General features: G+C 36.7%; 44 protein-coding genes (2 of these 44 running past the window's edge). 32 read left to right on the top strand and 12 right to left on the bottom strand.

Features of this window, described 5'->3' with window-relative positions:
- From CRO54_RS07855 to CRO54_RS07845, 3 genes are all read right to left on the bottom strand, one after another.
- A protein-coding gene (locus CRO54_RS07855; protein WP_097130696.1) for a SusC/RagA family TonB-linked outer membrane protein crosses the window boundary here: on the bottom strand, window positions 1–1,008 show its 5' end (the start). 2,616 nt of this gene lie to the left of the window's left edge; only the first 1,008 of its 3,624 coding nucleotides appear in the window; its start codon is at window positions 1,006–1,008; the stop codon falls past the left edge of the window.
- Between the two features lie 50 nt (window positions 1,009–1,058).
- Window positions 1,059–2,186 carry a FecR family protein gene (locus tag CRO54_RS07850; RefSeq protein ID WP_097130694.1) on the bottom strand — a complete coding sequence of 376 codons (1,128 nt, stop codon included), beginning with the start codon at window positions 2,184–2,186 and terminating at the stop codon, window positions 1,059–1,061.
- Window positions 2,187–2,281: 95 nt separating this feature from the next.
- Entirely contained in the window at window positions 2,282–2,875 is a 594-nt protein-coding gene (locus CRO54_RS07845; protein ID WP_097130692.1) for an RNA polymerase sigma factor, read from the bottom strand.
- Between the two features lie 273 nt (window positions 2,876–3,148).
- Between CRO54_RS07845 and CRO54_RS07840 the strand changes: the two genes are divergently transcribed.
- The 12 genes from CRO54_RS07840 to CRO54_RS07785 all read left to right on the top strand — a co-directional run bounded on the left by CRO54_RS07840 (window position 3,149) and on the right by CRO54_RS07785 (window position 15,944).
- A complete protein-coding gene (locus tag CRO54_RS07840; protein WP_097130690.1) occupies window positions 3,149–3,508 on the top strand; it encodes a hypothetical protein in 360 nt (119 codons plus the stop codon).
- 106 nt (window positions 3,509–3,614) lie between these two features.
- Window positions 3,615–4,916, top strand: a complete 1,302-nt coding sequence (locus CRO54_RS07835; protein WP_097130688.1) for a DUF3748 domain-containing protein — start codon at window positions 3,615–3,617, stop codon at window positions 4,914–4,916.
- Between the two features lie 300 nt (window positions 4,917–5,216).
- On the top strand, window positions 5,217–5,651 hold the full coding sequence (locus tag CRO54_RS07830; RefSeq protein ID WP_097130686.1) for a Rossmann-fold NAD(P)-binding domain-containing protein: 435 nt from the start codon (window positions 5,217–5,219) through the stop codon (window positions 5,649–5,651).
- 1 nt (window position 5,652) lies between these two features.
- Window positions 5,653–6,999, top strand: a complete 1,347-nt coding sequence (gene hemN, locus CRO54_RS07825) for an oxygen-independent coproporphyrinogen III oxidase (RefSeq protein ID WP_097130684.1) — start codon at window positions 5,653–5,655, stop codon at window positions 6,997–6,999.
- A 173-nt stretch (window positions 7,000–7,172) separates the two neighbouring features.
- Window positions 7,173–9,560 (top strand): heavy metal translocating P-type ATPase, encoded by a 2,388-nt coding sequence (locus CRO54_RS07820; protein ID WP_097130682.1) that lies wholly within the window; start codon window positions 7,173–7,175, stop codon window positions 9,558–9,560.
- Between the two features lie 140 nt (window positions 9,561–9,700).
- Window positions 9,701–9,916 carry a cbb3-type cytochrome oxidase assembly protein CcoS gene (gene ccoS / locus CRO54_RS07815; RefSeq protein WP_097130680.1) on the top strand — a complete coding sequence of 72 codons (216 nt, stop codon included), beginning with the start codon at window positions 9,701–9,703 and terminating at the stop codon, window positions 9,914–9,916.
- A 72-nt stretch (window positions 9,917–9,988) separates the two neighbouring features.
- Window positions 9,989–12,130 (top strand): cytochrome-c oxidase, cbb3-type subunit I, encoded by a 2,142-nt coding sequence (gene ccoN, locus CRO54_RS07810; protein ID WP_097130678.1) that lies wholly within the window; start codon window positions 9,989–9,991, stop codon window positions 12,128–12,130.
- Between the two features lie 5 nt (window positions 12,131–12,135).
- Window positions 12,136–12,321 carry a hypothetical protein gene (locus CRO54_RS07805; protein ID WP_097130676.1) on the top strand — a complete coding sequence of 62 codons (186 nt, stop codon included), beginning with the start codon at window positions 12,136–12,138 and terminating at the stop codon, window positions 12,319–12,321.
- The gene (locus CRO54_RS07800; protein WP_240775055.1) at window positions 12,308–13,234 is read left to right on the top strand and encodes a cbb3-type cytochrome c oxidase N-terminal domain-containing protein; all 927 of its coding nucleotides are present in this window, start codon (window positions 12,308–12,310) and stop codon (window positions 13,232–13,234) included. The genes CRO54_RS07805 and CRO54_RS07800 overlap by 14 nt, the downstream gene beginning before the upstream one ends.
- A gap of 125 nt (window positions 13,235–13,359) precedes the next feature.
- The gene (gene ccoG / locus CRO54_RS07795; protein WP_244904286.1) at window positions 13,360–14,745 is read left to right on the top strand and encodes a cytochrome c oxidase accessory protein CcoG; all 1,386 of its coding nucleotides are present in this window, start codon (window positions 13,360–13,362) and stop codon (window positions 14,743–14,745) included.
- A 75-nt stretch (window positions 14,746–14,820) separates the two neighbouring features.
- A complete protein-coding gene (locus tag CRO54_RS07790) occupies window positions 14,821–15,249 on the top strand; it encodes a FixH family protein (RefSeq protein ID WP_097130671.1) in 429 nt (142 codons plus the stop codon).
- 5 nt (window positions 15,250–15,254) lie between these two features.
- Window positions 15,255–15,944: a sulfite exporter TauE/SafE family protein gene (locus tag CRO54_RS07785; RefSeq protein ID WP_179747340.1), complete on the top strand. Its 690-nt coding sequence runs from the start codon at window positions 15,255–15,257 to the stop codon at window positions 15,942–15,944.
- Window positions 15,945–16,014: 70 nt separating this feature from the next.
- Here CRO54_RS07785 and CRO54_RS07780 read toward each other — a convergent pair whose 3' ends face one another.
- Both CRO54_RS07780 and CRO54_RS07775 read right to left on the bottom strand, forming a co-directional pair.
- Window positions 16,015–17,241, bottom strand: coding sequence for a hypothetical protein (locus tag CRO54_RS07780; protein ID WP_097130667.1), 1,227 nt, complete (start codon window positions 17,239–17,241; stop codon window positions 16,015–16,017).
- Window positions 17,225–19,582 carry a DUF2339 domain-containing protein gene (locus CRO54_RS07775; RefSeq protein ID WP_097130665.1) on the bottom strand — a complete coding sequence of 786 codons (2,358 nt, stop codon included), beginning with the start codon at window positions 19,580–19,582 and terminating at the stop codon, window positions 17,225–17,227. Before CRO54_RS07775 ends, CRO54_RS07780 begins: the two co-directional genes overlap by 17 nt.
- Window positions 19,583–19,840: 258 nt before the next feature.
- Here CRO54_RS07775 and CRO54_RS07770 point away from each other — a divergent pair, with 258 nt between their 5' ends.
- Window positions 19,841–20,230 (top strand): hypothetical protein, encoded by a 390-nt coding sequence (locus tag CRO54_RS07770; RefSeq protein WP_097130663.1) that lies wholly within the window; start codon window positions 19,841–19,843, stop codon window positions 20,228–20,230.
- 61 nt (window positions 20,231–20,291) lie between these two features.
- On the opposite strand, the gene CRO54_RS07765 is transcribed toward CRO54_RS07770, so the two are convergent.
- From CRO54_RS07765 to CRO54_RS07745, 5 genes are read right to left on the bottom strand one after another with little or no spacing between them, the layout of a single operon-like run.
- The gene (locus CRO54_RS07765) at window positions 20,292–20,711 is read right to left on the bottom strand and encodes a response regulator (protein ID WP_097130661.1); all 420 of its coding nucleotides are present in this window, start codon (window positions 20,709–20,711) and stop codon (window positions 20,292–20,294) included.
- Entirely contained in the window at window positions 20,701–21,780 is a 1,080-nt protein-coding gene (locus CRO54_RS07760; protein WP_097130658.1) for a hybrid sensor histidine kinase/response regulator, read from the bottom strand. The genes CRO54_RS07765 and CRO54_RS07760 overlap by 11 nt, the downstream gene beginning before the upstream one ends.
- Window positions 21,781–21,790: 10 nt before the next feature.
- Window positions 21,791–23,923, bottom strand: coding sequence for a sensor histidine kinase (locus CRO54_RS07755; RefSeq protein ID WP_097130656.1), 2,133 nt, complete (start codon window positions 23,921–23,923; stop codon window positions 21,791–21,793).
- The gene (locus CRO54_RS07750) at window positions 23,913–24,638 is read right to left on the bottom strand and encodes a hypothetical protein (RefSeq protein ID WP_138765781.1); all 726 of its coding nucleotides are present in this window, start codon (window positions 24,636–24,638) and stop codon (window positions 23,913–23,915) included. The genes CRO54_RS07755 and CRO54_RS07750 overlap by 11 nt, the downstream gene beginning before the upstream one ends.
- Window positions 24,625–26,949, bottom strand: a complete 2,325-nt coding sequence (locus tag CRO54_RS07745; protein ID WP_097130652.1) for an Rv1355c family protein — start codon at window positions 26,947–26,949, stop codon at window positions 24,625–24,627. Before CRO54_RS07745 ends, CRO54_RS07750 begins: the two co-directional genes overlap by 14 nt.
- Before the next feature lie 121 nt (window positions 26,950–27,070).
- Between CRO54_RS07745 and CRO54_RS07740 the strand changes: the two genes are divergently transcribed.
- From CRO54_RS07740 to CRO54_RS07730, 3 genes are all read left to right on the top strand, one after another.
- A complete protein-coding gene (locus CRO54_RS07740; RefSeq protein WP_097130649.1) occupies window positions 27,071–27,526 on the top strand; it encodes a response regulator in 456 nt (151 codons plus the stop codon).
- Between the two features lie 140 nt (window positions 27,527–27,666).
- Complete coding sequence (locus CRO54_RS07735; RefSeq protein WP_097130647.1) at window positions 27,667–31,191, top strand: PKD domain-containing protein; 3,525 nt, start codon at window positions 27,667–27,669, stop codon at window positions 31,189–31,191.
- Entirely contained in the window at window positions 31,188–32,156 is a 969-nt protein-coding gene (locus CRO54_RS07730; RefSeq protein ID WP_097130644.1) for a PorP/SprF family type IX secretion system membrane protein, read from the top strand. The genes CRO54_RS07735 and CRO54_RS07730 overlap by 4 nt, the downstream gene beginning before the upstream one ends.
- Here CRO54_RS07730 and rpoN read toward each other — a convergent pair.
- Window positions 32,153–33,628 (bottom strand): RNA polymerase factor sigma-54, encoded by a 1,476-nt coding sequence (gene rpoN, locus CRO54_RS07725; RefSeq protein ID WP_097130643.1) that lies wholly within the window; start codon window positions 33,626–33,628, stop codon window positions 32,153–32,155. The two genes, CRO54_RS07730 and rpoN, sit on opposite strands and share 4 nt — an antisense overlap.
- A 132-nt stretch (window positions 33,629–33,760) precedes the next feature.
- Between rpoN and mscL the strand changes: the two genes are divergently transcribed.
- On the top strand, window positions 33,761–34,147 hold the full coding sequence (mscL, locus tag CRO54_RS07720) for a large-conductance mechanosensitive channel protein MscL (RefSeq protein WP_097130640.1): 387 nt from the start codon (window positions 33,761–33,763) through the stop codon (window positions 34,145–34,147).
- A gap of 67 nt (window positions 34,148–34,214) precedes the next feature.
- A complete protein-coding gene (locus tag CRO54_RS07715; RefSeq protein ID WP_097130638.1) occupies window positions 34,215–34,643 on the top strand; it encodes a nuclear transport factor 2 family protein in 429 nt (142 codons plus the stop codon).
- Here the strand turns inward: CRO54_RS07715 and CRO54_RS07710 are convergent, their stop codons facing one another.
- On the bottom strand, window positions 34,644–35,654 hold the full coding sequence (locus CRO54_RS07710; RefSeq protein WP_097130636.1) for a LacI family DNA-binding transcriptional regulator: 1,011 nt from the start codon (window positions 35,652–35,654) through the stop codon (window positions 34,644–34,646).
- Between the two features lie 233 nt (window positions 35,655–35,887).
- On the opposite strand from CRO54_RS07710, the gene CRO54_RS07705 reads away from it, so the two are divergent.
- From CRO54_RS07705 to pelA, 14 genes are all read left to right on the top strand, one after another.
- The gene (locus tag CRO54_RS07705) at window positions 35,888–39,085 is read left to right on the top strand and encodes a SusC/RagA family TonB-linked outer membrane protein (RefSeq protein WP_097130633.1); all 3,198 of its coding nucleotides are present in this window, start codon (window positions 35,888–35,890) and stop codon (window positions 39,083–39,085) included.
- Between the two features lie 11 nt (window positions 39,086–39,096).
- Window positions 39,097–40,908 carry a RagB/SusD family nutrient uptake outer membrane protein gene (locus CRO54_RS07700; RefSeq protein ID WP_097132306.1) on the top strand — a complete coding sequence of 604 codons (1,812 nt, stop codon included), beginning with the start codon at window positions 39,097–39,099 and terminating at the stop codon, window positions 40,906–40,908.
- 109 nt (window positions 40,909–41,017) lie between these two features.
- Window positions 41,018–42,580 carry a DUF4957 domain-containing protein gene (locus CRO54_RS07695; protein WP_097130631.1) on the top strand — a complete coding sequence of 521 codons (1,563 nt, stop codon included), beginning with the start codon at window positions 41,018–41,020 and terminating at the stop codon, window positions 42,578–42,580.
- Window positions 42,581–42,638: 58 nt separating this feature from the next.
- Window positions 42,639–43,376 carry a rhamnogalacturonan acetylesterase gene (locus CRO54_RS07690; protein WP_097130629.1) on the top strand — a complete coding sequence of 246 codons (738 nt, stop codon included), beginning with the start codon at window positions 42,639–42,641 and terminating at the stop codon, window positions 43,374–43,376.
- A gap of 1 nt (window position 43,377) precedes the next feature.
- A complete protein-coding gene (locus CRO54_RS07685) occupies window positions 43,378–44,154 on the top strand; it encodes a rhamnogalacturonan acetylesterase (protein WP_097130627.1) in 777 nt (258 codons plus the stop codon).
- 1 nt (window position 44,155) lies between these two features.
- The gene (locus CRO54_RS07680; RefSeq protein ID WP_097130625.1) at window positions 44,156–45,145 is read left to right on the top strand and encodes a pectinesterase family protein; all 990 of its coding nucleotides are present in this window, start codon (window positions 44,156–44,158) and stop codon (window positions 45,143–45,145) included.
- Window positions 45,146–45,232: 87 nt separating this feature from the next.
- Window positions 45,233–46,180, top strand: a complete 948-nt coding sequence (locus tag CRO54_RS07675; protein WP_097132305.1) for a pectinesterase family protein — start codon at window positions 45,233–45,235, stop codon at window positions 46,178–46,180.
- Between the two features lie 97 nt (window positions 46,181–46,277).
- Window positions 46,278–47,753, top strand: coding sequence for a pectate lyase (locus tag CRO54_RS07670; protein ID WP_097130622.1), 1,476 nt, complete (start codon window positions 46,278–46,280; stop codon window positions 47,751–47,753).
- 194 nt (window positions 47,754–47,947) lie between these two features.
- Complete coding sequence (locus CRO54_RS07665) at window positions 47,948–49,198, top strand: glycoside hydrolase family 28 protein (protein ID WP_097130620.1); 1,251 nt, start codon at window positions 47,948–47,950, stop codon at window positions 49,196–49,198.
- A gap of 27 nt (window positions 49,199–49,225) precedes the next feature.
- Window positions 49,226–50,848, top strand: a complete 1,623-nt coding sequence (locus CRO54_RS07660; protein WP_097130618.1) for a glycoside hydrolase family 43 protein — start codon at window positions 49,226–49,228, stop codon at window positions 50,846–50,848.
- A gap of 95 nt (window positions 50,849–50,943) precedes the next feature.
- The gene (locus CRO54_RS07655; RefSeq protein WP_097130615.1) at window positions 50,944–53,367 is read left to right on the top strand and encodes a TonB-dependent receptor; all 2,424 of its coding nucleotides are present in this window, start codon (window positions 50,944–50,946) and stop codon (window positions 53,365–53,367) included.
- 251 nt (window positions 53,368–53,618) lie between these two features.
- Window positions 53,619–55,292: a glycoside hydrolase family 28 protein gene (locus CRO54_RS07650; protein WP_097130612.1), complete on the top strand. Its 1,674-nt coding sequence runs from the start codon at window positions 53,619–53,621 to the stop codon at window positions 55,290–55,292.
- A 3-nt stretch (window positions 55,293–55,295) separates the two neighbouring features.
- On the top strand, window positions 55,296–57,230 hold the full coding sequence (locus CRO54_RS07645) for a glycoside hydrolase family 88/105 protein (RefSeq protein WP_097130609.1): 1,935 nt from the start codon (window positions 55,296–55,298) through the stop codon (window positions 57,228–57,230).
- Between the two features lie 79 nt (window positions 57,231–57,309).
- Window positions 57,310–57,671, top strand: the start of a protein-coding gene (gene pelA / locus CRO54_RS07640; RefSeq protein WP_097130607.1) for a pectate lyase. Its footprint extends 670 nt past the window's final position; only the first 362 of its 1,032 coding nucleotides appear in the window; it begins with the start codon at window positions 57,310–57,312; its stop codon lies off the right edge, out of view.

The following is a 57,671-nucleotide window of genomic DNA, read 5'->3' as shown; positions in this document are numbered from 1 at the left end:
ACTTCCCTTTTTAGTAGTCAAAACAATAATACCATTAGCAGCCCTAGAACCATAGATAGATGCAGCGGCAGCATCTCGAAGCACATTTACACTTTCTATGTCGTAGGGATTGACATCCGATAAACTAATTTCGGTTGGTAGGCCATCTATTACCAACAAAGGCTCTACACCTACGCCATTTACAGCACTTGTAGAGAAAGTTCCTATGCCACGTAAAATTAGCTTATCTGAGCCAACACCATTTGCATTTTTTTCAGACATTAATCCAGCTATTCGACCTTCTAAAGCACTATATAAATCTGTATTTATATTTTCATTTAATGTTTTGTTATCGACAACTGAAATAGCAGCCGTAGAACGTTCTTTTGAAATAGTTTGGTAGCCCGTAACCACAACCTCTTGAAGAATTGAGTTTGATGGCGCTAACGAAACAACTACAGAAGTTCCAGTAGCTCCTTTGGAATATTTCACTTCTTTTTGCTCGTAACCAAGGTAAGAGAATGCCAAAGTGTTATTGCTATCACTTACGTAAATAGCAAAATATCCATTTTGGTCTGTATGCACCATATTTGTAGTACCTTTTTGCGTTATAGTTACGCCTGGCATTGGCAAACCTTCATTATCGTTAACTATTCCGCGTAGCACATAAGTGTTTTCCCCGGCAGCTTTAGATTTGATAACGATAGTTTTGCCATTTACTCGGTAAGTAAAATCTTGGTCTTTAAAAACTTGGGTCAGTATTTCATCAATATTTGACGATTTGATTTCTGCATTTATCGGCTTTGCCTTTTGGTTAAACGAAGCATCATAAACGAATTGATAGTTGGTTTTGGTGGCAATTTCGGAAATTACGGTATTTAATGCAGCCTGTTTGAAGCTAAATGTGTAAGTAGTTTGCGAGAAAGATAATTGAGTGGTTAATGTAGTGAAAATAGAGACTAGCAAAAGCAATCTCAAATACGATATAAACACAGGTTTTTGTCTGCCTGTTAGGTAAAGTTTACTCATTAAAGGTTAGTTAGTTGATTATAAAATAGTTTTGTTTGGAGCGCATGTATTTAGTTTTCTATGCTTAGCCTCCTTTCTTCTATTTTAAATTTTAAGCCAGTAGTAGTGTACAACATTTGTATTACATCTTTAAAGGCGGTATTTCTATTTAATCTTATGTACAATCGTTTGTTGGGGATACTGTTCTCGTCGAAGGTAAAATCGTACCAGCGAGAAAGCTCATGTAATACTTCTGTTAGCGGTTGGTCGTTAAATGCGAACAAGCCATTGGTCCACGCTATGGCTGCAGCGGTATCGGCTTTGTTAATGAGAATGCCATTTCGGTCAGATAATCCTTCCTGTCCGGGAGCAAGTATTTTGTGGTTATTTAGATAGTTGACTTGTACGCTACCTTCAAAAAGGGTAGTTTTTGTTTGTTTGCCAAAACTGTTGATGATGAACGATGTGCCTAAAACTTGTACATCTGTCTGGTTTACAGAAACGATGAATGGCATTTGCTTATTTTTGGCTACTTTAAAGTAGGCTTCTCCGTTCAGTTTTACGTGTCTTTTGGCTCCATAAAACCCAACAGGGAATTCTAAGGTTGATTTTGAATTTAGATAAACTTGAGTTCCATCACCAAGGGTAATTTTGTAAAAACCTCCTGCTGGAGTACTAATGGCATGTAGGGTTGAGAGCCCAGTAGTATCGTTTGATGTTTGTTTGTAAGTGATAGTACCATCAGCTGCGGTAGAAACAGAAATAGCTGCGGCAGGAGAGAAGCTCGACTTGCTTTTGCCGTCAAGCGGAGTTTCTTCATTGTTGATAATTAGTAGTGCTTTGCTTCCGCCGGGAACAATTTCGTGTTTGTTCGCAGGGCTATCGTAAAGAGCTAAGTAACCTAAACCAAAAATCACAGCAGCAGCTGCCGCGGTTTTGTACCAAGTGCTCAGTTTTAAAACTTTGGTTTTTGGTTGATCATTTATTTGTTCTTCAATTTTTGCAAAAATATTTCTCAAATGAGCTGGGTTACTAGGTTCAGCTTCGTCTTCTGATAGCAACTCATTGCTAATATGACTGCGCAAGTGCTGCTCACTAGCCTCATCCATGCTTTTAAATAATGAATTAAGGTCGTTTGCGGTAACTTGGTTATTGAGATACCTGCTAAATAATTGTTTGAACTCTGGCTTTTGCTCCATATTTATAAACTAATACGCACGAGATTTAAAAACACACTATTGCATGTCTAAAAAAATGCATTTTTTTTAGAATTTAGTTTAAAGGTTGCGTGGAGCTAGTTCTTTAGATATAATGCAATCACAAAAACGAGGAATTCTTTAGAGTGGAAGAAAATATGGTCTTTTACGGCTTTGGTGGCATGCACCAACTGGTTGCTGACCGTAGAAACACTGATATTTAATTGTTCCGCTACTTCTTTATAAGATTTCTCTTCTAATTTGCAGAGCCTGAAAATTTCTTTACGTTGTGGAGGCAGTTGTTCAATGGCTTCATTTAGTGCCGCAGTACGTTCCTTGTTGTAAATATAATCTTCTGTCTGATTGTAAAACGTTGCAAAGGTATTAATTAAGTGGTCTTGCATCTTCTTATCTTGTGCAAGTTTTCTGTAATAATCGTACACCGTGTTTTGTGCTATGGTGTATAACCAAGGCTTAAATGATTGCTCTAAATTGACGGTATCTTTTTTAATCCAAACTTTCAAGAATACATCTTGCAAGAGTTCATCAGCAATTTCGGGTACTTTTACCATCTTATTTAGCTTCTGATACAACGCAGAGCTATATTTTTCGTAAAAAAAAGCAAAAGCATCTCTATCGGCGTTAACAAGCCGTGTTAAATAAACTTCTTCCGATAGGTGGTAGGCTGACAATTTAAAAAATCAAATTTTTCACTAAGATGGTAATAAATTTTGTTGCTATCAAAGTCCAAGGTGATTTAAAACAGGTTTTTAGCAATAATTGCAAAAGAAAAACGGCAACTCATCCAAGCTGCCGTTTTTTCAACCAAATATAAATTGTATGAACATTGATGCAAATATAATAAAGTCTACTGATTTAGTAGTATTTATTTGAAAATAATTTTAAAAGCTATAGTAAATGTCATTAAAAATGTATTAGATTTATTATTCTAAATATAAACAGAAATGAAAAAGTTATTGTTTACGCTATTTATAGCGTGTTTTACAGTGGTGTTTGCTAATGCGCAAGATGCACCAAAAAAAGCTACTTCTTTTAGTTGGAATAAAACATCACTTACCGAAATTGGTTGTGATGCGGATCAGATTAAAAAGATTGCGATAATTAAAAAGGATGCGGCAGAAAAACGAACTAAAATTGAAGAAGATGCAACTTTAGATGAAAAAGCAAAAAAGGCGGCAGTTAAAACGTTGATTAAAGAAAGAAATGAGTCGTTTAACGCACTTTTAACAGAAGAACAACGTAAGAAAGTAGAAGAAATTAATATCAAGTTAAAAGAGGAAGCAAAAGCGGCTGCAGCAAATTAATAACAGTTGAAATAATATTTAAGAACGGATAATTTCTAAAATTATCCGTTTTTTTATGCAATTTTTCGGTGCTACGTCGGTCAAACCTTAATAAAATCTCCTTATTATGTTCAATAAAAAAGAAATTCAACTCACATATAGTGAAATAGGACATACTTTAAATACTAGTCAAGTATTCTCTAAGGATAACGAATGGATTGTTTTTGATGGCAGAAATAATGATGGGGATATTAAAATTACGGGTAGCATTGGGATTGTTAATGTAAATACAGGAGATGAGAAGACCATATACATCGTTCCAAACCAAACTCTATATGGCCCAGGAGTAGGTGCCGCCAGTTTTTCTCCTATAGAAAACAAAGTAATTTTTATACACGGCATTCGAAATGCGGATGCAAATAAACCTTATGATTTTACTCGTCGTACAGGTATTGCTGTAGCTATAGACAAATATCAGCAACCTATTTTTATGGACGCTAGAAATATAGAGCCACCTTTTGTTGCTGGCGCACTAAGAGGTGGTACCCATGCACATTCATGGAGTGGCGATGGACAAATGCTTAGCTTTACTTACAACGATGATCTGATAGCTCGATTAGCTAAAACTAATTCACAATTTAAAGATTTGCGTACCATCGGAATAATGTTTCCACGAAAGGTGCTAGTTGCTAATACAACTGACCCAGAAAACAACAATGGAGAAATGTTCTCTATTCTGGCTGCAACCGTTACCGAAAACCCAGAATTGGGAGGTGATGAAATAGATAAGGCTTTTGACGAGTGTTGGATTGGTAAAAATGGCTATATCAAATTAGATGGAAATCGTCAACAAAAGGCAATTGCCTATCAAGGAGATGTAAGAAGTGCAAATGGTGATACCATAACAGAGGTTTTTATAGCTGATATTCCTGATAATATCAGCTCGATTAATTTCGATATCGCTATTGCTGGAAAAGAAAATGAACGACCAGCAGTACCCAAAGAAATCAATCAACGTAGAGTTACTTATAGCAGGCTAGGTGTAAAAGGGCCAAGACATTGGCTACGCAGCAGTCCAGATGGTAGTCAAATTTACTTCCTATCTGAAGATGAAAACGGTTGGATTCAAGTGTATTCAGTTTCTCCGAATGGAGGGCTTGTTAAACAAATCACTCAGAATGCTTTTTCGATAACTAGTCCAATAAATATCAGTCCGGATGGCCAATATCTTTCTTACTTAGCCGAACAAAGTGTATTTATTACCGAAATTTCTACTGGAAATGCTCATTGTTTAACCTGTAGACATGAATCTCCAGAACATTTGACTGGTGCAGTGCTTTGGTCCAACAATGGAAAAATCCTTGCTTTCAATAAATATGTAAAATCTTCTAAAGGAATATTCTTGCAAATTTTCCTGTTGCAAAGCTGAAATCAAACCTCCTTTTTTTAATGCTGTAATTTTTGATAATTACTAAATAAATTATAGCCAAAGCGCATAATAGCTAAAAATTTCAGTCAGTTAGTTCGACTTCTTTAAGCTTAATATCAACTTGTTGAATTGTGACGAATATCATTTTTTTGGATAACTACGCTCAACTCTGAGGCATGCATTGCTAGCTAGTTTTGTGAATATAATTAGAACGGATAAACCTACGATGATTAAAATATGCCAATGAGTATTTTAATAAATAGGTGTCTAACTAACCAAAAGAACAATAAAAGCTAAGAAATGAAAGCTATCGCTTATAATATTAAACCAGAGGAAAAAGAGTGTTTGGTTTTGGCAAACCACAAAAAGCATGACATTACTATTATAGCCAATAGTTTGAGTCTAGAAACGATGCCGTTTGCACAGGGCAAGGAAGTTTTAATAGTATTTAATGAAGACCCATTAAATGCTGAACTAATTGTGGGTTTAAGAGCATTAGGTATTAAATACATCGCCACTTCATCTTTTGAAACTAGCCATATTGATTTAAATGCAGCAGGTATTGCGGGCTTCAAAATTGCTAATGTACCATTTACACAAGGTGAGGACATCGTTATGCCGCGTATGCAGCAAGTGGTGAAAAATCTGGACAATTGGGCTGCAGGAAAATGTGTAGGTAAAGCTTGTTGTTGCCCTAACGAATGTGCAAGAACAACTAAAGAGGAGGAGGAATAAAATGGAAGCTGCCCAACTTTTGCGTAAATACAACATCGCAGCACCCAGATATACCAGCTATCCAACTGTACCTTATTGGGATAACGAAAATTTCGATGCTATACAGTGGAAGGGAAGATTGGTGGAAGCTTATCGCCAACATAAAAACGAAGGAATTAGCCTTTACATTCACTTGCCTTTTTGCGAGAGTTTGTGTACTTATTGTGGTTGTAATACCCGCATCACCAAAAATCATGGCGTAGAATTACCATATATCGATGCCTTGTTAAAGGAATGGGAAATGTATGTTGCGCTGTTTGGAGAGCGACCAAAAATTAAGGAAATACACTTAGGAGGCGGCACACCAACTTTTTTTAGCGCAGCTAATTTGAAAGCTCTACTAGAAGTTATTGCTGGTGGTGCACAATTCGAAGAAGATGCAGCTTGCTCATTTGAAGGGCATCCAGATAATACGACTATTGAACACCTGCAAACTTTGCGTGATCTAGGTTTCAAACGATTGAGTTTAGGAATTCAGGATTTTGATCCCAAAGTACAGTTCATGATCAACCGCTACCAAACGCCAGCACAGGTAGAAAAAATAACCAAATTATCTCGGGAGCTAGGCTATCAATCCATCAACTTCGATTTGATTTACGGTTTGCCGGGTCAAAATATAAATGGTTTAACCGAAACAATAGAAGAAACGATTGCTATTAAACCAGATCGCATTGCTTTTTACAGCTACGCCCATGTGCCGTGGATCAAAGCTGGTCAGCGCCATTTTACAGAAAGTGATATTCCGCAAGGAGATGAAAAGTTTGCCTTATACCAAAAAGGTAGGGGAATGTTGGTGGCGGCAGGCTATGAAGAAATCGGTATGGACCATTTCGCCTTAAAAACGGATAACCTTTACGTTGCCAGTGAACAAGGTAAATTGCACCGTAATTTTATGGGATATACCGACCAACACACACATATCTTGTTGGGTTTGGGAGTGTCTTCTATCAGCGATTGTGGTACCGCCTTTGCACAAAATGTTAAGACAGTAGAAGAATACAAGCACCTTATTCAGGCTGAAGAATTAGCAGTTCAAAAGGGACATTTATTGAATGAGGAAGATTTGTATATCAGAAAGCATATCCTCAATTTAATGTGTCAAGACAATACTTGTTTTACTGATGATATTCCACAACAGGTGATTGACCGTTTGCAACCTATGATTGATGATAGATTGGTCGCCATTAGGAATAGAGAAGTGAAAATACAGCCTTTAGGTAGGTCTTTCTTACGTAACGTGTGTATGGCTTTTGATGAAAGGCTTTGGCAGAAACAACCACAAACCCAATTGTTTAGTGCAGCGATATAAAATATTAATCTGATTTACGTTTATTCCTCCCCCTGCCCCCTCAAAGAGGGGGATAAGCAAAATGCTTAAGCGCCATGTGTCCACAGCTGGCGGGGAATTAAAGGAGGTGGTTTATCTTCTTGATTAATGATATTAAGGTTAATCTGAATTAAGTAAATAACAAAATTCAAACTATGAGTAATTCAACCATCACCCACCAAAGTTCAGTATGCTACCATTGCGGCGATAAATTACCTGCTGTTAAATTAAGTTACGATGAAAAAGATTTCTGTTGTGTAGGTTGTCAAAACGTGTATCAGATTTTATCTGAAAATAACATGTGCAACTATTATGCGTATAACGATACTCCTGGGCAACGTATCAAAGATGATGGACATTTCGAATATTTAGATGAACCAACTATCATCACTCAGCTCATCAACTATAAAGACAAAGAGAATTCGATAGTTACTTTTTACGTTCCGGCCATCCATTGTAGTTCTTGTATTTGGTTGTTGGAACATCTGTACAAAATCAATCCAGCCATATTTAGTTCTTGTATCGATTTCTTGAAGAAAGAAGTGACCATCAGTTACAAGCACGAAAAAGTTTCTCTGCGTGAGGTAGTTGAAGTACTAAACCAGATTGGTTATGAACCCTTGATTAGCCTGCAGGATGTAGTGAAGGAAAAAGGAAATTCGGTTAATAAACAGCTGATTTGGAAGATTGCCATCGCAGGTTTTTGTATGGGCAATGTAATGCTTTTCAGTTTTCCAGAATATTTTGGTTTATCAGCCTTAGAAAAAGAATTTCAGTATCTGTTTGCTTGGTTAAACTTGGCTTTTTGTATACCAGTAACCTTTTACTGCGCTAGAGATTATTTCACTTCCGCTATAGCAAGTTTAAAGCAAAAGTTTGTTAATCTAGATACACCGCTTGCCCTCATTATAGCGGTACTATTTGTACGTACCGCTATTTCAACCATCTTTAATGATGGGCCAGGCTTTGGTGATACCTTAACAGGATTGATTTTTTTATTATTGATGGGTAAATGGGTGAAACAACGTACCTATCATCATATTTCATTCGACAGGGATTATCGCTCTTATTTTCCAATTGCGATTACCACCCTCAAAGATAACCGGGAAAAACCGGTAGCCATTAGCGAAATAGCCGTTGGGGATCGGCTATTGATACGCAATGGCGAACTAGTGCCAGCCGATGCCATCTTAATGAAGGGAGATGCTTGGTTGGACATGAGTTTTGTAACTGGCGAAGCCGAGCCTCAGCAAAAGGTTTTGGGTGAAATCGTGTATGCTGGCGGAAGGCAAATGGGAGAAGCTATTGAGCTGGAAGTAGTAAAGCCGGCTTCGCAAAGTTACTTAACAGGTTTATGGAATAAAGAATTCTACAAAACCGATTTTAAGAAAAAGAGTTTTAACGATAGCATTGCCAAGTATTTCAGTATTGGAGTGTTTGTAATTGCTTTTGCTGCTACAGGTTACTGGCTGTGGCAAAATGATAGTGCAAAAGCATGGTCGGCATTTACAGCGGTGGTTATTGTAGCTTGTCCTTGTGTGCTGGCTTTAAGTACGCCATTTACACTTTCGGCTATACTTTCGGTATTTGATAAAAAGGGATTCTACGTAAAAAATACCGATGCAGTTGAACAACTGGCGGATTTAGATACCGTAGTTTTTGATAAGACTGGAACATTGACCAGTACACATAATTCTGAAATCCGTTTTGAAGGCAATTTAACACCAGGAGAGAAGTTGCTGGTTGCCTCGTTGCTTTATAATTCTTCTCATCCCTTGAGCAGGCAAGTACTGAAAGTTTTAAATCCGAGTAAGATTTATGCCATTGCCAAATACAATGAAGTGGTAGGGAAGGGGATTATGGGCGTGGTAAATGGTCGTTTAGTTTACGCAGGGAGTAAAAGAGGGATACCTTTCGAAGTAGAAAGCAAAGAAAATGGTGGCGTACACATCATGATTGATGAAATGTATAAAGGCTGCTTTTCGGTAGATCAGCAATGGCGTGATGGCATTGCTCCTTTAATTAACCACCTCAACGAAGATTATGATTTGAAAGTGCTTTCTGGAGATACTAACAAAGATGAGCAAATGTTGAAGTCAGTTTTCAAACCCTCTACAACAATTCTCTTTAATCAAAGTCCACACCAAAAGTTGGAAGCGATTAAAGCCTTGCAGATTAGAAAGAAAAAAGTGATGATGTTGGGCGATGGTTTGAATGATGCTGGAGCTTTAAAACAAGCTAATTTCGGCGTAGCTATTACCGATAACATTAACAATTTTACGCCAGGTTGTGATGCCATCATGAGCGGTAATGCGCTAGGTCTACTGCCTCATTTCATTCAGTTAAGTAAGGACGGCTTAACCACGATAAAAATCAGCTTTGCGATAGCTACTTCTTACAACCTTATAGGAGTTTATTATGCCGTACAAGGTACTTTATATCCATTGGTAGCGGCTATTCTGATGCCTATTAGCACCATTACCATTATCAGTTTTACCAGTTTAGCTACTAGGTATTTTGCAAAGAAGAATGGGTTAAAATAGGGGACAGGTATCAGTGATCAGGTATCAGGTATCAGTTAGCACTGTCCAGTTCCCTCTCCTCAATGACCAATAAACCGATTACCAATGAACTAATCATCTCTGACCCCTGATTCCTAATCCCTGACTACTTAAATAAAAAAATGAACATACTATATTTTCTAATCGGTTGCAGCGTTTTGGTGGCGCTGGTTTTTCTGGGAGCCTTCTTTTGGGCACTGAAAAGTGGTCAGCATGATGATGTTTACACCCCAAGCGTACGCATTCTATTCGACGATGAGGTAATAAACCCAGAGACAGTTGAAGCTTCCAAAAATCCACAAACAGCAAAAAGTGATAATAATCATATTTCCGACTAATGCTAATCATCGACAGTGCTTCGGCACTGTAATAACTTTGTCATAAACATTACAAATCTATTTCTATTCATTATGCAGCTAGAAAAATTTACCTACGACAATAAGATTGTACGAGATTTCGGTATTGCAACCATCGTATGGGGTATTATCGGAATGCTAGTAGGATTACTTGTCGCCACGCAACTGTTTTCGCCAAGCATGAACTTGGGTAATCAGTACACTACTTTTGGTCGTATCAGACCGCTTCACACCAATGCGGTAATTTTCGCCTTTGTGGGTAATGCCATTTTTATGGGTGTTTACTACTCGTTACAACGTTTGTTAAAAGCAAGAATGTTCAGTAATGCCTTAAGTAAAATTCACTTTTGGGGTTGGCAGTTAATTATTGTTTCGGCGGTGATTACTTTGCCTTTGGGTATTACTTCATCGCATGAGTATGCAGAGCTAGAGTGGCCAATCGATATTGCCATTACCTTAATTTGGGTGGTTTTCGGTATCAATATGTTCGGTACCATTATCAAACGTAGAGAAAGGCACTTGTATGTAGCCATTTGGTTCTACATTGCTACTTTCGTAACTATTGCGGTATTGCATATTGTAAATTCATTTCAGCTGCCTATTTCATTTCTTAAAAGTTACTATGTTTTTGCCGGTGTACAAGATGCCCTGGTACAATGGTGGTACGGACACAATGCGGTGGCATTTTTCTTAACTACGCCGTATTTAGGGATGATGTACTACTTCCTACCTAAAATGGCTAACCGTCCGGTGTATTCTTATAAATTGAGTATCCTCCACTTTTGGTCGTTAATTTTCATCTACATCTGGGCTGGTCCACACCACTTATTGTACACTTCCTTACCAGGATGGGCGCAATCTTTAGGCGTAGCTTTCTCCATCATGCTTATTGCACCAAGTTGGGGCGGTATGATTAACGGTTTGCTCACCTTACGTGGTGCTTGGGATAAAGTTCGTGAAGATGTAACCTTGAAATTTATGGTGGTTGCGCTTACTGCTTACGGTATGGCAACTTTCGAAGGACCAATGTTATCCTTAAAACAAATTAATGGTGTAGCTCACTTTACCGACTGGATTGTAGCTCACGTACACGTTGGTGCTTTGGGTTGGAATGGTTTCTTAACTTTTGGTGTATTGTACTGGTTAATCCCACGTATCTATAAAACAGAGTTGTTCTCTAAAAAACTAGCTTCTTTCCACTTCTGGATTGGCACATTAGGTATCTTGTTTTACGCAATTCCGATGTATTGGGCTGGCTTTACGCAAGGCTTAATGTGGAAAGAGTTTACAGACGAAGGTTTGTTGAAATACGCTAACTTCTTAACTACTACGCTACAAATTATTCCAATGCACATATTGCGTTCTATTGGCGGTGCATTGTATCTTATCGGCGCTATCGCGATGACTTACAACTTGGCTAAAACTATGCTAAAAGGTAAGCTGGTAGCTGATGAAGCAGCCGAAGCAATGCCTTTAGAGAAAGAAATTACTCACGAAGACCCAGCTGATAAAAAATGGCACCGTGTGTTGGAACGTAAACCAATGAAATTCATGGTGCTTTCTATGATTGTGATTTTGATTGGTGGTATGGTAGAAATGATGCCAACTTTTACCATCGAGAGTAACGTACCAACTATCGCCAGTGTTAAACCTTACACTCCACTAGAATTAGAAGGTAGAGATTTGTATATCAAAGAAGGATGTGTGAACTGTCACTCGCAAACTATCCGTCCATTTAGGTCAGAAACTGAGCGCTATGGCGAATACAGTAAAGCAGGCGAGTTTGTTTACGACCATCCGTTTTTATGGGGAAGTAAACGTACAGGACCAGATTTGCACCGTATTGGTGGTAAATATTCTAACGCTTGGCACTACAACCACATGTTAGACCCAACTTCAATGTCGCCAGGAAGTATCATGCCATCTTACCCTTGGTTAATTACCCAAAAATTGGATACCAGCATGACTGAAGCCAAAATTAGGGCAATGCAGACTTTAGGTGTGCCATACAGAGAGAATTTTGATGCTGTGGCTAAAGCGAAGTTGAGCGATCAAGCAGAAGCAATCGCTAAAGATCTGAAGCAAAACAATATCGACGTGAAAAGCGACAGAGAGATAATTGCTTTAATTGCTTACCTGCAACGTATGGGTACCGATATCAAAGCAAACAAAACAACTATTCCATCTAACCAGTAAAAATTATGTTTAAGCAAATAAAAGACCTAGCAGGCGGTGAGTTTTATCTCATCGCATCACTGCTCATATTTATGGTTTTCTTTATCATGGTAGGTATTTATCTTATCAAAATGAACAAAACCCATATTGCAGAAATGAGTAATCTACCTTTTAACGAACCTCAAACAGTAGACGGATATGAAGAAGTTTAGTTTATTGATGATGTTATTGGCTACAGCTTTTGGTTCATTTGCACAAGAAGCTGCGGCAGCTGCCGAAGAAGAAACCAAAGTTGTAATTCCAGATCCATCTTTGGGTATCAGTACTACAGAATTACTGATTATCACTTTGTTGGTGTTTTCTATTATCCTGTTGTTTGTTGCCATCACTTTGTATAAAAGTTTTAAGGTAATTTACCAAGAAAGTAAAAATCCAACGCCTTATAAAACCAAGGAGGATAGAAGGTTAGAATACGAAGAGTGGGTAAAATTAAATGGCGAAAAACCTAGTGTTTGGACCAAACTTTTAAGCTTAAAGCCACTTTCTGCGGAGAAAGATTTGGAAATTCCACATGCTTACGATGGTATAAAGGAGTTGAATAACCCTGTTCCAGCTTGGTTTAACGTACTTTTCTATGGTACATTAATTTTTGCTGCTGGATACCTTTACTATTATCATATTGGTGAGCATGGAGAAAGACAGGACGATGAGTACAAAACAGAAATGGCAAAGGCCGATTTAGCAAAACAGAAGTTCTTAGCAAAATCTGCTTCTTCTGTAGATGAAAACAGTGTGAAGATAGACCCGTCACAAATTGCGGTAGGTAAAGGCGTTTTTGATGCGAATTGTGTGGCTTGTCACGGAGCTGCAGGCGAAGGTTTGGTTGGGCCTAACCTAACAGATGAATTTTGGTTACACGGCGGTAGCGTAAAAGACGTATTTAAAGTGATTAAGTATGGTGTGCCTGAAAAAGGAATGGTGAGCTGGGAGAAAAACATGAGCTCGGCTAACATCAGTGCAGTAACCAATTACATTTTGTCGTTACAGGGTTCTAAACCAGCTAATCCTAAAGCGCCACAAGGTGAAAAATATGATGCTGCGGCTGCAGAAGCGGTGGCGAATTAGAATAGCTGCATTAGTAGACCTCCCTCTTTAATTCTCCCTCCAGAGGGAGATACAGGGTGCATATACAACATGCATGTCCCCCTCTCGGAGGGGGTAGGGGGAGGTTTAATGATTACAAAAAATAAGTGCAGAAAGATATAGAGATGGCAAAATCCCAAAATAACAACAAAAAGAGTGGTGGCAGAACGTTCCTTTACCCTAAAAAACCCTCTGGTAAATTATATAACCAAAGGAAATGGATAAGCTACGTATTGCTGCTGCTTTTATTTGCTAGTCCATTTGTTAAACTCAATGGCGAGCAATTAATATTGTTCAACTTCTTAGAGCGCAAGTTTGTTTTTATTGGCTTAATCTTCACCCCACAAGACTTTTATCTCTTTGCTCTAGCAATGCTGATTTTGGTGTTGTTCATTGTTTGCTTCACCGTAATATTGGGAAGGCTGTGGTGCGGTTGGGTCTGTCCGCAAACTATTTTTATGGAAATGGTTTTCCGTAGAATAGAGTATTGGATAGAAGGCGATGCCAACCAGCAAAAGAAACTAGATGCACAAGAATGGAATACAGAAAAGGTTTTCAAAAAAGGCTTTAAGCACTTTCTGTTTCTAGCAATTTCGTTCCTTATCTCTAATGTTTTCTTGGCTTACATCATCGGTTCAGATCAATTGTATAAAATAGCCACAGAACCTATCAGTGAGCATACGATAGGGTTTATCTCTATCTGGATTTTCACTTTCATTTTCTACGGGGTTTTCTCATATGTGAGAGAAGTAGTTTGTACCGTAATTTGTCCTTATGGCAGGTTGCAGGGTGTTTTGCTAGATAATAAGAGTTTAATTGTTGCTTACGATGAAACCCGTGGCGAACCTCGTGGACGTATTCAAAAAAGTTTAGACCAAACCTTAAAAGGTGATTGTATTGATTGTAGTTTATGTGTGCAGGTTTGTCCAACAGGAATTGACATTAGGCAGGGAACGCAGTTAGAATGTGTCAACTGTACTGCTTGTATAGATGCTTGCGATGAGGTGATGATTAAAATCGGTAAGCCTGAAAAGCTAATTGGTTTCTACAATCATGATTTTATCCAAAGTAGAAACAAATTTAAGTTAGGTGCTAGAGCTTACGGTTACGTTGTAGTTTTAGTGTTGGTGATGATTATTTTTTCATCCTTAATTTACAAAAGGGAAGATGTACAAACCACAGTTTTGCGAGCTAGCGGAACTTTGTATCAGAAACGCCCTGATGGAACTATTGCAAACTTATATAATGCAGAGCTGATTAATAAGACGAACAAGGATATGAAATTTGTGTTTAAATCCGCCGATGCGAAAGACAGAATAGAATTGATACAAGCCGATACGATTTTGCCAAAAGAGGGCTCATCACATTTAACCTTCTTCTTAATCAAGCAACCAAAAAATATTGAAGAGTTTAAATCGAAAGTGAAGTTTGAAATTATAGTTGATGGTAAGGTAATTAGTGAAACAGAGACTACTTTCTTTTCGCAACCTTAAACAGGGGACAGATATCAGTGGTCAGATATCAGTTAACTAAAAAACGAACCAACTAAACAACAAAAAAACAAGAGAATGAATTGGGGAACAAAACTAGTTTTAGGAATGGCAGCTTTCATGTCGTTCATTATTGGAATGGTGGTTTATATGTTCAAGCAGCATGGTAACGATTCGCTGGTAGAGGAAGACTACTACGAAAAAGGTATCAACTACGATAGGGAATACGAAGCAAAAAGCAACACTTTGAACGATGATGCAACTCCGGAAATTAAGCAAAGCCAAAGCCAATTGATTATTCAGTTGAAAGATGCTGCAGATTACCAATTGACCTTAATGCGCCCATCTGCCAAAGAAAAAGATGTCAAAAGCAGTGGTAAAACTATTGACGATGGAAACCTGATTATCATTGAAGCAGGGAACTTAGACAAAGGACTTTGGTCGTTGAAATTGGAATGGCGCTCGAATGGTAAAGATTATATGTATACCAAAGACATCAGAATATGAGTTTAATGCCGCTTGCTTTTTTAATGGGTTTTTTGGGAAGCGTACATTGTGCCGTAATGTGCGGACCAATTGTGCTGGGCTTGCCATTAGACAAAAAAAGCAGCTGGCATAATGTTTTACAGGTATTGTTGTACCAATTCGGTAGAATCTCAATTTACGCTTTACTTGGAACCTTAGTTGGTTTGTTGGGTAATACATTTGCCGTTTTTGCCAAACAAGAGACGTTAAGTTTAGTGATCGGTGTGCTCTTAGTACTGTTTACAATAGCTCAATTAAGTGGTAAATACATTAAAGCTTTCCAAAAACTGCAAAATAAAATGGTAATCCCAATTAGTAAGCTGATGGGCAAAGTTTTTAAACTTCCATATTGGGGCTTTTTTGCAGGTATGCTTAATGGTTTAATTCCTTGCGGGATGGTGTATTTGGCTTTAGCCACCGCACTCAGTTCTGCTAATTCTCAATCAGGAGCAAGCTTTATGCTACTCTTCGGCATGGGTACTACACCGTTAATGCTTTTCATTTCACTGGGAGGGGTTTACTTGAAAAAATACTTTAAATTTAACAGTCAAAAGCTGATACCGTGGTTTGCACTTTTTATTGGTGCGCTCTTCATTTTGCGCTCTGCCAACTTAAATATCCCATTTCTTTCTCCACATACACATTCAGCTTACGGAAGCGCAGCGAATTGTGATTAGGATTTTGTTTAATCGTCATTGCGAGGCACGAAGCAATCTTAATGTTTATCAAAAACCTTTATCTCTAATCTTAACTCTTCAACATTTTAAAAGAAAAGAAGCCAAGCAGTGCAATAATAACCACCATCAAAGCCCAAAGCCAAATCTTATTTTCGAACAGTGGTTTTTCTACTTTTACAGTGTAGGAAGGATTTTTCTGTTCCTCGCCTACATTTACACTGTTTAAGTTCGAAGGTATTTTACTTTCAAATTTTGCAATCTCATAATTAGGAGCTAATGTGTTTTCGCTATCGTAATACAGCGCATATTCATTAGTTAAATCATCAAAACGGGCAATCATCTGATAGCTATTGCCTTGCAGCTCTAATCCGCTTAAGCGCAAAGGTCTATTGTCGTTATTGCTAATCGTGATTTTTATCCTGCCGGTAATGGTGTTCGGAAAATTGAATTCCGTTTTTTCTAAAGAACTAATGGTACCTTCGTAAAGCGTTGAGAAATTATATTCTATACCTTTTTCGGTTTTGAAGCTGTCTGTCGCATACTCAATTCTGATAGCTCTGTAGAAATCAAAATCGCTTTGCGCATTGATTTTTAAAAAAGATATCGGAACAGCCGTTTTTAGACCAACTTCAATAACCGTCTCTTTATTTTTTGTATCATTTTTAAGGTCGTAGGTTTGATATTTTACCTCGTTGTAAACACCTTTAATCGTATCAGTTCTTAAGGTTTTACTGCCCGTTAATGTAAGTGGGAGGTTGCTTTTAATGGCAATTCTGTAAAACTGATATTTAGCGTCTGGAAAGCTCAATTTGGTGAATTTGTAATCCGTATCCTTATTTTTGATGGATAAGATGCGATAATCTTTTAAGATGCCGAACCAATTTTGGTTGTCATTACTTCCTTCCAAAACAACCTTCCAATCGAAGTTTTCCTGTTTAAAGTCTAAGTTAATTTGGTTAATGACGTTAGCTTCCGTTAATTGAAAAGTATAATAATACACGTCGCCAATTGTACTTTGATTAAGCTGTTTAAAAGGAATTTCTGCAGTATTAACTTCGTTGGCTCGCTGCTTCAGTAGGTAAGGTACTTCGATAGTATCTTTTCCTTTAATTCCGAAAATCCGTAAATCGTCAACACCTGTATTGAGCTTTTGATACAGGCCGTCGGGTAGTGTAAGGCTATGCCAATTTGTACTTACGCCTGTAATTTGCCTCTTAAACTGATAGGTATTGGTTTGAGCTTTTACCAAGCTTACACCAAGCAAAAACGCTAATATTAGCTTAATTTTTAACTTCATTCTCGTCAATAATTAAATGTTTGTACTTATTATAAAGGAAAGAAATAATCAATAATAATACACCTAACGATACAAAAACAACCGTTTTGGATATGGTGCTAAGGTAGGCGATATCGTAAAAGAACAACTTAACTAAAGTAATGCCAAACAAAGCCATAGCTCCAATACGTAGGTGCTTTTTGTTTTTGGCTAAACCAAGCCCGATTAAGAATAACGAATAAATACCCCATAAAATGCTTAAGCCAAGTTTGTAGCTTCCATCAGCTCTCATCAGTTCTAGAATATTGATCAATTCACTACTAATAATCCAAAGAATCGAAATGTAGACTATATAATCCAACATCGTTCTAATGTCTTTTTTAATTAAACCCGAACGTTGGAGCTGATATAATTGAACGATCAGCAAAGCGAAGAATACAAAGGCTAGGTACCTAATTCCAATGTTAAATGAACCAATAACAAAGTATTTTTCTGGATTTAGATATGTTTCTCTTAGCTCGCTCAAAATGTATAACCCACTCGCTAAAAACGAAAGAATGACCAACATATTGATGATTAAACTGGTAACCGCCAATTCAGTGCTTTTTATTTTTTTGATATTCGTGAAAGTTAATATAGCAGCAAAAAACAACGTATAGATGTAAATCCAAGCATTTTTTAGGTTTTCGTAGTTGTAATTGTAACGATAGTCTGCGTATATATCTTTTTTACTAGGCGTGATATTTATTTTAGTGGTTTGGTAAAGGTTATCGAAGTGCCTTGCAATTTCTATCTGTAATGAAAAGTAAGTAGCTATGAGCAACATCCCTGGAATAGCGTAGGTTGAAATATCCCTCATCCAAGGCCATTGTGTCGCTTTTTCTGTTTCTTTTTTATTAACCGTTAGTATCCAAACAAAGCTTGCTGTAAATATAACAGCAGTTAGAAAAATAACATTGAAAATAGGCGTGAGGATAGTTTTTTCGTAAACATTCACGGTCGTAGACCAATCTTGCAGCAGACTGAAAAATGCTAAGAAAATCAGTGGAAAGGAGAGCTTTTCGTAAATAACGATTTTCTTAACTCTTCCCAAGTAGAAAAGTACTGCGGCTTCCACCGTCCAGAAAATAGTTACCCATCCGCCATCTAATTGTACAGGCGCAGCCATGGTAATAAACGTAATTACCAAAGCTAAAATGAGGTAAAATAGATTTTTATCTGCTAGTTTTTTCTTGTAGATAACCAAACTTACCAAAAAGTGGATGATGGCATTTGCTAAGGTAAATAGGCCTAATAATTCTGCGCTATATTTGCTTTCTGATAAGATGAAGTAGCCAATTCCGTAAAAAATGAAACTATTTAGGAGTAGTAAAACCACATCACTTAGACCAAAAACTTCCTTTTTACTTACTTTATAAGCTAGGTTGGTGATGTAAAAAATAACAAAGAATACTGAAGAGAAGAGTATTGCTAATGCAAAGTGGTCTTTGTCTGTATACGAGTCAAATAACCAACTCAGAAAGATAATCCAAGTAAGCCCAAATGAGGCATAGAACAGCGGTTTCCAATATTTTTTAAAACTGATGATCAATATGCCGATATTGATAATTGCCATGTAAGAGAATAAGACTGCCACTTTTCCTGAACCATCGCTTAGCAAAAATGGGACTGCATAAGCGCCTACCAAACCAATATGGGCAATAACTTGTCGGTTGTATTTAATGGCCGCAACTACTGTAAATGAAGTAAAAAATACCATCAATGCAAAAGCTAATGCTTGCGGTATGAGCGAATAAAAATCGTAGGCTGCATAGGTAATAAAATACATGATGGCTATAGCTCCACTTACTAAAACAGCCGAAAATTTCTCGTATTTAGCTTTTAATTTGATGGCAAATGCCAATAAACCTGCCCCAACCAAATAGCCTAAAATAATACGTGTCAACGGACTAATCAATTGATTGTCTATCGCGTATTTAGCGCCAATACCAACACCAATAATTAATATCAGGATACCTATCTTGCTGATTAAGTTCTCTCCAATAAATTTTTCGAAATCAGATTTAGCCATGTTTTTGCTGCTAAACCTTTCGCTGAAGCTCGGTTGTTTGCTCGGTGGAGCAATAATTGGTTTCGGAGCCGCTGCATTTTGGGCTATGGGTGAGGTAGGTGTATTTTTAGGAGGAGGAAAGGGAAGGGCTTTAGTCACTTCCATTTCTGTTTGTGAAGTTTGTATATTAGGATTGCGTAAAGCTTCCACCTCTTGCCTTAAAGCCTTTATCTCGGCTTCAAAACCTTGCTGTCTGATAGATAGATTTTCAATCTTCGTTAAGAGCAAATTTATCTTTTGAGAATTATCCATTAATTTCTTTCTACTTAAATAAAATAGGGTGACTTCATACAAGGTTAATGAAATTATTTCAAAGTTTGTTTTACTCTTTAATCGTGATAGGAATGGTTTAATATTCGTAGGCTTTCTATGTATATCCGTAAAAATTTAAATTAATTTACTTTGTTGTCAGCGTGTTAGACAATTGCTGTGTTTTTTATTAAATTTTACTTGTTTTTTGGTATTTGCTTTGAATATATATTCCTCATATTTGTAATTAATAATACTTACATGAAAAAATTAACGTATCTCTCTCTGTTGTTCTTATTGTTCGCTATTATTTCTGCATGCGAAGACGAAAATTTCAATAAAGATTTTGGACAATATGGTCTTGCTATTAATTACGATGGAAACGACCCTTTAGAACTTTATTTTAAGCTCGATGGAGGTGAAGCTGGTACTCTTTTGGTAAAACCGAAAGCTAATCCAACCTATGTGACAGATTGTAAGAATCTAAAAAAAGAAGATAATCTATTAAATGTTTTTGTATTGAAAGAGGTTACAGTTGGAAAGCATACCTTAGAAATTAAAACTTCTGAAGGCGTGCTTATTAAAACTTTGGAGTTTGAAATGATTAATAGAGAGTGTGTTTTTCAAGATACCATCCTATCTTTCAACTAAAAAGCGTTTAAATTTAGTGTGTTTAAGTTTGTATTTGGTTGAGCTATCAAGTAGCTATTCGCTAGATTCCTAGTAAAGTAGAATGCTTGTTTAGTAACTCTTGTAATTCGTTTGGATATAGTGGTTTTTTAAGTAATTTGATTACCAATGGGTTAGCTTCGGCTTTTTTGATATCACCAAAATCTAAAGTAGAAGATAAAATCGCCAATTTACAGTTGTCTAAAAATGTTCTAGGGAAATTTTTGTAGATTTCTAGAAACTCAAAACCATCCATTTCTGGCATTTGAATATCTAAAAGTATAAAATCAGGTAATAGCTCAGGGGTATCGAGATTTTTCGTAATGTACTCAATTCCTTCTTTGCCCGACTGGCATATTATAATCTCTTCAAAAAAATTAGATAACTTGATGACCTTTGAGTTGATTTTTAAGTCGATATCATTATCATCTATCAACAACACTTTTCCCGTTTTATTTGGCATTTGGTATGGTTATTTTAAAGGTTGTACCATCTTCTATATTAGAGCTAACGTTAATTGTACCATTAATCTTGGTAAGCGCTTCTTTTACGATGAAAAGTCCCAAGCCGCTGCCATGATGCATTTTGCTTTTGAAAAATTGCATAAATATTTTTTCCAAGTGTTCTTTAAGGATACCTAAGCCGTTATCATTAATATTCACTCTTGCCTCAAAATCATTTACATCAATTTCAATATTTACGGTTTTATTAAGTTCGTTAGTTTTCTGGTATTTTATCGCGTTAGAAATAAGGTTGCTTAAAATTACCTCAATTCTAAAAGCGTCACCTACAAATTTAGTAGTTTGATTTATATTTACGTTAAAGGAAGTTTCCTTGTCGGAGAAACCGTGAAGGTCTACCAACTCGCCAACCAATTTGTTAAAATCTATTTCGCTATGGTCGGGAATATCTTTCGTGTTTTTATAGTATTGTAAGGTTTTTTGGATGTAGTAATCTAGCTTGTTAGAGCAAGTTTCAATAAGCCCCCAGTACTCACCACTAGAGTCGTACAAACCCTCCATTTTAACCAAGTTGATGATGCCGATTACCGATACTAACGGAGCTCTTAATTCGTGAGAAATGCTGTAAATAAAGCGATTAAGTTCATCGTTGGTTTTTTCCAACTCGGTAATTTTATTGCGTAAATCGATTTTCGCTTTGTAGGCATCGTAAGCATTTTTGATAGAATTATGTAATTCTAAATCGTTCCAAGGCTTGGTGATGTACCTGTAAATATCTCCGTGGTTAATGGCATCAGCCAATGCTTCTATATCTGTGTAGCCAGTCAGTAAAATACGAATAGGATCGGGGATGGTATCTACAATGCTCTTGAAGAATTCTACACCGGTAGTGTTAGGCATCTTCTGGTCGGCAAGTATCACATGAATATCTATATTTTGCAATATCTTCAATCCCTCGGCAGCAGAAATAGCAGTGTAAATTTCATATTGCCTCCTAAAACTTGCTCTAAATGCCTGAAGATTGTTCTCTTCGTCATCAATATATAAAACGCGTACGGTAGGATTGTTCATGTGCAATAGGTTAGAGTATATTTACTTGCAAGATAATAATAAATTCAGTTCCTTTTCCAAGTTCTGATACAACTTCTACATGGCCTTTGTGTTTCTCTATGATACTGAAAACAATAGAAAGACCTAAGCCTGTACCTTCGCCAATATCCTTTGTAGTAAAGAAAGGTTCGAAAATGCGATGTTTAACTTCCTCGCTCATTCCTGTACCAGTGTCTTTAATACTGATGAATACCTGCTGATTATCGTACCAACTTTTAATGGTCAAAAATTCCTCCTCGGCTTGTACTTCTTTGCTTTTTACTGCTTGTACAGCGTTAGAAACTAAGTTCATGAAAACCTGGTTAATTTTACCTGGCATGCACTCTACTTTTGGTAGGTTGCCTAGCTCTTTTACCACCGTTAAATTATCAGGAAGCGTATTTCTAATCAATACCAAGGTAGATAATAGACCTTCGTTGAGGTCAATCGCTTTCATATCAGTTTCATCTACGCGGCTAAAATTCCGTAAACTTCTAATAATTTCTGCGGTACGTTTGGCACCTTCACTAATACCCGCTAAAAGCGATGTAATCTCATTGTTAATGAAACCTAAATCAATTTGCTTTTTGTAGGCTTCTATCTCTTCAATTTGAGGTTTAATTTCTTTTTCAATATCAATACCTTCGTATTTTTTAATGATGTCCTTTAAATCGTCTATGTCTAGTTGCAGAGGCTTTACATTAGAAGTAACAAAGTTGATTGGATTGTTGATTTCATGCGCAATACCTGCTGTTAACTGACCTAATGCAGCCATTTTCTCTGCATCAACCAGTTGAGATTGTGTAGCTTTTAGGTTGTTTAAAGTTAAATTGAGAGTCTCGTTTGCATTTTCAAGTTCTTCGGTACGTTCCTTAACTTTCTTCTCGAGTACAATATTTTGTTCTTTAATTAATCGCTGATTTTCTAAAGATGCATTTAAAGCCTGTGCCTGTGCAGTTTCGTTTTCCTTTTTAAAGTAATTGATTTTATCCGCTAGGGCGAAAGACAATAACATGACCTCTATTGCCGACGAAATCTGTAACAAATAGGTTGTGAAGGTGTTATAAGGAAGAATTCCGTAGTCTTTTAAAATAAATAGCACTGCGCCAACAAGTAGGATAGACCAGGCGATCAGATAAAATCCAGCAGGTTTAAAATGCTTTTTAAAATAAACGTGATAAGATGTAGTTAATGCAATAATTACCCCGAATAATGTAAACAGCTGCATAATGATGAAGCTGATATAAGTGTCAAAAGCAAATAGAATGATGATGTTTAAAGGAATAATCGACGTAAACGTGATGACTACTTTATGTATTCGTGGTACGAAAATTTTGGTGCTTAAAAACGAAACCGAAAATAGTGTGGCAAAAATTAACCCAATAGAGGAGAACAAGACGACAGAGAAATGATTTATTGGATTTTCTGCCGCCCAAATATATCTTAAACCATACCCTTGTATACTTATCTGCGTTAGCCACGTAAATAAAATGTAGAAAACATAGAAAATGTAACTTCTATCTCTAACAATGATGAAAAGAAATAAGTTGTAAACAAACATTACAAGCATTATCCCTGTGTAAATGCCAAAAATGATGTCTCTGAGCGAGTTTTTATTATCGAGTGCTCTTTCTTTTACAACTACTATTTTTGTAATAAAGGCCTCATGTGCTTTCAGTCTTAAATAGAATGATTCTCCTTTTTTTACCACATCAGGTAATAAAAAGGCGATATCTTGCAGGTCCTTATGTGGACTGTCTTTTTGTAGTTCGAAGTTAACTTTCGGTTTTAAAATTTTAACCTGTTTTTGATCGTACATCTCGTAAACCACAAAACGAGGTTGTTCTATGTGGAGTAATTCACGACTAAAAGATTGGTTAGTTTCTGAAGTTAATTTGATCCAATAAGTTGTGTTTTCTACGCCAAAGTTAAAAAGGTCTTTATTGTAATCACTAAACTTTTGGTTGATGACTTGGCTAATGCCGAGCTGATTGGTCTTATCTTTTAGGTATTGTATTTTAAATGGCAACTCATTTTTAGGCTTCCCAAATGCGCATGCACTCTCTGCTACAATGAAAAAAAACAGCGAGAGAGCGAGAAGATAGCGGAAGAATTTAGTTGTCATTTTTTCTAGATAGGTCAAAAGTTAGCTTTACAACATCGCCACGTTTAGAAACAACCTCATGTTCGTGGATGAGATTTTTTCTCATTTCCAGTCCTATGCCTTTTTGTGCATCAACTGTAATAGGAAGGTTTATGGTATCTTCGTTAAACATCACGGTTGCTATCATATCATCCTTTGGATAATAAAACTTGCCGTTATTTCCGAGTTCCATTATTGGTCTAAAACCACCGTTGTAAACATTTCTATAAGTTGCTGGTGCCGCCAAGCCAAATAGCGAAGTAATACCAACAAAAGCAGAGTAAGCAACGCATGCAATACTCAAATATAAGCTACCAATACCTAGTCCTGCAACTTCAAACGAGTTCCAAACACCAGCTACTTCCCCAGTTCCGGCGGCAGTACGAGCATCTACCATTTTGTAGATGTTTTCATCCATATAACCTACGGCTTCTTCAACTGGTAATCTGTTGATCCCATTGGCCTTATGTACTCTTCCGCCACCTAATACTTTTCCGGTATCTTCATCTGTAACCAACATCACGTAAACATCTGGATTAAGCACCCAATCTGCTTTGGCCGAAGTGATTTGCGTAATCCCGAATATTTCAAGTACACGTTTGTGCCCTTCAACAAAGCTCATGCATGCTTCCCTGTCGTCTACAGCTCTAAATGCTGTAAATTTAATGTGCTTTATTTCCGAGTTATGCTCTTCCAATGGAGAAAATTTTATCGTTCGACTTTCTGATGGTTCTTTGTGGAGATGCGCTTGCCTTGAAAATTCTAAACATGAACATCGATGTTTGATTTTCAGACTTGTCAAAAATAAGATTTAACTCCTTTTCTGTTTGGGTTAATTTTTCTTTTTTATGATTTGATATTGTTAAACTGTTTTCTATTGCATTTTTATAGAAGAAAATAAGAGGCACATTAACCGGATGTATTTGATATCCTAAAGAAGTAGCACCCAACCACATTCTTTCTGCGGCAATGCCTGAATTTATCCAAGAAGTAACTTCGGAATTAGGCATAGTTATTAGTCCAATTGCAGAAGAACTCATGAATTGTTGTACTAATAATCTATTAAATGCACTTCCTCCGTTAATTTTCTCAAGAAAATCAATCATTTTTCTGTCGCGAAGCAAAGTCATTCCCATTTGGTCATTATTGCTTAAATCTAAGGTATGGATGCCGATACCATCTTGTGCTAGATTAGCTTGTTCAGCAGTCCATCTCATTTCTTTAACAAGAAAATCTTCATGTGCTTCTGGAATAAACATCCTTAACAAATCTGTTTGGGTGGCAATTTCTGCTAACGATTTGATTTTGGCTGGCTCTTTAACGAAGGTAAGTTCAGCACCAGGAGTTTGGGTAATCAAATCAGTTAAATAGCTAACATCTTCGTCACTAATTTCTGCACGTTGTGGACTTTTTCTATTGGTATGTCTTAAAGGAATCTGCTGTTCTAAAAGTATTTCTGCGTTTGTTGGTGCCTGGCCAGCACTAAAGCTAAAAACCGCTATATGTTTTGGTGCAAATTGAGGCGTAAGCTGCCATTTTACTTCTAATTGTTGTACGGCTGAAGCCAACAAAAGGTTTTCAATTGCTGAACCGATAGAAGCGTATGAAGAAATAAATTCTGGATCTAAGTAAGCGAGAGCAGTACTCTCATCTAAAAACAGGTGTAATTTTTTGTTTCGATAGTGCCATCTCCATGGTTGGTTGTTGCCTCCGGAGGGCGCTTTTTTTGCGGCCTCTATCAAATAAAGTAGCTCGCTTTCTGAAAGGTCTTTGGCTTCGTTATCTGCCTCCGAAAGGTGATTAGTTTTAATGAAATCCTCTATTTCTTGGGTTGATAGAGGCTCTTTATCTACCGTTTCAATTTTTTCTGATTTAATTACAGGTTCATCAGTAATCATTTCATCTAAATCCAAGAAGAATCTGCCAGATACTTTCAAATTATTTAGCAAAATTTTCCTTGACAAATCTGCACTTACACCGCCTCCAAAAGTTACAGCGCTTGCCAATTGTGGCCATGTAGATATGGTAGCCATTAGCTCTACTGCCGAAGCTTTCATTCTTGGCGAAAGCGTTTCGAAACCTGTAACCGCTGTTATATAAGGTACCTTTTCATCAAAGCTCTTCAAGTCTTTAAACTTATCCATGTCTAGGTGAGCTACCAAGCCGTGTAAGATCGGTCGTTCAGGCTCTAGGTCAAATCGTTCTATATCAATTGTGCCTCTGTCACTGCCTTCCATCAATACCGGAATTTGCAGTGCTTTGGCAATTGTTCTAGCATTTATTTTGATGTCAAAACTATCGCATTCATCAATTAATAGATCTAATTTTCCATTTCCGGTTAAGAAATCATTCAGGTTTTCTTCAGTAATCCCTTCGTGGTAGCACACTACGTTTAGGAAAGGGTCAATTTCTGCTATTTCTCTAGCAACAATTACTGTTTTTTTAAGCTTAATGTTTTGTACACCTGTTCTAATTCTGTTGATATTACTTAGGTCTAATTCATCAAAATCAGCAATGCGAAGTTCTCCAAAACCTCTTTCCATGGCAAGTGTTAAAGCAACGGATTGCCCCACAGAAAGCCCCATAATCCCAATCTTCTTGGTGGCTAAGGTTTGTTGTTCTTCGTCGGTTATTTTGTATTTATTGCGATTTGTTCTTACGATAAGAAATTCGGCTTCGTCTAAAAGGTGAACCAATTTATTAGACCAAGGGTAATATACCCAAACACCGTATTCATCGCTGTTGCCAAGTTTCTGAGTGATGATGTTTTCTAGCTCATTTTTCGGCATAAAGACAATCAATGGTTTTAAACATCTTAAAAGTTCGGTTACTTGCTCCTTTATAGTGTCGAAAATTTGTATTCCAGGGGTTTCTGTTACGATTTGGGCGAATTTAACTCGGTCTTCATCGTTAACAAGTCTTAATATCAGTGGTTTGTAAAGGTCTTGATTTTTCTTTGTCTGCTCTAGCAGTACATGCAACGGAGAGGTTACGTCTAGTTTATACATTAGGGTCTTCTATAAAAGATGAGATTTTCTACACAAAAAGTGAATTTTCATAGCTAAAAGACTAAATTAGTTTTTTAGAGTTACAATAAAAAAGTATTTTTAACTTTTTATTCATAGAGAAATGACAGCGAATATCCTTTACGTTGATGATGAACCACATAATCTAAGTGCTTTTGCAGCAACTTTCCGTAGATTATATAAAGTTTTTACAGCCGAGTCTGCAGAAGAAGGTAGAAAAATCTTAGAAGCCGAAGATATACAGGTAATTATTACCGATCAGCGCATGCCTAAAACTACAGGTGTTGAATTTTTAGCATCTATTTTAGAAAAGTATCCTGAGCCAATTCGGATGATTTTAACTGGATATACAGATATCGACGCTGTAATTGACGCCATTAACAAAGGACAGGTATATAGATATATCCAAAAACCTTGGATGGAAGAGGATTTGAGGATTAATATAGATAAAGCCATCGAAATTTATACGCTCAGAAAAGAGAATAGAGAACTGACAGAGAAATTGTTAGTTGCAAACAAGCAACTCGAATTTATTGCTCGCCAAAACTTACTATCTTAGTCTTTTAATAAAAAGATTTCGTTTAAACTTCTTGTTTTTTTGCCGACACTTGTGTACACTTGATACTACGCTAAAAATATTTTAGTGAGTAAAGAGTTTTTGCTACATCTACCCAATATCATTTGTTATTTAATAGTGAAATGAAAAACAAATTTTTGCTGGCGGCACTTGTGTTATTTTTTTTCGGAAAAATAGGCGTGTTTGCACAATCTACGTCTAATAGAGGTAAAGACTTTTGGGTAGCGTATGCTGGCCATATTGATGGTTTAGGGTCTCGAATGACACTGTTTCTTTCCTCGGATGTGAGCACAACCTACCAAGTTACATCTGGCGGAAGTATTATTGCATCGGGTAGTGTTGTTGCAAATGTAGTAACACCTGTATTCATCAACCCCAATAGCCATAATGTTTACATAGGCAGTTCTAACGTAAAAGAGTTAAATAAAGGAATTAATGTAACTTCCGTAGAGCCAATATCTGTTTATTGTGTAATTTCTAATAATGCTCGAACGGGATCGACTTTAGTTTTGCCAACCGCCGCATTAGAGCAAGAGTATTATGTTTTTTCACAACAGAATATGGGTAATTCTAACATTGCTGCATATTCAGAATTTTCTATAGTTGGCGTTAAAGATGGCACAACGGTAGAGATTAAACCTACTCAAACGAGCATAGATGGAGGCAGATTGGCAAATTCTACCTTTCAAATTACGCTAAACAAGGGAGATGTTTATCAATATCAGGCAGAAGACGATTTAACAGGTACGCTAATTAAATCTGTTACAGGGTGCAGCCCCATAGCTGTTTTTTCTGGAACAACATGGGCCGCTTTTTGTGAGCCTGGCAATTCGCGAACTCCAAATGGGGGAGACAACCTGTTTCAGCAATTGTTTCCAGTTACTGCTTGGGGCAAAAATTTTGTTTCAGCTCCCTTTTATAATACGTTAAACGGAAACACAGATATTATTAAAATCATTGTTTCTGAAGATAATACCACGGTTACCGTTAACGGAAGCACAACTACTGCAAATGGTACAGCATTGTCCAATCCGTACAGAAAAGGGAGCGTAATTACGTTTTATACTACTTCGCCTAATGTAATCAAGGCTACTTCGCCCGTTGCAGTTGCCCAATATCAAACTTCTCAGACCTGTAATTTGGCTAATGCCGCCAATAGTGGTCAGGGTGGATCTTATTTGGGAGACCCAGAAATGACCATATTAAACCCAATTGAACAGACGCTGAAAGATATCGCTGTGTATTCTAGACTAAATAGTGTAACTGGGGTAAACACAAATATTTCTAGATACTTTCTTAATATCATTATAAAAACAGTAGATATTCCAGGCTTTACGTTAGATGGAACGACCATAACTAGCCAATTTAGGCCTATTGCAAACAGCGAGTATAGTTATGCAATTGTTGATGTTACTAATTCATCAGACCAGCACAGGCTAATTGCGAGTGGTGGTTTCGTTGCCATAGCTTATGGTTATGGTCAGGTAGAATCTTATGCCTATTTAGCTGGAACTGATTTGAAGAATCTGAAAAGCAATATTCAGGTTTTTACTAGTGGTAGTACAATCGCATCTACCAATTTTTGCTTAGGTACAGATTTTGATTTTGTGCTTAAACTGCCATACGTCACCAATAAATTAAGTTGGGATTTAAATAATGGAGCTAAAACCGAAATTATCAATGCACCGGCTTATACAACTACAGTAGAGGATGGAATAACTTATTACTTATATAAATATTCTTTGCCTTCTGCTAACTTTTCAACTCCAGGAAATTATGTGTTAAAAGTGCTGATAGAGAAAGCTCAAGGAGCAATTTGTGCCACCGACGAAGAGATTTTCACAACTTTCGATGTTTTCTCACCAAACATTTCATTTCCTACGGAAGCTTGCGAAAATACAGATGTTCAATTTACTGATTCGTCGCCTAGAACTGGTGGAAACATTAAAACTTGGAGCTGGAATTTTGGAGATGGAGGGACATCAACCTTGCAGCATCCTAAACATAAATTCGCAACTGCGGGAACGAAAACGGTTACATTAAATGTCACTACCGATATTGGCTGTAATCTATCTGTTTCGAAGACGATTAATATTTTGGCACCACCTAAATCTGCGTTTACAGCAGTTGGGCCATTTTGTATCAATGCCACTATTCAATTTAATAACGAAAGTACCTTTGTAAATTCTAACATTGCGAGTCAAAAATGGGATTTTGGGAATGGAAAACCTGAATCTTCGGCAGCCTCTCCAACTACAACATATACAGCAGCTGGCAATTATACTGTAAAGCTAATTTCAGTCTCATCTAGCGGTTGTGCAGATACACTTTCTAAGGTTGTTACCATTTATGAAACACCTGAGGTTACTTTTAAAGACCCCGGTTCTTGTGTTAATGATGTTGTACAATATGAAGGTACTGCGGTAAAAGGAAACATCACTGCTTGGTTATGGGATTTTGGCGATGGCTCAAATGATGTAGTCCAAAAAGTGCGTCAAAACCCAACACATAAATATACTGCTCCAGGCAATTATACAGTGACATTAATTGCTACTTCAGAGCAGGGTTGTCCCGTTACTTTTACTAAAGAGATTATGATTAGTGGAAGTAATCCAAATCCAACTTTTGAAGTAAAAAATTCGGCAAGTTTGTGTGCCAATGTAGCTGTTTCTTTCGAAAATAAAAGTACCATTGGCTTTGGTAATATCAGTAAGATAGAATGGATATTTGATTATACGGCAGGGGGTACAAATGCTGTAGTTACAGATAGTAGTCCCGCTGTTGGCAAAATTTATACCCATAAATATCCAAGTTTAGCCGTTAAAACAGATTACCTTGTAGTGATGCGTGCCTATTCTGGGCAATTATGTGTGACCGAATCTGCTCCCGTTATTGTAACTGTTTATCCAGCGCCAAGTTTAAAAGTTAATGTAGTTGAACCTATTTGTGAGTCTGATGATCCAATCCAATTATTAGTTGAGGATGAAAATAACGTGTCTGGCACTTATGTGTATTCTGGTACAGGAGTCTCGTCAACTGGTATATTTAGCCCTAGGATTAGTGGGCCCGGTACTTTTAATATCAAATATGTTTACACTACAGATCATGGTTGTATAGAAGAAAAGAATTTCAGTGTTACTGTAAATAAATTGCCAACTATTACCATGCCCGCTCCAATAGATATTTTGTTAGGAGGTAAAAAACAATTTGAGATAAAAGCTAGTGGTTCAAGTCTTAAATACAAATGGAGTCCTTCTACGGGATTAAGTGCCGATAATGTGCTAAATCCGGTTGCCAGCCCAGAGAAAACTACACATTACACCTTAACTGTTACTTCTAATAGTTGCGAATTGGTATATGAGTATACGGTAATTGTACATGATCAACCGCTTATCCCTAACGTTTTTAGCCCTAATGGAGATGGTAAAAATGACACATGGAATATCAAATATTTAGAATCATTTACAGACGGAAATATCACCATATTTAACCGCTATGGACAAAAGGTTTTCGAGGCGTCGCCTTATAACACCCCTTGGGATGGAAGATTAAATGGAGCAGATTTACCAATTGGTGTTTATTACTACATTATTGAACCTAACAATGGTAAGAAAAAATATACTGGATCAGTTACTATACTAAGATGAGGAAAGTAATTGTTTTTATTAGCCTTATACTGATCTTATGCAATGCATCTGCTCAGCAACGCCCTCACTATTCGCAGTATTTGCAAAATATGTCGGTTTTAAACCCTGCGGTAACTGGGGTTAACAGTGGCATGGATTTGCGCTTGGGAATGCGAACGCAATGGCAAGGTTTTGAAGGTGCACCAAAAACTGGTTATGTTAGTTTTAGTACTCCAGTTTCTTTCGGTGGCGATTTGGCTACTTATCGTGGTGCCGATTTAGGTGTTACAGAGCCAGAAACTAAAGATGATATGTTTGATTACAGTGCTTCGATGTCGCACCATAGTTTCGGTGCTTTGTTTTTGAGTGATAAAACTGGGCCATTGAGTAGAATAACGGGAAATGTGACTTATGCTTATCATATTTCTATCGGAGAAACAACGAACTTGTCTGTTGGGGTAGGAGTAGGAGCGAATAGGCTAGGAATAAATGGACAGTCTTTGGTGTTTGAAGAACTAGGAGACGGGGTTGTTGGTACTTCGTCACAAATTAACAAGTATACACCAGACCTGAATGCTGGATTGTATTATTATGGCTCGAATTTTTACGTTGGAGCTTCAATGCAGCAAATCATTAAAAACAAGATTGCTTTTGATGGAGATTTTAATGTAGGAAAAGAAGTTGCACATTATTTTGTCGCTGCTGGATACCAGTTTTGGATCAATAATGATTTCTCGGTCACCCCTTCAGTAATGTTAAAGGTTGTAAATCCATTGCCGAAGGCTTTTGATCTGAGTATGAAGTTTGCCTATCGAAACAATTTCTGGATAGGTGGTGGTTATCGTAAAAATGATGCGTTTTTTGGAAACATAGGTTTTAATGTGGCTAAAATGGTGGGCGTAAATTATGCTTACGATTACACCACTTCTAAGCTTCGGAATAGTTCATCAGGCTCTCACGAATTAGCACTAAGAGTTTTATTCTAAAGTTCTTTTCTTAACCTCGCCACAGGAATATTCATTTGCTCACGATATTTTGCCACCGTTCTTCTGGCAATGTTGTAACCGTGTTCCTTCAATATTTCCGTTAAACGCTCGTCGGCAAGTGGCTTGCGTTTATCTTCTTTACCAATACAATCCTCTAATATTTTTTTCACTTCTTTATTAGAAACCTCTTCACCGCTCTCTGTCTGTATTGCTTCAGAGAAGAAAGATTTTAGTAAGAAAGTACCGAATTCTGTTTGTACATATTTTGAATTTGCTACCCTAGAAACTGTAGAAATATCCATCCCAATTTTATCAGCAATATCCTTCAAAATCATCGGTCGCAACTTACGCTCGTCTCCAGTTAAGAAATATTCGTACTGATAATGCATAATGGCATTCATTGTTTTTAACAAAGTTTGCTGTCTTTGTTTAATCGCATCGATAAACCATTTTGCAGAGTCAAGTTTTTGTTTCACAAACTGTACCGCTTCCTTCATTTTTTTATCTTTTTGGGAAGCTTTATCATAATGGTCAAACATATCCATGTAAGAGCGACTTACACGTAGTTCGGGCGCATTTCTTGCGTTTAAGGTAAGTACCAAGGTGCTATCGTTATTGCTGATATGGAAATCAGGAATGATTTGCATTTGCTTGGTAGTTACTTGGTTAGAGTCTCCAGGTTTAGGGTTTAAACGTAGGATTTCGGCTACTACCTCCTTTAATTCTTCACTATTTAAGCCAACGGCTCTTTCTAGTTTATCGTAGTGTTTACGGGTAAATTCATCTAAATGGAATTCTACAATTTCAATTGCTTTTTTAATTAGCGGATTTGTAGCGTCTTTTCTTCTTAACTGCAAAGCAAGACATTCTTGTAGGTCTCTCGCAGCAATTCCCGGCGGGTCAAAACTTTGGATCAGTTTTAACATTTCCAAAACGTCTTCTTCCTCAACCAATACATTTTGAGAAAAAGCTAGATCATCAATCATCGAAGTGATAGGTCTGCGTAAATAGCCATCGTCATCTAAACTACCGATGATTTGTCTACCAACTACAAAATCTTGGTCAGACAGAGGAAGTAGATCTAGCTGCTGCTGCAAACTTTCAAAAAAAGTGGTTTCAATGGCTATTGGTGTTTCTTTCTTCTCTTCATCGTCATCGCCATTGCTGTAAGAAGTGCTATAGTCATTGGTAGAATCGTCTTGTAAATAATCATCTACATTAAATTCATCCATGCCAGTTTCTTCACCACGCTCACTATCGAAATCATCTTTATCATCGTTGAGATCGTCATATTCGCCCTTAGGTTCTTCCAAGGTCATCAAACTAGAATCTTCCAGAGCTGGATTTTCTTCTAATTCCTCTTTTATGCGTGTATCTAAAGCTACCGTTGGAACCTGCAACAATTTGATAAATTGGATTTGTTGAGGAGATAATTTCTGTAATAGCTTTTGTTGAAGATGTTGTTTTAACATAAATGGAATTAAACGAGTTTTCAAAAATAAACAAATGGTTTATAATTTTGTTGGTTAATTTGATTAATTCATCATCTTTTGACTAAGTTTACAGTAACTAAAATTTTATTTTAAACTAAAAACAACATTTATATGGGATTTGTAAAAGAATTCAGAGATTTTGCGGTCAAAGGTAATGTGATAGATTTAGCTGTCGGCGTAATTATCGGTGCTGCGTTTGGTAAAATTGTTTCTTCATTGGTAGAAGATGTAATTACACCAGCAGTTTTGGCTCCAGCTTTGAAAGCTGCTAATTTAGATAACCTAAGTGCGTTAACCATTCCAGGAACAGCAATTAAATATGGTAACTTCCTATCTCAAGTTATTACTTTCATTATTGTAGCGCTAGTACTTTTTATCATTATAAGGGTTGTAAATAAAATGAAGAAAAAGGAAGAAGCGAAACCTGCTGCTGCACCTGTTCCTACTAAAGAAGAAATCTTGCTTACTGAAATTAGAGATTTACTAAAAAATAAATAATCGATTAGAAAGGGATATGCGGCACACTTTTGCTGGCTATCCCTTTTTGTTTTTCACTTGATTTAGAATGAAAAAAATAATTCTGGCTTTATTGCTGATGTCATCAACAATGTTATACGCACAAAATAAAGAGGAGCAGAGCTTAACAGCCGCGGTAGAAAAGCTAAAAAATGCTATGATTAGCGGAGAAAGAAAAGCTTTGGAAGAAGTTGCAGCCGATGATTTAAGCTATGGGCACTCTGGTGGAAAAGTAGAAGACAAAGCAACATTTGTAGAAACTATTGCTAGCGGTAAATCAGACTTTGTAACTATTGAGTTGAAAAACCAAACTGTAAAAGTTACTGGCAAAACAGGTGTTGTACGTCATGAGTTACACGCAACAACTAACGATGGTGGCAAACCAGGCGAAGTGCATATTGGCATTATGCTGGTTTGGCAAAAACAGGGTAAAGATTGGAAGTTATTGGCTAGACAGGCTTACAAACTGCCTCACTAACTACCTTACAAATAAACTCGTATCTAATACTTTTTTCTCGAATTCTTCGATAGGATATTTTGCTTCAATAAGTCGTAAAAGCATTTCTGTAGCTAGCTGACCAATCTCGTAAGCTGGCTGCCTAACAGAAGTTAGTGAAGGATTAAATAAATCCAGTACATCAGAATTACTAAACCCAGCAATCGCCATATCTTTTGGTACTTCTATATTTAAGTTTTTGAACACACTTAAACAACCTGTACTTAATCTATCGCCAGCTACAAAAATTGCATCTGGTTTGTCTTTTAAAGCTACCAATTGTTTAATTGCAGTTTCAGTTTCCTCGTATAACATGCCTCCATGTGGGCAAAACTTAACATAGTCTTCTCTAAAAGCGATTCCGTGATCGGCCAAAGCCTTTTTGTAGCCAGTTAAGCGCTCAATACTGATAGAAAGGTGGCTAGAGCTAGTTAAATGCGCTATTTTTTTGTAACCAGATTTGATAAGGTGCACCGTAGCATTGTAGGCACCTTTTTCATTGTCTGCTATTACTTTGTCTGTAATGATCTCATCCGCTACGCGATCAAAGAAAACAATGGGCATGCCTTTATCATGTAGCGATTTAATGTGAGAAACATCTTCAGTTTGCGAAGATAATGAAATGAGTAGTCCGTCTACGGATCTAGAAGCTAGGTGGTTAACGTTAATTACTTCGCGTTCGTAAGATTCGTGCGTTTGAGAGATGATGACATGATAACCTTTATCGTAGGCAATAGATTCGATGCCGTTTACTGCTTGAGAAAAATAACTGTTCGCCACTTCACTTACTACCACACCAATAGATTTACTTCTGCGTTCTTTTAAGCTTAAGGCAATTGGATTAGGTTTGTAGCCTATTTCTTTTGCATAATCTGTTACCAGTTTTTTAGTCGCTGGACTTATTTCGTAAGTATCCCTTAAAGCTCTTGAAACAGTAGAAGTAGAAAGTCCAAGTGCTTTAGCAATATCTTTAATGGTAACGGGCTCAAACATATAATAAACGAGTATAATTAGGTAGCTGGCTATCTTAAAAGTGTTCTTCAAAAATAGCACTATTTATCCATAGTATTAAAGATATAATTTTTACATGAGTTTGGCAACGTTATCGGGAACGATTGCATAAATTTATAAGACGCCATTAACTCCATATCTTAAAAAAACATTGTAGAATTGTTAATGGATGGTCTAAAAACCCATCTGCATATAACCAAATTTAACCATATTGTATGAAAAAAATCTTGCTGTTTTTTTGTGTATTGGCTATTGGCATTCAGCTGGTTCAAGCGCAAACGAGGTCAGTAACAGGAAAGGTAACCGAAAAGGCTACCGGATCTCCAATTCCTGGTGTTGCCGTAACAATTAAAGGAACAAAAAATGCCGTATCTACGGATGCTAATGGTATCTACAAAATTTCGGTTCCATCTACTGGAAGTGTAATTTTAGTATTCAACTCTATTGGCTTCAATAATTTAGAGGAAACGGTGGGTACTAAAAGCCAAGTAAACGCTGCTTTAGAAGAAAGTGCAACTACACTTAACGAAGTTAAAATTGTAAACATCGGTTACGGAACTGTTAAACGTGAAGCAATCACAGGTGCAGTTTCTTCTGTAGGTGCTGCTACTATAGCAGCCGCTCCCGTGTCATCTGCCTTAGAAGCTATTCAAGGTCGGGTTGCGGGGGTAAACATTGCTACAACAGAAGGTTCTCCAGATGCCGAAATTAACGTTAGAGTAAGGGGCGGCTCTTCTATTACACAAAGTAATGAGCCATTATATATTGTTGATGGATTTCCTGTAAACACTATCTCTGACATCGCTCCGCAGGATATTGAAAGCATCGATATCTTAAAAGATGCTTCGTCTACTGCTATTTACGGTTCTAGAGGTGCAAATGGCGTAATATTGGTAACGACCAAAAGCTCTAGAGACAGTAAAACAAGCATCTCTTATAACTTATTTGGTGGTTTCAGAAAAATTGCCAATACTTTAGATGTATTATCTCCAGCAGATTATGTTTTGTGGCAATATGAGCACGAAAAACTAATTGCATCTGCTACAGCTACTTCTTTGCCAGGTTATACCGATTATTTTGGTGCTTTTGAAGATATGGATCTATACAACAATATTGCTTCGAATGATTGGCAAGATATTGTGTTTGGTCGTAGAGGTAACACAATCAATAGCAACTTGAGCATTATGGGCGGGAGCGATAAAACTAAATATAGTTTGAGCCACAACTTTGCAAAAGATAGAGCTATTATGATGTCATCTGGCTTTCAACGTCAAAACATTAACTTTAAATTAAATCACAAAATTTATAAGAGCTTATCACTTGATTTAGGTTTACGTTATTCTGATACCAAAATTAACGGTGGTGGGGCTAACGAAACCAAAGAAGTTTCTTCTGCTGATTCTCGTTTAAAGTATGCGGTTTTGTATCCTCCTTTTTCAGTACCCGGATTAACTACTGGAGATAACATAGAAGACGACTTTAACTTATATACTCCAACAACTGCTATTACAGATAACGATCAATTGATTACTCGTAAGCTATATACTTTTACAGGTGCGTTAACTTATGACATCATGGATGATTTAAAATTTAGATCTGATATTGGTTACGAAGTAGGGAACAATACAAACGATCGTTTTTATGGGCTTACTACCTATTATGTTAGAAATGTACCAAGTGTATTGAATCAAGGAATGCCTGCTTTAACTATTGCAAATTCTAATCGAGTTTCTTTGAGAAGCACAAATACGTTAAACTATAATTTTAAGAAGATTTTACCTAGTAACCACAACCTTACAGCATTATTGGGTCAAGAGTATTTAAAAGTTGAAAACTCTACTTTAACTAACGTGGTTCATGGTTTCCCATCAAATTTTAGTTTTGATGATACTCGCCACTTCACTACGTTGGGAACTCCATTTTCAGTTGATAATGCCTTTGCTCAAGATGATAAGCTACTTTCATTTTTCGGTAGAGCAAACTATGATTATAAAGGTAAATACTTGTTAAGTGTTGCTTTTAGGGCAGATGGGTCTTCGAAGTTCGCACCGGGTAACCAATGGGGATATTTTCCTTCTGTATCAGGGGCTTGGAGAATCATTCAAGAAGATTTTATGTCTGGTACCAAGTCTTGGTTATCTGATTTGAAATTGAGAGCAAGTTATGGTGCTTCTGGTAACAATAACATCCCTACAGGACAAATTTTACAAGCTTATTCAAACTCTACTACCTCTTGGATCAATGGTGCAAGTAACTTCTGGTCTTTAGGCAAAATTATGTTCAATCCAGATTTGAAATGGGAAACTACAGTATCTCGTAATATTGGATTAGATTTCGCCTTATTTAACTCTAAGGTTACCGCTACAGCAGACGTTTATTTGAATAACACCAAAGATTTATTAATTCTTTATCCAATTACTGGTGTAGGCTATGATTCTCAATATAGAAACATTGGCGAAACACAAAATAAAGGGTTAGAATTTGGAGTTAACTATAGAGCAATACAAAAGAAAAACTTTGATTTAGGAATTAATGCTAATATCTCGTTTAATAGAAACAAAGTAGTATCACTAGGTGCAATACAAAACATCAACGGTACTTCTGGTTGGGCATCTACCGCAATTGGAGAAGATTATAAAGTTTTACCAGGAATGTCTCTAGGTCAAATTTACGGTTATAGAAATGCAGGTAGATATGAAGTATCTGATTTTTCTGGCGTAAATGGTTCTACTTGGACCTTAAAAACAGGAGTGCCTAGCTCTAGTGCTGTGGTTGGTAACATCAGACCAGGTCAGCACAAATTGGTTGATCTTAATGGAGATGGCGTAGTAAATACTAGTGATAGAGAAATTATTGGTAATGCATTACCAAAACATACAGGTGGTTTTGCTTTAACTGGTCGTTTATTCGATTTTGATTTTGCAACTTATTTCAACTGGAGCTACGGTAATGATGTTTACAATGCTAACAAAATCGAATATACTTCTACAGGAAATACCAGCTATAGAAATCTAACTAGCGATATGGCTTCTGGAAGTAGATGGACTAATCTACGTGCCGACGGTACAATTAGTAATGATATGGCAGAATTAACTGCATTAAATGCCAATACTACTTTGTGGTCTCCTTATACTAATTACGTAATCTCTGATTGGGCAATAGAAGACGGTTCTTTCTTAAGACTTTCTACAGTAACTTTAGGTTATACACTCCCATCAAGCATCACTAATAAAATCCGCTTGAAAAAAGTAAGATTTTACTCATCTGTTAATAACGTATTTGTTTTAACTAACTATTCGGGTTACGATCCAGAAGTATCAACTAGAAGAAGCACTGGCTTAACACCAGGCGTTGATTATTCTGCATATCCAAGAAGTAGATCGGTAATATTCGGTTTAAATGTTAACTTTTAATGCGAAACGTAATGAAAAAAATTAATTATATAGGTTTGTTTTTGGCTGCTTTAGTAATGCTAAACAGCTGTAAAAATGCATTAGATGCACCATTGAAATCTTCAATAGAGGATAAAGAATTATATTCTACGGTTCGTCTGGCAGAGGGTGTAATCACAGGTATTTTGCAAACTTTTGCAGAAACCAATTCATATAGAGGTAGGTATATTGCTTTGTATGGTTCTAACACCGATACCGAAATGCTTTCAGGTGCTACTTCTTTTACTGCAGAGAAGTCTCGTATGGGTAATTACAATACGAACGTGAACAATACTCAAATGAATGCAAGTACCAATGTATACGCAATGTTGTACTCGGGTATAGAGCGTGCAAACTTGGCTATTAAAGGCTTCAAAACTCATGGTGATATTGAGAATAATGCGCAATTGGCTCAACTTTATGGTGAGGTGCTAACATTAAGGGCATTTATGTATATGGACTTAATTAAAGGTTTTGGAAACGTACCAGCTAGATTTGAGCCGGTAAGCAATGAAACTTTGAATTTGCCTAGGTCTGATATGGATGTGGTTTACAAACAGATTATTGGCGATTTAGCTGAAGCGGAAAAATATTTAGCATGGCCAAATGCTACCAATAGAACAAGAACTGTAGAAAATATTAACAAAGCATTCGCTAAGGGATTAAGAGCTCGTATTGCTTTAATGGCTGGTGGTTATAACATGCACTTAGATGGCACAACTCGTTTAAGTACTGATCCTGATTTGGCAAGAAATAAAATGTACCAAATTGTAAAGGATGAATGTTTACAGTTAATTAACGAAAACCGTGGTACTTTGATGCCGAGTTTTCAAACGGTATTTCAAAATCTTTGTAAAGAGGTTTTAACCGCTGGACAAGAATCTATGTGGGAACTTCCTTTTGCTGAAGGAAGAGGCAGGGTAATTTTTGATTTAGGTGTAAGACACGCAGATAAAGATAAATACACAGGACAAGCTAGAGGAGGAAACGTTCTAGTGAATCCTACTGTATGGTATGAATATGATAAAGAAGATACACGTAGAAATGTAAGCGTTACACCTTACGGATGGGGGCCAGCTTCACCAACTACAGCTAAACAAGCAATATCAACTTTAAGTACGATGTATTTAGGCAAATACCGTTATGAATGGATGGCACGTAGAGTTACTTCAGATAATGATGATGGAGTTAATTGGATGGTAATGCGTTTTGCCGATGTAATTTTAATGGCTGCAGAAGCAATCAATGAAATTGATGGTCCGGCTGCTGCACTACCCCAAGTGAAGAAAATTGTTGACAGAGCTTACGGAAGTAATACTGCAAATGCTGCAGCTTATATGACTTATGCTGCTTCTTTTGCAGACAAACAACAGTTCTTAGATAATGTAATTGCAAAGCAAAGAGCATTAGAGTTTGTTGGCGAAATGATTAGAAAGCAAGACTTAATTCGTTGGAATAAATTAGACGCGGCATTAGCAACTAATAGAACAAATTTGCAAGATTTGCATAACAGAGTAAATAATTATGCACAATGGCCTACAAAGGTTTATTGGAAATTAAATGCTGATAACGAAACGCTTGATATCTACGGACTTGACAAAGGTGATACTGACGTGATTGGTGCTGCTAAAACTGGATATACTGGGGTAGATTGGAAACTTTCGACTACTGTTTCTGGTACATCTGTAGAAACTTGGAATTCACTTTACGTGAAACAACCTAGTAAGCAACCTCACTGGCCTATTTGGCAAGTGTTTTTAGAGGCTTCTGATGGTAAATTAAACAACAGCTATTTAGGACTTTAATCTGATTTAAAATGAACCGTCCTTATTAAAATTATTATTAAACAACAAGTAAATGATAATTTTAATAAGGTTAGGAACATCTGACAATTAAAAATAAAAGCAAAAACAGATGAAAAGAAATTTTAAAAATATATTCACGCTAGCATTAGCAGTTGTACTGTTTGCTAGCAGTTGTAAAGAAAATGAACTCGAAGAAGTTCAACCCACGTTTGCAAGAACATTTTCTGCAAGCGGACTTAAAGTTACTGTGCTAAGTAAAGTTAATGCCTTGTTTAGTTGGGATAAGTCTGCTAATGCAAAATCTTATACCATAGAATTATACGAAACTGCAGATTTTTCAGGTACTCCAGCACGTAGAATAGCTGATATTTCTAGAAGTTTAGTCCAATACACCGTAAATGGATTAGAAGGAGATACAAAATATTATGCTCGTTTGAAAGCTGTAGGTAACGAAAGTACAAGTGATTCAAAATGGAAAACAATTGAATTTGCTACAGATCCTGAGCAATTGTTAAATGCTGTAGATGCGGCAACGATAAGATCTACCAGCGCAACTGTTACTTGGCCAGCGGCAACAGCTGCTACCAAATTGGTGCTTACTCCAGGAGATATAACACGTGTACTTACACCTACTGAGATTGCAGCTGGAAGTGCTATTGTTACAGGTTTAACACCAGAAACTACATACACTGTTAAATTGTTAAATGGAACTAAAGTTAGAGGCAATGTAACGTTTAAATCGGGGCTTAACCTTTCTGGATACACAGAAATTACTAATTTAACCGAGTTAAATGCAGCTTTAGCGGCATCAGGTCCGCAGAGATTGGCTTTATATGGTGGTACTTATGCAATAAATAGTACCGTAGCAGTAAATAAGAACATCACACTTACTTCGGCAGATCCATCTAATAAACCTGTGATTACAGGGGCAGCCTTTAAAATTACATCTAATGCATCTCTTACATTAAGTAACATCGTATTAAATGGCGCTTCTTCTACAAGTAATATGCTTGTGGAATATACTGAAGCATCAGATAATTTGTTTGGAGCATTAACCATTACTGGAAGTGAAATATATGGTTATGGTAAGGGATTGATGTACATAAATGTGAAAGCGCTTGTAGAATCAATTACAATCGAAAATAACATCATTAGAGACATCGCCTGCACTGGTGCTGGTTTTATCGATTTTAGAACTGGTTTTGCAAAGACCTTTACGATTAAAAATAATACCATCTACAACATAACTGAAGATGGTAGTAGATACTTGGTTAGGATAGATGCAACAACAAACTTTCCAACACAAACAGGTAATATTTTTAGAGTAGAAAACAATACTTTTTATAATGCTCTAAATGCTTCTGCTCGTAGCTATTTTTATATTAGATTGACTTCGATGAATTTATATTTCAATAAAAATATTGTTTCAAATACTGATAATATGTTCTCAGTTCAAAATGCTGCAACTTTAACCATATCAGAAAGAAGTGCCAATAATTATTTTACTGCTGCGAATTTCTACAGTAGTACTACGTCTGGTGCTAGAAATGATGTAGCGGGTAATTATACAACGCTTAATCCAACGTTTACAAACATTGCAACTGGCGATTTTACTGTTGGAAATGAGATTTTAAAAGCAACCAAAGTGGGAGATCTGAGATGGATTAAATAATTCATCATATTAAAATTTTAGAAAGGGTTTAAAAGCCCTTTCTTTTTTTATACTCATTATGAAAAAAAAACTTCTTATATCTGTTCCACTTTTATTGCTTCTGTTATCTTTTACACTAAGAAAAGATAAAACAACCTTGTTCATCATTGGCGATTCAACCGCTGCAAATAAAGCTGAAAAAGCATATCCAGAAACGGGATGGGGAATGGAAATAGCTAGTTTCTTTAATGATGATTTAATAGTTGATAATAGAGCAGCTAATGGAAGAAGTACCAAATCTTTCCTCAATGAAAAAAGATGGGATGGCGTACTGAAAAATCTTAAGGCTGGCGATTTTGTTTTTATCCAGTTTGGACATAACGACGAAAAAATAGATAAGCCAGAAGTAGGAACTAGCTTAGAAGAATATAAATCAAACCTAGTGCTGTACATAAATCAAACTAGGGAGAAAAAAGCTAATCCAATTTTGTTAACACCCATTATGCGTAGAAGCTTTAAGGATGGTGTGTTTACAGATTCACATAAAGGTTATCCAGCTGTGGTAAGAAGGGTGGCAGATTCATTGAAAGTTCCCTTGATAGATATGCACAAAAAAACGGAAAAGCTTTTGGTCGGTCTTGGAGAACAATCATCTATCAAATTGTTTAATCATCTGGATAGCGGACATGTCAACTATCCAAAGGGAGTAAAAGACAATACGCATTTGAGCATAGAGGGTGCTAAAGAAGTGGCTACTTTAGTGGTTGAAGGTATCAAGGAAACAAAAATCGGTTTGGTGAAATATCTGAAGAAATAATATGAACGCAAAGCTAAAAATTGGAGCATTATTAATGGTGGTTGCATTTTGTGCATTTAAACCAATTAAGAAAGTAACTACAATTTACTTAATTGGAGATTCTACGGTAGCCAACTACCAACTTGAACCTGATTATATGGAGAAGCGACACCCACTGATTGGCTGGGGGCAAGCTTTTCAGCCGTTCTTTAACAAAAGTAGCATCAAAGAGGTTAAGAATCTTATTAAAACGGACAGTGTAATTGTTGACGACCGAGCAAAGGGAGGAAGAAGCACTCGTACATTTTTTCAGGAAGGAAGATGGAGAGAAGTATATAACCGATTGAAAAAAGACGATATCGTGATGATACAGTTTGGACACAATGATGCTGCAGTAGATAAAACTGAACGCTACGTAAATATCGAAGGTTATAAAGAGTTTTTGCGTCTTTACGTTAGCCAAACCAGAGAAAAAGGTGCAATACCAATTTTACTAACGCCAGTAAATAGAAACTATCCTTGGAAGGATGGAAAACTAACGAATGTGCATGGAGAATATCCAAATGCAGTAAAAGAAATAGCAAAAGAATTGAATGTAAAACTGATTGACTTAACGCAGCTTTCAATAGATTCTTTTACAGCCAAAGGTCAAGAATATGTAACTAAAAACTACTTTATGAATTTTGAAAAAGGTTTGTATAGGGCTTATCCAGAAGGACAAAAAGACAATACACATTTTCAAAAAGCAGGTGCAGAAGCAGTGGCTCAATTGGTATTTAACGCAATGAAAGGTTTATAGGATGAAAAAGATATTGTTGAATTGCTTTACTGTTTTATTGTTGAATTGTTTCTTAGTTCAAGCATCTAGTCTTTATACTCGATACTCAAATCTCGATGCTAAATACGATTTCGTAGTCGCACAAGATGGTTCTGGAAATTTCAAAACAGTACAAGAAGCATTAAATGCAGTACCAGATTTTAGAAAAGTAACTACAACTATCTTCATTAAAAACGGAACTTACAAGGAAAAGCTAAATCTATCTGCTTCGAAGCAAATGGTAACTTTAATAGGTGAAAGTATAGAAAAAACCATTCTAACATATGATGATTACTCGAAGAAGAAAAACATTTTCGGTGAAGAAAAAGGAACATCAGGCTCCTCTAGTTTTTATGTGTATGGACCACAATTTACCGCAGAAAATATCACTTTCCAAAATTCAGCTGGTCCAGTGGGGCAGGCGGTTGCACTTTTAGTCGCTGGAGATAAAGCTCGTTTCATTAACTGCAGAATGTTGGGCTTTCAAGATACACTTTACACTTGGGGTTACGGTAGCCGCCAGTATTATTACAAATGCTATATCGAAGGTACAGTAGATTTCATCTTCGGTTCTTCTACTGCGGTATTCGAAGAGTGTGATATTTTTGGTAAAAGCGCTGGTTACTATACGGCTGCATCAACGCCAGATAGCACAAAATACGGCTACGTTTTTATCAACAGCAAAATTCATGGCGATGCACCGGAAGCTTCATTCTTTTTAGGCAGACCTTGGAGACCTTTTGCTAAAACAGTGTTTATTGGTTGCGATTTAGGTGAACAAGTTAAACCAGAGGGATGGCATAACTGGAATAAGCCAGATGCAGAAAAAACAACCTTCTATGCAGAGTACAAAAGCAAAGGTGTAGGCGCAAATGATAAAGCTCGTGTAAAATGGGCACATCAATTAACCGAAAAAGAAGTAAAAGAAAACTACACGCTGGAGAAAATTTTTAACGGTTGGAAACCTAATTAAGGTTAATTGTCGAATTGGTTAACTGGTTACTGATACCTAAAGCTAAGTGCTTATTGTACTTATATGCCTTAAATGATTCAAAATAAAATGAAAAAGCTAATCCTATTTTTATTCTTATTATCAACTGCCGGATTTTCTTACGCACAAGATTACCCCAAAGAACTTACCGTAGCGCAAGATGGTAGCGGCCAATACAAAACCATCCAAGAAGCGGTAATGGCCGTTCGCGATTACAGCGATGTGCAAGTGAATATCTATATCAAAAAAGGTGTTTACAAAGAAAAATTAGTTATTCCCGCACAAAAAATCAGAATTAGGTTAGTTGGAGAAGATAAAAATAACACCATCATCACTTACGACGATTATTCTGGAAAAGGAAAAATCAACACCTACACTTCTTATTCTGTATTGGTACAAGGAAATGATTTCGTAGCCGAAAACTTAACTTTCGAAAACTCTTCAGGCCAAGTTGGTCAAGCTGTTGCTCTACATGTGTCAGCCGATAGGGTTGTGATTAAAAATTGCAGAATTATCAGCCATCAAGATTCGTTATTTACCTCTGCAGATACGAGCAGACAATATTACGTAGATTGCTATATAGAGGGAACTACTGATTTCATCTTCGGTGCAGCTACAGTAGTTTTCGAACGTTGTCATATCCACAGTAAAAAGAATTCTTACATCACGGCAGCATCTACCACAGAAAACCAGGCATTTGGCTTTGTATTCTTCAATTGTAAGTTAACTGCCGAGCCAGAATTTAAAAAGGTTTTCCTTGGCCGTCCGTGGCGACCATTTGCTAAAACTGTTTTCATTAATACAGAAATGGGCGAACATATTTTACCACAAGGTTGGAGTGTTTGGAACAAAAATGATAACCACAAGCAAACCTATTATGCAGAGTATGGCTCTTTTGGGCCTGGTTTCGTAAAAGAACAACGCATAGATTGGTCGCATCAGTTAACTAAGAAAGAACTTAAAAAATATACGCTCGAAAATATCTTTTCGGGTGGGAGTAAATGGTTACCGAAATAGATTGAAATTATGAAACCATCATGATTTTACCCAAACTCAAAATAGAATAAATAAAATCATTATAGCTTCATCACCATTGAAAACAAAATTTATACAGATGAAAAGAAACAACCTATACATCCTTTTGGGTGCATTTATCTTATTAAGCTGCTCTAAAAAAGAAGCAACACCTACTAAAGATACAGGCGGAGGAACCAGTCCAGGTACAGATAAACCTGTACAAGTTCAAGAAACGGCCTATGCTTTTCCTGGTGCCGAAGGGTTTGGTAGAAACGCGACGGGGGGTAGAGAAGGCAGAGTAATTAAAGTAACTAACTTAAATGATGCAGGTGCAGGAAGTTTGAGAGAAGCAATTTCAGCTAGTGGAAAACGCATCATTGTTTTCGAGGTTTCTGGAAATATTGTACTGGCCTCACCACTTCGTATCAATAATGGCGATGTAACTATTGCAGGTCAAACGGCACCTGGAGATGGTATTTGTATCCAAAACTACGAAATGAATGTAAATGCAAATAACGTAGTAATTAGGTATATGCGTTTCCGTATGGGCGATTTAACCCAAAACGAACAAGATGCATTATGGGGCAGGTACAAAGAAAATATTGTGATTGACCATTGTTCTATGAGTTGGTCTATCGATGAATGCTCATCATTTTATGCCAATAAGAACTTTACCATGCAGTGGTGTATCCTATCAGAAAGCTTGAATAAATCTTTCCATGGTAAAGACGACCACGGTTATGGCGCTATTTGGGGAGGTTCTAGTGCTACCTTTCACCATAATTTGTTGGCACATCATAATAGCCGTAACCCACGTTTTGATGGCGGCTCTCGTTCTGGTACGGGTAACAGTCCTTTTGGTATCGACAAAGTAGATTACCGCAACAACGTAATTTACAACTGGGGTGGTAATAGTAGTTACGGTGGCGAAAATGGCGAATACAACATCGTAAATAATTACTATAAAGCTGGTCCAGCATCAACAAACAGAAGCCGTATCATGCAAATTTCTATGGAAACAGATAATGCTGCCCTGTACGCCCCTGGTTACGGTAAATTTTATGTTACTGGTAACATTGTAACTAATAGTACAGCAGTAACTACAGATAATTGGAATGGTGGTGTAAATGCAGGTTCAGGTCTTAGCACAACGAATTTTAACGCTTCGAAAATGGCAAATCCGTTTACTGCACAAGTTATTACAATTCACACAGCGCAACAAGCTTATGATATGGTATTGTTGTATGCTGGTGCAAGTTTCAAGAGAGATGCGGTAGATACCCGTGTAGTTACCGAAACAAAAAACGGTACAAATACTTTTGCAGGTTCTAAAACTGGCAAGTTGGGTATTATAGATTCGCAAACTGATGTAGGTAGCTGGCCAACATTAAATCAAACCGCTGTGCTAAAAGATACAGATGGCGACGGCATGCCCGATGAATGGGAAATTGCTAACAAATTAGACCCAAATAAAGCAAACGCTAATGGTCGCGATTTAAGTTCTGGCTACGATAATATTGAAGTTTACATCAATAGCTTGGTGAAAACAATTACAGAAGCGCAGTATAAATAATTTAAGCTATAGACATATTTTAGGCGAATGGAAACATTCGCCTTTTTAATGATTTAAATGATAAACGCTATTGATAATCAGATTTTAAACCTCTTTAATCAATTTTTAAACCTGATTTTTTGAGGTGTAGGTTAAGTTTGTAATGTTCGCTTGAACAAATATGAACCATTTATAAAATCCTGACTTTGCTAACGATGAAGAGATTACTTATGATGTTGTTTGTGCTAAATGCATTTTTGCTAAAGGCACAAAATCCAATATCCCCAAAAATTCCAGTGCAAAGTTATACCGTAACCACATTTGGTGCGATAGGCGATGGTCAAACTATAAATACTGCCTTTATACAAAATGCTTTAAACAAAGTTGCCGAAACTGGTGGCACATTAACCATTCCCAAAGGCGTATTCTTGTGCGGACCAATTGAGATTAAAAGCAAGACCAATCTAATATTCGAAAAAGGCGCTGTCCTTAAACTAATCAACGATGTCCCAAATTATCCCGTGGTAAATGAGCGTTATCTTAACTTCATTAGCATTAAAAAAGCAGCTGATGTTAAAATCAGTGGTGACGGAACTATAGATGGGCAGGGACAAATTTGGTGGGATAAGTTTACCGCGAAAGAAATTACATTTCGTAGGCCACAATTACTGTTTATAGAAAACTGTGAACGCTTAGAGATTGCAGGGATTACGACTTTAAATCCACCGAATACGCATATTTCTCTAAAAGGATGTAAAGAAGTTTATATTCATGATATTACTATTACTGCTCCAGAAAAATCAAGAAATACGGATGGTATTAATATCTCAGCGAAAAACACTTTAATAGAAAGATGTAAAATAGCCACAGGCGATGATAATATCGCTATTAATTTCGGGAACAGAAACCAGAAAAATGGTGAGCCAGAAGTAGAAAATATGACCGTCCGCAATTGCGATTTCGGCTACGGACACGGTTTGTCTATCGGTAGTTTTACCGCAGGTGGATTAAAAAACCTAAATGTCAACAATTGCAAGTTCGATAGTACCACATCTGCCATTCGCATAAAAACGGCTAGAGGTAGAGGCGGACTGGTTGAAAATATTGTATATCAGGATATTGAAATCAAGAATGTGAAATGGCCAATTTTCATCTCTGAGTATTATCCGAAAGAACCGAAAAATATTTTGGAAGAAGAAGTGCAACCGTTTGCACAAAATACACCTGTTTATAGAAATATTCAATTAAAAAATGTTAATATTACCAATGCTGAAAATGCAATTAAACTATGGGGATTACCAGAATCGCCCATTGAAGATGTAAAAATGATTAATGTTAAAATTGATGCGAAGAAAGGCGTAGAACTATACAACGTGAAAAACATTGATTTTGAAAACTGTAAAATAACTGTAGCTACAGGCGAAAAAATAAAAACTCATAATACGCAATACACAGGCTTGAAATAGCCTAAATAGTAACCAAATTATAAACTGATGAAAAGAACTCTCTTTACGTTATTAGCCGCTCTTTCGTTGAATGCTGTAAATGCCCAGCAACAAACTGTTTCAAAAACCTGGGTGTCCGATTTAGGGAATGGAACTTACAAAAACCCAGTGCTAGATGCAGATTATTCTGACCCAGATGCCATTCGTGTTGGCGATAAGTTTTACATGATTGCTTCAAGTTTTGATGCTGTTCCGGGGCTGCCAATTTTAGAATCTACGGACTTGGTAAATTGGAAACTCATTGGCCATGCTCTGAAAAGACAACCTCCTTTTGAGCATTTCTCAAAAACACAACATGGCAATGGTGTTTGGGCACCATCTATTCGTTTTCATAATGGCGAGTTTTACATTTACTACCCAGATCCAGATTTTGGCATTTACTTAACTAAAGCTAAAAACATTCTCGGGCCTTGGACAGATCCTGTATTGGTAGACGCTGGCAAAGGTTTAATTGATCCTTGTCCGCTTTGGGATGAAGATGGGAAAGTTTACTTGGCAATTGCCTATGCAGGCAGCAGAGCTGGAATAAAAAGTGTGATAGCCATGAAGCAACTGAATGCAAAAGGTGATAAGGTAATTGATGAAGGAAAGCTGGTATACGATGGTCATGAATTAGACCCAACCATTGAAGGACCAAAACTTTACAAAAGAAACGGTTATTACTATATTTTTGCTCCGGGCGGTGGCGTTTCTACAGGTTGGCAAACTATTTTGCGCTCAAAAAATATCTACGGACCTTACGAACGTAAAGTTGCGCTAGACCAAGGCAAAACACCTATTAATGGGCCACATCAGGGTGCTTGGGTAAATACACAGAGTGGCGAAGATTGGTTCCTGCATTTCCAAGATAAAGATGCGTACGGAAGGGTAGTTCATTTGCAACCGATGAAATGGGTAAATAACTGGCCCGTAATTGGTGTAGATAAAGATGGCGATGGCATTGGCGAGCCTGTGCTTACTTATAAAAAACCTACGGTAGCCAAACCAAGTGCAATTTTTACGCCAGCCGAAAGTGATGAGTTTAACGGTAGCAATTTAGGTTTACAATGGCAATGGCAAGCAAATCCAGTAGCTACATGGTCGTTTTTGAATCCGAGCAAGGGTGCTTTGAGATTGTATACAGCTAAAACTCCAGATAGCGCTAAAAACCTTTGGGATGTGCCCAATATCCTGATGCAGAAATTCCCGACAGAAGAATTTATGGCAACAACAAAATTGAGCTTTACGGCAAATCCAAAACTGGAAAATGAGAGAGCAGGTTTAACTATTTACGGTTTAAGTTATGCTTACTTGGCTGTTAAATCTAAAAAGGATGGACTTTATTTGGTTTACTCGGTTTGCAAAAGTGCTGACAAAGGTAAAGCCGAAACGGAAAAGCAATTGCTTAAGTTAGATAGTAAAGAAATATACTTGAGAGTGAAGGTTGGTAAAGGTGCCAAATGCCAGTTTAGTTACAGCAAGGATGGAAATAATTTCACCAATATAGATGATGTTTTTGAAGCCACACCTGGAAAATGGATTGGTGCAAAACTGGGTCTATTCGCCGTAAGAGACCAACAAACTAATGATAGTGGTTATGCAGATTTCGATTGGTTTAGGGTAGAAAAGTAGGCCTTGTAAAAGAGTTATTTGTTGATCGTTTTTTAAGATAAAATAAATATATTTATGATAAAGATTACCTTGAAAAACGATTAGCCGCTCAGTTTATGAAAATTAGCACCAGCGTATTTTCTTTAATCACTATATTCTTCTTTTCGTTACTGCCTTTTTCGGCTTTAGCGCAACAAAATTTGTTAAAAAAACTTTCTGATTATAAAAAGGTAGTAGATCAGTATCCTATTGAAAAGATACATATTCACACCAACCAGCCATTTTATCTTAAATCTGATACTATTTGGTTCAAAGTGTATGTTGTCAATACAAATTTAAATAGGCCTTCTATCGTGTCTAATACAGTATTAGTAGATTTGATCAGTCCTGATGGAGAAACGATCAAACAAGCTAAATTGAAGCTGAGCGTAGGTTTAGCAGACGGATTTTTAAGCTTATCCGATACACTGAAATCGGGAAACTATCAGTTAAGAGCCTATACTGATCAATTGAAAAATTACGGTAGTAAGTTTTATTATAGAAAAACTATACATATTACTGATAGCATAGGAGTTTCCAAGCAGCGCATAGTTAAAAACTTCAATATTAGTTTTTTCCCAGAAGGTGGAGATTTGATTTATGGAATAAAATCTATAGTAGGTTTTAAAGCCGTAGGTGATGATGGTCTGGGTGTCAAAATAGCTGGCGAAATAGTTGATGACAAAGGGAAATTGATCACTAAAATAAATACAGAGAATTTAGGGATGGGGAGATTTAGTTTTGTTCCAGAGTCAGATCGTAAATATTTTGCTAATGTTAGATCTGATAATGGTGGATATGTTAAAGAACATTTGCCTGTTGTTAAACAAAATGGTTTTGTTATAAATGTAGAAAACAAAGCTGATAGTATTTTTGTAAAGATCAAAACCGACATAGGTGCCATTAGAAATGACGTAGTACTGATAGCGTCTCAAGACGGTTTAGTGAGGTATGCTTCAAAAAAACATCTGGCTTCTTCTATAAATCAATTATCTATAGATAAGGCAGTTTTTTATACAGGGGTTGTTCAGTTTACTCTTTTTAATATAGATGGAATTCCTGTTGCTGAGCGTCTTATTTTCTGCAATCATAATGATATGCTTAAAATAACAAGCAATATCATGCCAGAATATAAGAAGAGGGAAAAAGTGAATCTGGAAGTAAATTTAAAAGATTTTTCAGGCGTGTCTGAAATAGGAAGCCTTTCTGTTTCTGTTTATAATGAAACAGAATTTCCATTTGATGAAGATGAAGAACGGTCGATAGCTGCCGATCTGTTATTAATTTCAGATTTAAAGGGGTACATAGAGAAACCAAATTCCTACTTTTCTAAATCAGATACGATTAAAGAAAGATATTTAGATAATTTGATGCTCACTCAAGGTTGGAGAAGGTTTTCTTGGAAAGAGCAATTATCAAGTAAAATGATTACTGCTAAAGAACAAATGATGATCACCGATAATATTCGTGGAAGTATTCAATTAGCAAGTAAAAAACCTTATTCCCATGCAGATATCATTTTATATCAACAAGGTTATTTCAAAGATATTCTGTTCTCTAAAACAGATTCAGTAGGTAAGTTTTCTTTTGAAAAATTGAATCTAATAGATAAAAATCAAATAGTTATCGCTCCAGTAGATCAAAAAATAAAAGGATTAATTATTAAGGTAGATGGAATGGAAAATAAGGCTGATATAGAGAAAGTTTCTACATTCGGAGAAATCTATTTGGTTGATAGTGTTAAATCTGTTGAGAATCTACATGTCAATAATTTGTATAAGAGGTTTTTAGGTACAACCCTAAAGCAGGTAATCATAAAAGGTAAAAGGCGTGCTGATGCTGTAGAAGGTTCTGCAAATTTAAACGGCTCGGGTAAAGCAGACGCTATTGTATTAGCGAAGGATTTAGAAACAACACACGACCTTACAACCTATTTAATTAATAATGTTATGGGCCTTAAGTTGTCTGATGATATGATTTATTCTAGAGACGTTCCGGAAAAGGATGAATTTGGAAAGATCTTAAAAGGTCCTCCGCCAATGCTAGTTATTTTTGATGGAATGCCTGTTAGTCAAGCTAGTTTTAAAATTAGTAACATTAATGCAAATGATGTTGCGAGTATCGAAATATTGAAAGGCACTTCTGCTGCAATGTATGGCATTAATGGTTTAGGCGGAGTAATCATCATTACTCAAAAAAGAGGCTTTAATAGTGACGATGATCCTTCAAGGAAATCTAATAAAGGTGTTTTTAATTTCTCTATAACTGGTTATCAAATAAAAAAGGAACACTATTCTCCTAGTTACGATGTTAAGGCACCTCAAAATTATGATTTTCGAAAAGCGCTATATTGGAATCCTTCAATGCTTGTCGTAAAAGACCAGGTAAATAAACTAAGTTTCTACAATTCTGACTATTCAGGTAAAGTTAAGGTAGTAATAGAAGGGATTAGTGCAGATGGACAAGTTGGTAGGTACGTATATTCTTATTCTGTTAAGTAATTCTAAGCTTAATAATTCCCTCATTTGCTTGCTCCTGTAACTTATTGTTTACAACCCGCAAAATGGCAACGATTGCATAGTTATTTTCGGTCTTTTAGTTCGTTTACTGCCTTAAACTATGTAGACTTGTTATAGAATAGTGTTGCAAGTTAAGGGTTGTGAGGTGTGGGTTTTAAGAAATCCAACAAAGCGCATAACACATAACTAATAACTCACAACTTAAAGAAACCATTTATAATACACACATGAACATGAAGAAAATTGTTGCTTCAATCTTTGCACTTGCAATTGCTGCCCCAATGATTTCGCAGGCTCAGAAAAGCACTAAGAAAGCTTACTCTTTTGATAATTTACCTGTAGTAGCCCAAACTTCCTTTAAAAAGGATACTTTCAATATTGTAAACTATGGTGCTAAAAGCGACGGCGTAACCTTAATAACTAAAAGCATTAACGATGCTATTGTAGCTTGTAATAAAAAAGGTGGTGGCGTAGTTTTGGTGCCAAAAGGCTTGTGGATTTCTGGTCCGGTTGAGCTAAAAAGCAATGTGAATTTACATTTACAAGCTAATGCAATCTTGCAGTTTACGAGAGATTTTAGTCAATACCCTTTAGTGAAAAGCAACTGGGAAGGTTTGCCTCAAATGCGTAACCAATCGCCATTATGGGCGGTTAACCAAACTAATATTGCAGTTACCGGTTCAGGAATTGTAGATGGTGGTGGCGATGCTTGGAGAATGGTAAAGAAAAGTAAGTTGACCGAAAGCCAATGGAAAAATTTGGTAGCTTCTGGAGGTGTACTGACAGAAGATAAAAAAACTTGGTATCCATCACAAGGGGCATTGGAAGGTTCGAAGATAAAAGGTAATCCAGGAGAAATTACTGCCGATAAAACTGCAGATTACTACAATAGTATTAAAGATTTCTTCCGTCCGAATTTGTTGGTATTTACTTCTTGTAAGAAGGTTTTGTTAGAAGGTGTTACTTTCCAAAATTCTGCGGCTTGGAACATTCATCCACTCATGTGCGAAGATGTAACCATTAGAAATGTTTATGCTAAAAACCCTTGGTATGCACAAAATGGAGATGGTTTGGATATAGAATCTTGCAAAAACGTATTGGTGGAAAACAGTACTTTCGACGTAGGTGACGACGGTATCTGTATTAAATCCGGTCGTGATACTTGGGGTAGAAAACGTGCAATGCCAACAGAAAATGTAATTATTCGCAACAGTACGGTTTACCACGCACATGGTGGTTTTGTGATCGGTAGCGAAATGAGCGGTGGCGCTAAAAATATCTTCGTTTCTGACTGTACGTTTATTGGTACTGATATTGGTTTACGTTTTAAAACTACGAGAGGTAGAGGTGGTGTGGTAGAAAATATACACATCAAAAACATTAACATGATGGAAGTTCCTGGAGAGGCGATTTTGTTTGATATGTATTATGCCGCAGTAGATCCAATTGCTTTGGTGGGCGATCAACGCGATGCGCCTAAAGTTGAGCTGTTGCCAGTAACAGAAGAAACGCCTGTTTTTAAAGATTTCTTTATTGATAATGTAGTTTGTGATGGTGCTGAAAAAGCGATTTTCGTTCGTGGTTTGCCAGAAATGAGCATTGCTAATATCAATTTAAACAACATCAACATTAAATCTAAAAAAGGAATTGACATTCAAGAAGGTAAAAACATTAACCTAAGCAATGTGAAATTGACCATTGAGCATGGCAATCCGTTAATCAATATCCAAAATGGAAATAACGTGAACCTGAAGAATATTACTTATAACAGCGCTGATTTATTATTCAAAATTACTGGCGATAGAAATAGCAATATCAAAACTTCTGGTTTAGACGTTTCTAAAGCACAAAAGCAAGCTGAGTTTTTAGCTGGAGCACAAGAAAAATCATTACAAATCAATAAATAGTACATGAACAAGATTTTTAAATATAGCGTCTTAGCAGTTTCTTCATCGATTTTGTCTTTCAATGCAGCGGCGCAAACGCAACCGTTGTCGAAGCAAATGGCAGCTACAGTAATGGAAATCTGGAAAGATTCTTTGAACCTAGATCCTGCTAATCCTAAACGTGTAAAATGGGCTTACGACCAAGGTGTGATTTTGGAAGGAATAGACGGTTTGTGGAAACGTACTGGCGATGGCGAGTATTTCAAGTACATGCAAAAAAGTATGGATTTCTTTGTAACCAAAGATGGAGATATCCAACGCTATAAACAAAGTGATTACAATATCGATAATGTTAAAAATGGTCGCTCTCTATTGACTTTGTACAAAGTAACTGGCAATAAAAAATACTTCAAAGCGGCTACCATTTTATGGGACCAATTGAAGGAGCATCCACGTACTAAAGAAGGTGGCTTTTGGCATAAGAAAATTTATCCTTGGCAAATGTGGCTAGATGGTTTGTACATGGGACAGCCATTTTACGCAGAATATGCTGCTTTAATTAAGGATGAGAAAGCATTCGATGATATTGCCAATCAATTTGTGTGGATGGAGAAAAACTCTAGAGATGCAAAAACAGGATTGTTATATCACGGTTGGGACGAATCTAAAGCAGAAGCTTGGGCAGATAAAACCACAGGTAAATCGCCAAATTTCTGGGGTAGGGCAATGGGCTGGTATGGCATGGCCATGGTTGATGTGTTGGAGAATTTCCCGGAAAACCATCCTCGTAGAAAAGAAATCATCGATATCTTAAATCGTTTTGCGGTAGCAATACAAAAAGTACAGGATCAAAAAACAGGTTTATGGTACGATGTTTTAGATAAGCCCACTGGCAAAGGGAATTATTTAGAAGCTTCGGCATCGTCAATGTTTGTGTATACCATTGCAAAAGCAGTTAGAAATGGCTGGTTGCCTGCTTCTTATTTCGCAGTAGCAGATAAAGCTTATAAAGGTATGCAGAAGGAGTTTGTGCAGCAAGATGCGCCTGGTAAAATTAGTTTAAAAGGTACAGTTGCTGTATCTGGTTTAGGCGGTAAACCTTACCGTGATGGTAGTTATGAATATTACATCAGTGAACGAGTAATCACAAACGATCCAAAAGGTGTGGGTGCATTTTTGCTAGCATTAAACGAGATGGAAATTGCAGCAATGCCGAAACCTGGTAAAGGAAAAACAGTGATGCTAGATTCTTATTTCAATAACGAAGTGAAGAAAGATCAAAGCAATAACGACTTATCTTGGCACTACAAATGGGATGAACGTCCGAATGCTGGTTTTTCGTTTTGGGGAGATCAGTTCCGTAATTCGGGGTTTAAAACGAATACTTTATATCAGGCACCAACGGCTACAAACCTTAAAAATGCTTCTGTTTATATTATTGTAGATCCAGATTTTGAAAAGGAAAATCCCAATCCAAAATTTGTATCTGCTACAGATGTAAAACAGGTTTCTACTTGGGTAAAAGCTGGCGGAGTGTTGGTCTTGATGGGCAATGATGCCCCTAATGCAGAGCTAACTAATTTCAATAAGCTAGCAAATGTATTCGGCGTTCATTTTAAGGGTGATAGTAAAGGTACTGTGCCTGTAGCCACTAATTTTGAAACAGCAAAGGTAGTAGTGCCAGCAGGTAACCAAATTTTTAAACCAAAAGATTTATTTATTAAGGAATATAGTAGCTTGAAGTTGTCTGGTGCTGCTAAATCTATGCTTAAAGACAAGGACGGCGATGATGTGATGTCGGTGACTAAGTATGGCAAGGGAACTGTTTTTGTAATTGGCGATCCTTGGTTGTATAACGAATATGTTGATGGTAGAAGAATTCCAGCAAGCTATCAAAACTACGAAGCAGGACAGGAATTGGTGAATTGGTTAGCTAAACAAGTAGCATCGAAAAAGTAATTTACTAGCCACAGATGCACAGATTGAAAGGATTTTTGAGAATAAGATAGCTGTGCATCTGTGGCAAAACAGAAATAAAATGAAAAATATCATAACCATCTTTATCGTTTGCATGGTTTTAAGCGGTTGCGCAACCGCTCAAAACGTAGCTAAAACTGATGTTAAAACCGATAGCATTGCAGAAAAGATGCTTGTATATCAGTTAAACAATGGTGGTTGGCCGAAGCAATTGCAAGATAAAAGTGTGGTGAAATATGAATATCCGCTTACAGAGGCTTTGTTGGAGAAAATTAAAGCAACATCACCAATGCATGCAACTATCGATAATGCCGCTACTTCTAGGGAAATCAATGCCTTGGTGCTGGCTTACAAAAATACTGGAAATCAAGCATACTTAAAGGCTGCGGAAAAGGGAATTGATTACTTGTTGAAATCACAATA

Source organism: Pedobacter xixiisoli, from assembly GCF_900215335.1.
Lineage (GTDB): Bacteria > Bacteroidota > Bacteroidia > Sphingobacteriales > Sphingobacteriaceae > Pedobacter > Pedobacter xixiisoli.
The sequence above is the reverse complement of the archived record's forward strand: the minus strand, read 5'-3'. Positions and strand labels throughout refer to the sequence as shown.

Excerpts from the sequence above, each read along its gene's own strand:
- CRO54_RS07775 (WP_097130665.1), bottom strand. The coding sequence starts at position 19,582 with ATGGATAATTCTCAAAAGATAAATTTGCTCTTAACGAAGATTGAAAAT.
- CRO54_RS07800 (WP_240775055.1), top strand. The coding sequence starts at position 12,308 with ATGAAGAAGTTTAGTTTATTGATGATGTTATTGGCTACAGCTTTTGGT.
- CRO54_RS07710 (WP_097130636.1), bottom strand. The coding sequence starts at position 35,654 with ATGTTTGAGCCCGTTACCATTAAAGATATTGCTAAAGCACTTGGACTT.
- CRO54_RS07670 (WP_097130622.1), top strand. The coding sequence starts at position 46,278 with ATGAAAAGAAACAACCTATACATCCTTTTGGGTGCATTTATCTTATTA.
- CRO54_RS07820 (WP_097130682.1), top strand. The coding sequence starts at position 7,173 with ATGAGTAATTCAACCATCACCCACCAAAGTTCAGTATGCTACCATTGC.
- CRO54_RS07665 (WP_097130620.1), top strand. The coding sequence starts at position 47,948 with ATGAAGAGATTACTTATGATGTTGTTTGTGCTAAATGCATTTTTGCTA.
- CRO54_RS07680 (WP_097130625.1), top strand. The coding sequence starts at position 44,156 with ATGAAAAAGATATTGTTGAATTGCTTTACTGTTTTATTGTTGAATTGT.
- CRO54_RS07730 (WP_097130644.1), top strand. The coding sequence starts at position 31,188 with ATGAGGAAAGTAATTGTTTTTATTAGCCTTATACTGATCTTATGCAAT.
- ccoS (WP_097130680.1), top strand. The coding sequence starts at position 9,701 with ATGAACATACTATATTTTCTAATCGGTTGCAGCGTTTTGGTGGCGCTG.
- CRO54_RS07645 (WP_097130609.1), top strand. The coding sequence starts at position 55,296 with ATGAACAAGATTTTTAAATATAGCGTCTTAGCAGTTTCTTCATCGATT.
- rpoN (WP_097130643.1), bottom strand. The coding sequence starts at position 33,628 with ATGTTAAAACAACATCTTCAACAAAAGCTATTACAGAAATTATCTCCT.
- CRO54_RS07695 (WP_097130631.1), top strand. The coding sequence starts at position 41,018 with ATGAAAAGAAATTTTAAAAATATATTCACGCTAGCATTAGCAGTTGTA.
- hemN (WP_097130684.1), top strand. The coding sequence starts at position 5,653 with ATGGAAGCTGCCCAACTTTTGCGTAAATACAACATCGCAGCACCCAGA.
- CRO54_RS07705 (WP_097130633.1), top strand. The coding sequence starts at position 35,888 with ATGAAAAAAATCTTGCTGTTTTTTTGTGTATTGGCTATTGGCATTCAG.
- CRO54_RS07655 (WP_097130615.1), top strand. The coding sequence starts at position 50,944 with ATGAAAATTAGCACCAGCGTATTTTCTTTAATCACTATATTCTTCTTT.
- CRO54_RS07715 (WP_097130638.1), top strand. The coding sequence starts at position 34,215 with ATGAAAAAAATAATTCTGGCTTTATTGCTGATGTCATCAACAATGTTA.
- CRO54_RS07840 (WP_097130690.1), top strand. The coding sequence starts at position 3,149 with ATGAAAAAGTTATTGTTTACGCTATTTATAGCGTGTTTTACAGTGGTG.
- CRO54_RS07755 (WP_097130656.1), bottom strand. The coding sequence starts at position 23,923 with ATGACAACTAAATTCTTCCGCTATCTTCTCGCTCTCTCGCTGTTTTTT.
- CRO54_RS07785 (WP_179747340.1), top strand. The coding sequence starts at position 15,255 with ATGCCGCTTGCTTTTTTAATGGGTTTTTTGGGAAGCGTACATTGTGCC.
- CRO54_RS07830 (WP_097130686.1), top strand. The coding sequence starts at position 5,217 with ATGAAAGCTATCGCTTATAATATTAAACCAGAGGAAAAAGAGTGTTTG.
- CRO54_RS07685 (WP_097130627.1), top strand. The coding sequence starts at position 43,378 with ATGAACGCAAAGCTAAAAATTGGAGCATTATTAATGGTGGTTGCATTT.
- CRO54_RS07690 (WP_097130629.1), top strand. The coding sequence starts at position 42,639 with ATGAAAAAAAAACTTCTTATATCTGTTCCACTTTTATTGCTTCTGTTA.
- CRO54_RS07650 (WP_097130612.1), top strand. The coding sequence starts at position 53,619 with ATGAAGAAAATTGTTGCTTCAATCTTTGCACTTGCAATTGCTGCCCCA.
- CRO54_RS07745 (WP_097130652.1), bottom strand. The coding sequence starts at position 26,949 with ATGTATAAACTAGACGTAACCTCTCCGTTGCATGTACTGCTAGAGCAG.
- CRO54_RS07790 (WP_097130671.1), top strand. The coding sequence starts at position 14,821 with ATGAATTGGGGAACAAAACTAGTTTTAGGAATGGCAGCTTTCATGTCG.
- CRO54_RS07770 (WP_097130663.1), top strand. The coding sequence starts at position 19,841 with ATGAAAAAATTAACGTATCTCTCTCTGTTGTTCTTATTGTTCGCTATT.
- CRO54_RS07700 (WP_097132306.1), top strand. The coding sequence starts at position 39,097 with ATGAAAAAAATTAATTATATAGGTTTGTTTTTGGCTGCTTTAGTAATG.
- CRO54_RS07660 (WP_097130618.1), top strand. The coding sequence starts at position 49,226 with ATGAAAAGAACTCTCTTTACGTTATTAGCCGCTCTTTCGTTGAATGCT.
- CRO54_RS07765 (WP_097130661.1), bottom strand. The coding sequence starts at position 20,711 with ATGCCAAATAAAACGGGAAAAGTGTTGTTGATAGATGATAATGATATC.
- CRO54_RS07835 (WP_097130688.1), top strand. The coding sequence starts at position 3,615 with ATGTTCAATAAAAAAGAAATTCAACTCACATATAGTGAAATAGGACAT.
- CRO54_RS07740 (WP_097130649.1), top strand. The coding sequence starts at position 27,071 with ATGACAGCGAATATCCTTTACGTTGATGATGAACCACATAATCTAAGT.
- mscL (WP_097130640.1), top strand. The coding sequence starts at position 33,761 with ATGGGATTTGTAAAAGAATTCAGAGATTTTGCGGTCAAAGGTAATGTG.
- CRO54_RS07735 (WP_097130647.1), top strand. The coding sequence starts at position 27,667 with ATGAAAAACAAATTTTTGCTGGCGGCACTTGTGTTATTTTTTTTCGGA.
- ccoN (WP_097130678.1), top strand. The coding sequence starts at position 9,989 with ATGCAGCTAGAAAAATTTACCTACGACAATAAGATTGTACGAGATTTC.
- CRO54_RS07780 (WP_097130667.1), bottom strand. The coding sequence starts at position 17,241 with ATGAAGTTAAAAATTAAGCTAATATTAGCGTTTTTGCTTGGTGTAAGC.
- CRO54_RS07805 (WP_097130676.1), top strand. The coding sequence starts at position 12,136 with ATGTTTAAGCAAATAAAAGACCTAGCAGGCGGTGAGTTTTATCTCATC.
- CRO54_RS07760 (WP_097130658.1), bottom strand. The coding sequence starts at position 21,780 with ATGAACAATCCTACCGTACGCGTTTTATATATTGATGACGAAGAGAAC.
- CRO54_RS07850 (WP_097130694.1), bottom strand. The coding sequence starts at position 2,186 with ATGGAGCAAAAGCCAGAGTTCAAACAATTATTTAGCAGGTATCTCAAT.
- CRO54_RS07675 (WP_097132305.1), top strand. The coding sequence starts at position 45,233 with ATGAAAAAGCTAATCCTATTTTTATTCTTATTATCAACTGCCGGATTT.